Here is a 57,019-nt window from a genome sequence, read left to right as displayed (position 1 = left end):
ACGCGCCGAGCGGCGCGCCCCCGCCCGCCGCCGCCCCCAGCACGAGCAGCGCCACGACCAGCGCCCCGCTGCGGGGCACGACCCCCGCGACCGCCGCGCCCAGCCCTTCCGGGCGGGCGGCGGGCACTCCGGTGCGCGCGGCGAGGGTCAGCGCCAGCCGGGCCGCGGTGGCCGCGACCACGGCGGCGAGCGCGCCTCGCGCCCAGGAGCCGGCGTAGGCCTCGGCGAGGGCGGCCGTCTGGGCCAGCAGCACGAAGAGCAGGGTGATCACCCCGAACGGACCGATGTCCGACTGCTTCATGATGCGCAGCGCGTCCTCGGCGGGCTTTGCGCTGCCCAGACCGTCGGCGGTGTCGGCCAGCCCGTCCAGATGCAGTCCCCGGGTGAGCGCGGCCGGTACGGCGGCGGAGGCCACGCCGGCGAGCAGCGGCCCGGCGCCGAGCAGCAGGAGCAGTACCCCGGCCGCCGCCGCGAGGGCGCCCACGGCCAGCCCGGCGACCGGCGCGCACAGCATGCCGCCGCGGGCGGCGTCCCGGTCCCAGCGGGTCACCTTCACCGGCAGGACGGTGAGCGTGCCGAAGGCGAAACGGAGGCCGTGCGCGGGCGGTGCGGGCAAGATCGGGGACACGCCGGAAGGGTACGCGACCGTCCGGACGGCGCCCCGAGCGGAATCCGGCCACACTGGGACGTATGGGGCAGTGGCTGGAACGCAACATCGTCGAACCCGGCAAACTCCCCCTGCTGCTTGCCCTCGCCGCCTTCGTCCTCACCTTCGTGGTCACCCGGCTGATCACCCGCACGATCCGCGCCGGCAAGGGCCCCTTCCGCAACGTCCAGGGCGCGGGCGGAGTCCACATCCACCACGTCGTCCCGGGTGTCGTGCTCACCGTCATCGGCGGGTTCGGCGCGGTGGCCAGCGGGCGGGAAGGACTCGGCCCGGCGGTGTGCGCGGTGCTCTTCGGGATCGGCGCGGGGCTGGTGCTCGACGAGTTCGCGCTGATCCTGCACCTCGACGACGTCTACTGGAGCGAGGCGGGCCGCAAGAGCGTCGAGGTCGTGGTGCTGACCGTGGCCGTGGTCGGCCTGGTCCTCGCCGGATTCTCCCCGTTCGAGGTCAACGGCGTCGACGACGAGGAACGCCAGGGGCGGGGCACCGTCATCGCCACCGTCGCCGGGAACTTCGCCTTCTCCCTCGTCGCCCTCTGCAAGGGCAAGCTGCGCACCGCGCTGCTCGGCACGGTCGTGCCCCTCGTCGCCCTCGTCGGCGCCGTCCGCCTGGCCCGCCCCGGCTCCGCGTGGGCCCGCCGCTTCTACGCCCGCCGGCCGCGCGCCCGCGCCCGCTCCGCCCTGCGCGCCTACCGCCACGACCGCCGCTGGACGGGCCTGTCCCGCAGGGTCCAGGACTGGATCGGCGGCGCCCCCGACGAGCCCGTCCGCGCCCTGGACCACCGCTGACGCAGGGCACCGGCCGCGCACAGCGCCGACACCGCGGCGATCGCCGCCAGATGCTCCTTGCCGGCCAGGTTCTCCTTCACCAGGACCTCGATCACCATCGCCGCGATCACCGCTCCCGCGGTCACATACGCGCCGTGGCGCCAGCCGACGTACACCGCGAGCCCCACCACGGCCGCCGACGGGCCGGTGTCCACGACGTGCGCGTCCGTCGTGGGCAGGCCCAGCGGGGTGTGCGGGCCGAGCGCGATGCCCAGCCGGGCGTACAGCGTCCCGGCGAGCGTGGCGGCGTAGGCGAGCGCGAGGGTGCGGCGGCGGCCGAGACAGAGCTCCGCGATCCCGAAGACCACCAGGATCTGGGCGAGCGCGCCCCACACCGGCAGGTCGAGGGCCGGGACGAAGAGGGAGAGGGGCGTGCGCAGCAGGGCGAGCCACAGCGGGTCCGCCGCACGCACGGTGCCGGCTCCCTGCACGAGGCCGTAGCCCCACGACGTGCCGTGCACCCCGTGCAGGACGGCGGTCAGGCAGACCGCCCCGACGGTCAGCGGGACGGCCCCCAGCCGCCGCCGCAGCAGCGGTGGGCGCACGGCCGCGTACAGGGGTCCCCATTCGGCGCGGCAGAGACGGGCGAGCGTGTTCATCGCCCCGGTAGACCGTGCCGGACGGGGAGGAGTTCAGCGAGAACGGCGTGACCTGGGTCGCTCGGCCCGCTCAGGCCTCCTGCTTCTCCGCCGCCCCGTCCGCCTCGGCGCCGGCCTTCTCGGCACCGGCCTTCTCGGCCCCGTCCGCCTCGGCACCGGTGTCACCGGCCCCGGCCTCCCCGGCCGGCGCCTGCTCCGGCAGCTCCGCCGCCAGTGCCGCCGCGGACTGCACCAGCGGCAGCGCGAGCAGGCCGCCCGCGCCCTCGCCGACCCTCACCCCGTGCGTCAGCAGCGGCTCCAGCGCCATCCGGTCCAGCGCCTTCGCCTGGCCCGGCTCCCCGCTGTCGTGCCCGGCCAGCCACCAGTCCGGCGCCCGGAACGCGATCCGCTGGCCCACCAGCGCGCACGCGGCGGCCACCACGCCGTCCAGGATCACCGGCATCTTCCGCACCGCGCTCTGCAGCAGGAACCCGGTCATCGCGGTCAGATCGGCGCCGCCGACCGTCGCCAGCAGCCGCAACTGGTCGCCGAGCACCGGCCGGGCCCGGCGCAGCGCGTCCCGGATCGCGGCGCACTTGCGCATCCACGCCAGATCGTCGACGGCGAGCCCGCCCCGCCCGGTCACCACCGAGGCGTCCGTCCCGCACAGTGCGGCCACCAGCACGCCCGCCGCCGTGGTGCCGCCGACGCTGATGTCGCCGAGGACCACCAGGTCCGTCCCCGAGTCGGCCTCCTCGTCGGCCACCGTGACGCCGGCCCGGAACGCGGCCTCCGCCTCCTCCAGGGTCAGCGCGTCCTCGATGTCGATCCGCCCGCTGCCGCGCCGCACCCGGTGGCGTACGACGTCCGCGGGAAGCGTGTCCGGGTCGCAGTCCAGCGCCATGTCCACGACCCGCACCGGCACCCCGAGCCGCCGGGCCAGCACGGCCACCGGGCGGGCACCCCCCAGCACCTCGCGCACCAGCTCGTGGGCACTGCCCGCGGGCCGCGCCGACACGTCCAGCCCGGCGATGCCGTGGTCACCGGCGAACAGCACCACCCGCGGCTGTCCGACCGGCCGCACCGCAGCGGTGCCCTGCGCCGCGGCCAGCCACTCACCCAGGTCGTCGAGGCGCCCCAGCGATCCGGGCGGCACGATCTGGCGCTCCCGGCGCGCCTCGGCGTCCCGGCGCACCCCGCCGTCGGGGCGCTCGATCAGATCGGTGAAGTCGTCGAGATTAAGCGAGCTCATTCGCCGAACAGTACCGGCACCGGTCGAACAGGGCGGCGCCACCGGCCCACCACGCGGGCACCACGTCGTTGCACCCAAGATCGCGATCCCATACGTTCCCATTTGCCTGTGTACGCGTATGTGTACGGGTATGCATCCGTCCGTACCTGTATGTGACTGCCCGTCCCGGGAGCCGCCGATGCCGTCCTTGCCCGCCGCCCCGCAGGTGACCGCCCGCCGCCGCGCCGCCTGTCTCGCCGAACTCGCCCACGGCACCGAACGGTTCCTCGAACCGCGCCGCGCACAGTGCCCCTGGTGCGGCTCGCCGCGCCTGCGCACCCGGTTCTCCGTGCCCGACCTCCTCCAGGGCAGACCCGGCACCTTCGGCGTCGACGTGTGCCGCGACTGCGCCCACGTCTTCCAGAACCCCCGGCTCACCCTCGAAGGACTCGCCTTCCACTTCCGCGACCCGCAGCCGCGCACCGGCGACCCGCGCGCCTCCCGGCGCCGGATGCGGGCCACGGCCCGCGTCATGCTGGCGTACGGGGAGCCGGAGGGCTGGCTCGACGTCGGCACCGGGGACGCGGACTTCCCGGAGGCGGCCCGCGCCTTCTTCCCGTACACCGCGTTCGACGGCCTCGACCCCACCCCGCGCGTCCTGCGGGCCCGCGCGGCCGACCGCCTGGAGGAGGCCTACGTCGGCCACCTGACGACCCCCGGGATCACCGACGGACTGCACGCCCGCTACGACGTCGTCAGCCTGCTGCACCAGCTGAACCGCACCCCGGACCCCCGCGCCGACCTCCACGCGGCGCTCGGCCTGGTCCGCCCCGGCGGGCACCTCCTGGTCGAACTTCCGGACCCGGCCAGCGCCTTCGCGACGATCCTGGGCCGATGGTGGCTCGCCCACACCCAGCCCCGCCACCTCCACCTCATCCCGCCGGCCAACCTCAGGGCGGAGCTGGAGTCCCAGGGCTGCGCGATCGTCCGGACGGACCGCCTCCACACGCCCCACGACCTGACCGTCGCGACGGCCCTCGCCCTCACCCACGTCCTGCCGCCCCAGGACGCCCCCTGGCGGCCCATCCCCCCGACCGAGTTCCAGCAGGCCCTGCGCGCGGCCCTCACCTACGCCACCGCGCCCCTCACCGCGGCCGCCGCGGCGACGGACCACGCCCTGGCCCCCCTGCTCCGCCACACCGGCTTCGCGAACACCTACCGGATGATCGCCCGCAAGGGCCGGCGCGCCGCGTAGGCGCATCGACACGAGCGCCGCCGCAGGCCCCGGGGGACGTCCCCTACCCCCGCAGCACCAGTGCCTGCCCCGCCACCACCAGCACCACCTGCTCGCACTCCCCGGCGACCGCCGCGTTCAGCCGTCCCAGCTCATCGCGGTACCGCCGCCCCGACGCCGTCGCCGGCACGATCCCGGAGCCCACCTCGTTCGACACGGCGACCACCACCCGCCGCGCCTCCCGCACGGCCACCGCCAGCTCCCGCACCCGGTCCCGCAGGGCGCGCTCCCCGCCGCCGGCCCACTCCGCGTCGTCCCACGCCCCGACCGCGTCCATCGCGTCGGTCAGCCACAGCGACAGACAGTCGATCAGCAGCGGCGGCCCCTCGTCCTTCAGCAGCGGCACCAGATCGCACGTCTCCACCGTCCGCCACGACCCCGGCCGCCGCTCCCGGTGCGCCGCCACCCGCGCCGTCCACTCCCCGTCCCCACCCCGCGTCCCGCCGGTCGCCACGTAGACCACCTCCGGGAACGCCTCCAGCCGCCGCTCGGCCTCCACCGACTTCCCGGACCGCGCCCCGCCCAGCACCAGCGTCCGCCGCGGCACATCCGGCACGTCCTCGTACGCCCCCACCGCCAGCGTCGTCCCGTCCGGGACCGCCCGTGCCCCGGCCGCCGCCAGCCGCCGCCGCAGCTCCGCCCCCGGCGGCACATCGTGATCGAGATGGACGGCGACCACGTCCGTCGTCGGCCCGACCGCCCCCACCGCCCGCAGCCGCGCCAGCGCGTCGGGCCGCCCCACCACGTCGGCCAGCACCATGTCGTACGGCTCCGCGTGCGCGGTGCCCTCCTCCAGACCGGCCGGGGCACCACCGGGCGGCAGATACAGCAGCCGCTGCCCGTCCGGCCCCGACACCGCGTACCCCGTGCCCGGCGCGTCCATCGCCACCGCCCGCACCCGGTGCCCCGTCAGCAGCGCCAGCTCCCGCCCGTCCGGCACCCGCCCCGGCTGCGGCAGCCCGGCCGGCACCTCGACGGCCGGCCCGTTGTGCGGGTGCGAGAGCAGCACCTGCCGCACCCCGCCCAGCGACCGCCCCGCCCGCGCCGCCGCGAACGCCGCGCCCGGCGTCAGGTCCAGCAGCAGCGCTCCGTCCAGGAGCAGCGCGGTCGCCGCCCGCGCGTGCGGCCCCAGCGCGGTCGCACAGGCCGCGCAGGGGCAGTCGGGGCGGGGCAGTCCCGCGGGGGCACCGGTGCCGAGCAGAGTCAGTTCCACGGACCCGATTTTCGCGTGTCCCCGCAGCTCTTGCGCGTCCGGCTAGGCTCAGGGCAGGGGCCGGACCAAGATCCGGCCCGTGCTCTGCTGGTGCCGACACCTGGGAGGCGTACATGGCGGCATGGACGTGGCGGTTCGAGAAGGCCGACGGGACGGAGGTCCAGCCCGCGGTCCAGCCCGAGGAGTTCACCACACAGGGCGACGCCGAGTCGTGGATCGGGGAGCACTGGAAGGACCTGCTCGACGGGGGCGCGGACCAGGTGCGCCTGTCCGAGGACGGCACGGAGATCTACGGCCCGATGAGCCTGCACGCGGAGGACGCGGCGGACACGGCCGACACGGCGGACGCGGCCGAGGCGACGTCGTAGCGACGGCCGCACGCGGGAACGGCCGTCCCGGCGACGGCCGTCCCCGGAACGACCGAGGGGCGGCCCGCACCGGGCCGCCCCTCGTGTTCCGTTCCGTCCGGTGTCCGCGCCCGGCGGCCCTCAGCCCCGTACGCCGCACAGGTGCAGCAGCGCCGCGACCCCCCGGTACGGGTCCGTCCGCCCGGCCTTCTCCTCCACCGCCAGCAGCGCCTCCAGGTCGGCAGGCGCCTCCGCGCCGTCCGCCGCCGTGTCCGTGAAGACCCGCACCCCGTACCAGGCGTGCAGCGGCGCCCCGATCCCGGCGAGCGTGGCGGTCAGCGTGCTCAGCCGGTCGGCGCGCACGTCCAGCCCCAGCCGGTTGCGGTACGCCGTGGTGTCGAAGGAGGCCAGCGCCCCCGCCCAGTCCCCGGACAGGCCCGGCCGCATCGCCAGCGCGTCCCCGTTGCGCACCAGCAGCGACAGCAGACCGCCCGGCGCCAGCACCCGCGCCAGCCCCGCCAGCAGCGGATCGGGCTCCTCGACGTACATCAGCACGCCGTGGCAGAGCACCACGTCGAAGCTGCCCGGCAGGAAGTGCACCCCCGTGTCCCGGCCGTCGCCCTCGATGATCCGCATCCGCTCCCGGATGCCCTCCGGCTCACCGGACAGCGCCGTACGCGCCGCGGCGATCATCGTCGGATCCTGCTCCAGACCGGTGATCTGGTGCCCGGCCCGGGCCAGCCGCAGCGCCTGCGTGCCCTGGCCCATGCCCACGTCGAGCACCCGCAGCCGCTGCCCGACCGGGAACCGTCCGACTATCTGCTCCTCGAGCTGCCGGGCGACCAGCTCCTGTCGTACGACATCGCGCAGACCGCCCACCTTGCTGAGCCAGGCGTCGGCCGCACCCCCGGTGAACGGCGCAGCGCTCAGGGCCGTTCCCCGCGCTTGACCTGCGGCTTGGGCAGCCGGAGCCGGCGCATCTGGAGAGAGCGCATCAGGGCGTAGGCGACGGCGCCGCGCTTGTTGTCGTCGGGGAAGCGCTCCGCCAGCCGCTTCTTCAGGCGGAAGCCGGTGACGAACGAGTCCAGCACGATCAGGACGATCACCACGAGCCACAGCAGCAGCGCGACGTTCTGCAGCGCGGGCACCCGCACCATGCTCAGCACCAGGATGACCACGGCCATCGGCAGGAAGAACTCCGCGATGTTGAACCGCGAGTCGACGAAGTCGCGCGCGAAGCGGCGCACCGGGCCCTTGTCCCGGGCCGGCAGATAGCGCTCGTCACCGCCCGCCAGCGCCTGGCGCTGCCGCTCCAGGGCGGCCCGGCGCTCCTCGCGCTGACGCTTCGCGGCCTCCTTGCGCGTCATCTGCGTGTTGGCCACGCTGCGGCGCTGCGACTGGGCCTCGCTGCGCTTGGGGGTGGGTCGGCCCTTGGGGGCCTGCGGGTCACGGGGCTGCTTGGAGACGGTCACCGGCGCCTTGTCGGCGACGGCTGCCTTCTCATCCTTGGTGGCACGGCTACGGAACACAAAACCCAAGGGTACGGGGTGCTCGGGGTTGGACCCCAGCCCCGCGGGGAACGATCCGGCAACACCAGTCGTCTGTAAGGGGACAGACGGGACGATGCGTACGCCCCGGACCCTGGCGGGCACCCGGGCACCCCCGGGGATCACCTACTCCCTACGCCGGAGGGGGTGCGGTCCTCAGTCGTCCTTGGGGAGGAGCGCATCCGTCCCCGAACAGTGCGTCAATGGAAGCAGGGCCCGTACTGTGGGTTCTGTCGCAGAGCTGGAGCCTTAAGTCCGTCAGAAGGGGGCGCGCGAAGCCCATGAGCGGTGTCATGAAGCGTATGGGGATGATCTTCCGCGCGAAGGCGAACAAGGCCCTTGACCGGGCCGAGGACCCGCGCGAGACCCTCGACTACTCGTACCAGAAGCAGCTGGAACTGCTCCAGAAGGTGCGCCGCGGTGTCGCGGACGTCGCCACCTCCCGCAAGCGCCTGGAACTCCAGCTCAACCAGCTGCAGCAGCAGTCCACCAAGCTGGAGGACCAGGGCCGCAAGGCGCTCGCGCTCGGCCGCGAGGACCTCGCCCGCGAGGCGCTGTCCCGCCGCGCCGCCCTCCAGCAGCAGGTCACCGACCTGGAGACTCAGCACGCGACGCTCCAGGGCGAGGAGGAGAAGCTCACCCTGGCGGCCCAGCGGCTCCAGGCCAAGGTCGACGCCTTCCGCACCAAGAAGGAGACGATCAAGGCGACCTACACCGCGGCCCAGGCGCAGACCCGGATCGGCGAGGCCTTCACCGGCATTTCCGAGGAGATGGGCGACGTCGGCCTGGCCATCCAGCGCGCCGAGGACAAGACCGCCCAGCTCCAGGCCCGGGCCGGCGCCATCGACGAGCTGCTTGCCTCCGGTGCCCTCGACGACCCCACCGGCATGGCCAAGGACGACATCCAGGCCGAGCTGGACCGGCTCTCCGGTGGTACGGATGTAGAGCTGGAGCTGCAGCGCATGAAGGCCGAGCTGGCCGGAGGCAGCTCCGCGGGCCAGCAGGCCATCGAGGGCGGCAACGGACAGCAGCAGCCCCAGCAGCAGCCGCAGGACACCCCGCGGTTCGACAAGCAGTAGGGGCCCACGCCGAGGAGGGCGACATGATCGTACGGATCATGGGGGAGGGGCAGGTGCGGCTGGCCGACAGCCACCTCGCCGAGCTGAACAAGCTGGACGACGAACTGCTCGCCGAGATGGAGCAGGGCGACGGCCCCGGCTTCCGCCGCGTCCTCAACGCCCTCCTGAGCCGGGTCCGCGAACTGGGCACCCCGCTCCCCGACGCCTCCCTCGAACCCTCCCAGCTCATCCTGCCGTCCCCCGACGCGACCCTGGACGAGGTCCGCGACCTCCTCTCCGAGGGCGGCGGCCTCATCCCCGGCTGACGACCACGCCCGCCGCCCCCGGGGACCGTCCCTCCCCGGGCGGGGGTCCGTCCCCGGGACCCGTCCCGGCCGACCCGGGCCGGGGAGCCGCCGCCCCGGATACCGTGGGGCAGCGTGAGCACCCTGCAGCGCGCCCGGCACCGACTCAAGGCCCACCCGATGGCGCTGGACGCCGCGCTGGCCGGAGGTGTGCTGCTCTGCATGGTGGCGGGGTCCTTCGCGGACCCGCACGGCAGCGACGGCGTCACCTGGAGCCTGCGCACCCCGGACGGGCTCAGCCTGGTGCTGATGGCCCTCGGGGCCGCCGCCCTGGCGTTCCGCCGCCGCGCCCCCCACACGGTCCTCGCCTTCACCGGCGCGCTCTCCCTCGTCGAGTCCGCCACCGGCGACCCGCGCGCCCCCGTCGCGATGTCCGCGGTGATCGCCCTCTACACCGTCGCCTCCACCACCGACCGCCCCACCACCTGGCGCGCCGGTCTGCTCACCATGACCGTGCTGACCGGCGCCGCCATGCTCTGCGGCCCCCTGCCCTGGTACGCCCAGGAGAATCTGGCGATCCTCGCCTGGACCGGCATCGGCGCCACCGCGGGCGACGCCGTCCGCAGCCGCCGCGCCTTCGTCCAGGCCATCCGGGAACGCGCCGAACGCGCCGAACGCACCCGCGAGGAGGAGGCCCGCCGCCGGGTCGCCGAGGAACGCCTGCGGATCGCCCGCGATCTGCACGACGTCGTCGCCCACCACATCGCCCTGGTCAACGTGCAGGCCGGGGTCGCCGCCCACGTCATGGACAAGCGCCCCGACCAGGCCAAGGAAGCCCTCGCCCACGTCCGCGAGGCCAGCCGCTGCGCCCTCAACGAGCTGCGCGCCACCGTCGGCCTGCTCCGCCAGTCCGGAGACCCGGAGGCCCCCACGGAGCCCGCCCCCGGCCTGGACCGCCTCGACGAACTCGTCGGCACCTTCCGCAACGCCGGCCTCCGGGTCGAGGTCGCCCGCACCGACCACGGCACCACCCTGCCCGCCGCCGTCGACCTCGCCGCGTACCGGGTCATCCAGGAAGCCCTCACCAACGTCCAGAAGCATGCCGGGACGGAGGCGAAGGCCGAGGTCAGCGTGGTGCGGGTGGGCCCGCACATCGAGATCACCGTCCTCGACGACGGCTCCGGCGACACCCCGCCCGCCGACAGCGGCGGACACGGCCTGCTCGGCATGCGGGAACGCGTCACCGCGCTGCGCGGCACCCTCACCACCGGCCCCCGCTACGGCGGCGGCTTCCGCGTCCATGCGATCCTGCCGGTCGAGAGCCGTGCGGGTGCCGAAGGGCAGCCCGGATGACCATCGCCGCGGGGGAGCCCGGACGACGACTGCCGAGGGGGAGCGCGTATGACGACCGCCGAGGGGAAGCCCGTATGACCATCCGCGTCCTGCTCGCCGACGACCAGGCCCTGCTGCGCAGCGCCTTCCGGGTGCTGGTCGACTCCGAGCCGGACATGGAGGTGGTCGGCGAGGCCTCCGACGGCGCGGAGGCGGTGCGGCTGGCGAAGGAACGGCAGGCCGACGTGGTCCTCATGGACATCCGGATGCCCGGCACCGACGGTCTCGCCGCGACCCGCCTGATCACCGCCGACCCGGCGCTCGCCCATGTCCGGATCGTCATCCTGACCACCTTCGAGGTCGACGACTACGTGGTGCGGTCGCTGCGGGCCGGCGCCTCCGGCTTCCTCGGCAAGGGCAGCGAGCCGGAGGAGCTGCTGAACGCGATCCGGGTCGCCGCGGGCGGCGAGGCGCTGCTCTCCCCGACCGCCACCAAGGGCCTGATCGCCCGCTTCCTCGCCCAGGGCGGTGACGGCCCCGACGGCGAGCGCGACCCGGACCGCGCCGACCGGCTGGACGCGCTGACCGTCCGCGAGCGCGAGGTGCTGGTCCTCGTCGCCGGCGGCCACTCCAACGACGAGATCGCCGAGCGCCTCCAGGTGAGTCCGCTGACCGTGAAGACCCACGTCAACCGGGCCATGGCCAAGCTGGGCGCCCGGGACCGGGCCCAGCTGGTGGTGATCGCCTACGAGTCGGGGCTGGTCCGTCCAAGGGTGGACTGACCGGGTACGGCGCTACTCCAGCCGCAGTATGCGCCGTATAAGGAAATGGACCTGGGGGCGACGGCCGGGGCGTGCGCCATGGACCAGGGTGTTGGGGTGGGCGCCGGTTTGCGCCCACTGCTTCGCTCAGGCCACGGAAGAGAGACGCTGACCCATGTCCTGGCTGTCGAGATTCAGCCTCGCACAACGGGCCCTGATAGGGCTGATGTCCATCATCGCGCTCGCCTTCGGGGCGATTGCGATACCGCAGCTCAAGCAGCAACTGCTGCCCACCATCGAACTGCCCATGGTGTCGGTGCTCGCGCCGTACCAGGGTGCGTCCCCGGACGTGGTCGAGAAGCAGGTCGTCGAACCGATCGAGGACAACCTGGAGGCGGTCGACGGCATCACCGGCGTCACCTCCACGGCGAGCGAGGGCAACGCCGTCATCGTGGCGTCCTTCGACTACGGCAACGACACCGACCAGCTCGTCGCCAACGTCCAGCAGGCCGTCAACCGGGCCCGCGTCCAGCTCCCGGAGGACGTGGACCCGCAGGTCGTGGCCGGTTCCACCGACGACATCCCGACCGTCGTCCTGGCCGTCACCTCCGACAGCGACCAGCAGGCCCTCGCCGACCGGCTCGACCGGACCGTCGTCCCGGACCTCAAGGACATCGAGGGCGTCGGCCAGGTCACCGTGGACGGCGTACGCGACCTCCAGGTCACCGTGACGCCGGACGACCGCAGGCTGGCCCGTGCCGGACTGACCGTCCAGTCCCTCGCCGAGGCGCTCCAGGCGGGCGGCGCGACCGTCCCGGCCGGCTCCTTCGACGAGGGCGGCGCCAACCGCACCGTGCAGGTCGGCGGCGGCCTCACCTCCCTGAAGCAGATCGAGGACCTGATGGTCACCGGCGAGGGCGCGCGGCGCCCCGTCCGCCTCGGTGCCGTCGCCGAGGTGAAGCAGGAGGCGGCCCGCGCCGACTCCCTCACCCGCACCAACGGCGAGCCCAGCCTCGCCGTCGCGGTCACCATGGACCGTGACGGCAGCGCGGTCGCCATCTCCGACGCCGTCCGCGACAAGCTGCCCGAGATGCGCGCCGACCTGGGAGCCGGCGCCACCATCACGGTCGTCAGCGACCAGGGCCCGGCGGTGTCCAAGTCCATCGAGGGCCTGACGACGGAGGGCGCGCTCGGCCTCCTCTTCGCCGTCCTGGTGATCCTCGTCTTCCTCGCGTCGATCCGCTCGACCCTGGTGACGGCGGTCTCCATCCCGCTCTCCGTGGTCCTGGCGCTGATCGTCCTGTGGACCCGCGACCTGTCGCTGAACGTCCTCACCCTCGGCGCCCTGACCATCGCCATCGGCCGGGTCGTCGACGACTCGATCGTCGTCCTGGAGAACATCAAGCGGCACCTCGGCTATGGCGAGGAGCGCCGGGAGGCCATCCTCAACGCGGTCCGCGAGGTGGCCGGCGCCGTCACCTCCTCCACCCTCACCACCGTCGCCGTGTTCCTGCCGATCGGCCTGGTCGGCGGCATGGTGGGCGAGCTGTTCGGCTCGTTCTCGCTGACCGTGACGGCCGCCCTGCTGGCGTCCCTGCTGGTCTCCCTGACGGTCGTCCCGGTCCTCTCGTACTGGTTCCTGCGGCCCCCCAAGGGCACCCCGGAGGACGCCGACGAGGCCCGCCGGCTGGCGGAGGAGAAGGAGGCCAGGAGCCGCCTCCAGCGGATCTACGTCCCGATCCTGCGGTTCGCCACGCGCCGCCGCCTCACCAGCGTGGCCATCGCGGTCGTCGTCCTGATCGGCACGTTCGGCATGGCCCCCCTGCTGAAGACGAACTTCTTCGACCAGGGCGAGCAGGAGGTCCTCACCGTCAAGCAGGAGCTGAAGCCCGGCACCAGCCTCGCGGCGACCGACGCCCAGGCGAAGAAGATCGAGAAGATGCTCGACGGCATCGAGGGCGTCGAGGACTACCAGGTCACCGTCGGCTCCTCCGGCTTCATGGCGGCCTTCGGCGGCGGTACCGACACCAACCAGGCGTCGTACTCGGTGATGCTGGCGGACTCGGCGTCCTACGAGGACGTCGAGAAGGCCATCGACGAGGGCCTGAAGAAGCTCGACGGCATCGGCACCACGACCATCGCCGCCGGTGACGGTTTCGGCAGCCAGGACCTCAGCGTGGTCGTGAAGGCCGCCGACGCGCAGGTGCTGCGCGAGGCCGCCGAGCAGGTCCGCGAGGCGGTCGCCGGCCTGGACGACGTCACCGACGTCACCAGCGACCTCGCCCAGAGCGTCCCGCGGATCTCGGTCCGCGCCAACGAGAAGGCCGCAGCGGCCGGCTTCACCGACCAGACGCTCGGCGCGGCCGTCACCCAGGCGGTCCGCGGCACCACCGCCGCCCGGGCCACCCTGGACGACACCGAGCGGGACGTCGTCATCCGCTCGGCGCGCCCCGCGGACACCCTGGCCGAGCTGAAGGGGCTCCGGCTGGGCCCGGTGAAGCTGGGTGACATCGCGGACGTCCGGCTCGTCGACGGGCCCGTCTCGATGACCCGCATCGACGGCCAGCGCGCCGCCACCGTCACCGCCAAGCCGACCGGCGACAACACCGGTGCGGTCAGCGCCGACCTCCAGTCGAAGATCAACTCGCTGGACCTCCCGGAAGGCGCCACGGCCGAGATCGGCGGTGTCTCCGAGGACCAGGAGGAGGCCTTCGCCAACCTGGGCCTGGCCATGCTGGCGGCGATCGCGATCGTCTTCATGCTGCTGGTCGCCACGTTCCGCTCGCTGATCCAGCCGCTGATCCTGCTGGTGTCGATCCCCTTCGCGGCAACGGGCGCGATCGGCCTCCTCCTCGCCACGGGCACCCCCATGGGCGTCCCCGCGATGATCGGCATGCTGATGCTGATCGGCATCGTGGTCACGAACGCGATCGTCCTGATCGACCTGATCAACCAGTACCGGGCGCAGGGCTACGGCGTCGTCGAGGCGGTCGTCGAGGGTGGCCGCCACCGCCTCCGCCCCATCCTCATGACGGCCCTGGCGACCATCTTCGCCCTGCTGCCGATGGCCCTCGGCATCACCGGCGAGGGCGGCTTCATCGCCCAGCCGCTGGCCGTGGTCGTGATCGGCGGCCTGGTCACGTCCACGCTGCTGACGCTGCTCCTCGTCCCGACCCTCTACGCGATGATCGAACTCCGCAAGGAGCGGCGCGCGAAGAAGCGGGCCGCGAAGGAGCGGTCGGAGGAGGTGCCGCAGCCGGCGGGCGTGTGACACGCACGGCATGCGAACGGCCGGGTCCCGTGGGTACGGGGCCCGGCCGTCTCCCTACGCCGCCCCGTGGAGGCCTGGACCAGGCTCGTCCAGTGGAGGAGGTGCGGCCCGCCCTTCAAGGAGCGGCCGATGGTTCGGATCCCCCACAACAGTGCCTCGCCCGACGGCCCCCACACCTCTCCCTGCCGTCCGCGTCCGCCGGGCGGCCCATGATCCCCGGGACCACGACCACGAGGTCGTCGACCCGGTCGCGCCGTTGCGTCATCCCGCCCCCGTGCGTGAGGTGCCGTGAGGAGACAAGGGCGGTGACACGCACCGGAACGTGACCGTTGGTTACGTATCCTGTGGCCGCGAACTGCTCAACGGGGGAAGGGAATCGGGCGGTGACACTGCACAGGGACGATCCGCGGTCACTCGGCGGGTACAGGCTGACCGACCGGCTCGGAGCCGGGGGCATGGGGGTCGTCTACCGGGGCAGGGCCCGGTCCGGGCGCGAGGTCGCCGTCAAGGTGGTGCACGCGCAGTACGCGCAGGACCCCGTCTTCCGGGCCCGGTTCCGCCAGGAGATCGAGGCCGTCCGCAAGGTCAGCGGCGCGTTCACCGCGCCCGTCGTGGACGCCGACCCCGAGGCGGACCGGCCGTGGATGGCCACCCAGTACGTCCCCGGCCGCTCCCTCGCCGAGCGGATACGCGCCCACGGCCCGCTCCGCGACACCGAGTTGCGGCGGCTCGCGCTGGGCCTGGTCGAGGCGCTGCGGGACATCCACCGGGCCGGGGTGGTGCACCGGGATCTCAAGCCGGCCAACGTGCTGATGGCCGAGGACGGGCCGCGCGTCATCGACTTCGGCATCTCCCGCGCCACCGAGAACCTCACCCTGACCGAGACCGGTCAGATGATCGGCACCCCGCCGTTCATGTCCCCGGAACAGTTCACCGACGCCCGCTCGGTGGGCCCGGCCTCCGACGTCTTCTCGCTCGGCGCGCTGCTGGCGTACGCCATGAGGGGGCGCGGGCCGTTCGACGCCGAGAGCCCGTATCTGACGGCGTACCGGGTCATCAACGACGAGCCGGTGCTCGACGGGGTGCCGCGGCAGCTGCGGACCCTGCTGGAACGCTGTCTGACCAAGGAGCGGGAGGGCCGCCCCGGACTCGACGAGCTGGCCCGGCAGTTCGCCGCCGCGCTGCCCGAGCCGGACCCGGGCGACCCGGCGACCGTGACCCTGCGCCTCGATCCGTCGGACCTGGCGACGACGCACCCCGGCACGATCGCCGACCGGGGGACCACGCAGCCCGGGCGGCGTCCCGGCCGCGTCCGCCCGCTGCTGGCCGCCGCCGGCACGGTCGGCGCGCTCGCGCTCGGCCTCGCGGCGTATCTGCTGGGGCCCGGCGCGGACGGCGGGACGGCAACCGGAGGGTCGGCCCGGCCCGAGGTGAGCGCGCCGACCCGGTGGGCGAGCCTGCCGAAGGGCTGGCAGCCCTGGCAGACGACGGTGTTCGAGAAGGCCGCGCGCGGCCCGAAGGCCGTGGGCGAGAACGGCGCGATGACCGGGCCGGAGTGCCTGCTGCACGAGACCGCCGTCTACTGCGGGGGTGACGCCATGCTGCCGGTGCGCGTGGACGCCCTCACGGGGAGGACGGCGTGGCGGGCCGATCTGCTGCCGGACGGGGTGTCCACCGACCGGCTCTCCTCCGCCGCCGTCCTGGGGGTGGCGGACGGCGTGGTGGTCGTGCGCCTGGTCATCTCCGACGAGGAGTGGGAGAACGACGAGGTCAGCCTCATCGCCCTCGACGTGGACAACGGCGCACGGCTGTGGACGCGCTCCGTGAACGAGACGTACGCCGACAGTTCCTTCGCCGACGGTCTGGTGGTCGCTCCGGACGACAGCGGAAGCTCGCTCGTCGCCCGCGTGGCGCGCACCGGCGAGGAGCGCTGGACGAGGAAGCTGCCCGCGGGCCACTACTGCACGTTCCTGGGGAACGCCTCCGGCCTGTACACGGAGTGCAGCCCCGAGACCGAGACCTCCCACACGCTGATCCTGGAGCTCGACGCGGCCGACGGCTCGACCCGTCAGGTGAACGTCCCGCTCGAGAGCACGCTCCACGGCGTCGTCGACGGCCGGCTGGCCTTCCTCCAGTGGGCCGACGACAGCGGGGGTCCGGGCGCCACCGACGACGCGTACGAGGCGATCCTGCTGGTGGACCCGGACACCGGGGACCGCGAGCGGGTGAGGCTGGCCGAGAACTTCGCCGGGCACCCCACGCTGACGGACGGCACGCTCCTGTTCACGATGTCCAACGGCGTCGTACGGGCCGTCTCGCCGACCACGGGCAAGCAGCTGTGGGAGACCGCGACCACGCTGGAACAGCCGGGCCGCGCGGTGCTCGACCAGCGGGGCCGCACCATGTTCCTGGCGAGCCTCAGCGGCCGGGTGGCGGCCCTGGACGCCCGTAAGGGGTCCCTGCTGTGGGAGACACGGCCGCGCTCCGCGCGGGTCTCGGCCAACGGCTGGGCCCAGCCCGAGGTCGTCCCGCACGAGGGCGGCCTGATCGTCGTCACCCCGGACGGCACCCTCTTCACGGTCGACCCCGGCCACCCCGACAGGAAGCCCGCAGTGGGCTGATCGTCGGGGTGACCGGGGTCGGTCACGCTCGCACGGCCACCGTCACTACGGCAGCGCCAGCATCCGCTCCAGCGCCAGCTTGGCGAACGCCTCGGTCTCCTTGTCGACCTCGATGCGGTTGACGAGGTTTCCCTCGGCCAGGGATTCGAGGGCCCAGACCAGGTGGGGGAGGTCGATGCGGTTCATGGTGGAGCAGAAGCAGACCGTCTTGTCGAGGAAGACAATCTCCTTGCCCTCGGGGGCGAAACGGTTCGCCAGGCGGCGGACCAGGTTCAGCTCGGTGCCGATGGCCCACTTGGAGCCGGCCGGGGCCGCCTCCAGGGTCTTGATGATGTACTCGGTCGAGCCGACGTAGTCCGCCGCGGCGACGACCTCGTGCCTGCACTCCGGGTGGACGAGGACGTTCACCCCGGGGATGCGCTCCCGGACGTCGTTGACCGAGTCCAGGCTGAAGCGGCCGTGGACCGAGCAGTGGCCCCGCCACAGGATCATCTTGGCGCCGCGCAGCTCCTCGGCGGTCAGGCCGCCGTTCGGCTTGTGCGGGTTGTAGACCACGCAGTCGTCCAGGGACATGCCCATGTCGCGGACGGCGGTGTTGCGGCCGAGGTGCTGGTCGGGGAGGAAGAGGACCTTCTCGCCCTGCTCGAACGCCCAGTCCAGGGCCCGCTTGGCGTTGGACGAGGTGCAGATCGTGCCGCCGTGCTTGCCCGTGAAGGCCTTGATGTCGGCGGACGAGTTCATGTAGGAGACCGGGACGACCTGCTCGGCGATGCCGGCGTCGGTCAGCACGTCCCAGCACTCGGCGACCTGCTCGGCCGTCGCCATGTCGGCCATGGAGCAGCCGGCCGCGAGGTCGGGGAGGACGACCTTCTGGTCGTCGGAGGTCAGGATGTCGGCGGACTCCGCCATGAAGTGGACGCCGCAGAAGACGATGTACTCGGCCTCGGGACGGGCGGCGGCATCGCGGGCCAGCTTGAAGGAGTCGCCCGTGACGTCCGCGAACTGGATGACCTCGTCGCGCTGGTAGTGGTGGCCCAGCACGAAGACCTTGTCGCCCAGCTTCTCCTTGGCCGCGCGGGCGCGCTCGACCAGGTCCGGGTCGGACGGCGAGGGCAGGTCGCCGGGGCACTCCACGCCGCGCTCGCTCCTCGGGTCGGCCTCGCGGCCGAGGAGCAGCAGGGCGAGGGGCGTCGGCTGGACGTCGAGCTCCTGGGTCTGGGCGGTGGTCACCACACGCACCCTTTCTTTTCTGCGGCTCGCCGGCCCGGGGACCGGACCGGCGGATGGCGGGACAGCGCTTCGACCTTTTCGTCGAAATGACGCTATCTATCATAACCGCTTCACGTCACTTTGACGATGTCCATAGCGTCGATGTGACGTGAATCCCGATGTCCGGAACGTCACCTTGCCGGGACGCCGCTCCCGGCCCGGGGCCGCGCCGCTCCCGGCCCGCCCCGGGCCGCGTCCGCTCGCCCGCAGGACGCTGTCCGCTCGCCCGCAGGACGCTGTCCGCTCGCTCACAGGCCGCTGTCCGCCCGCCCGCGCATGTGCGAGCATGAAAAAGAAGCCAAGGAGAAATGACTCGGGCCCGTCCCGGAATGAATCCGCGGCCCCGCCGGTTGCAACCGTCGGCAAGCAGTCTCCGTACAAACCGGGAGAGATGTAGATGTCCGTATCGGACGAGACCACCACCGTCACCGACGGCATCATCCTGACCGACGCCGCCGCGTCCAAGGTCAAGGCGCTGCTCGACCAGGAAGGGCGCGACGACCTCGCGCTGCGCGTCGCCGTCCAGCCCGGCGGCTGCTCCGGCCTGCGCTACCAGCTGTTCTTCGACGAGCGTTCCCTCGACGGTGACGTGGAGAAGGACTTCGGCGGGGTCAAGGTCGTCACCGACCGGATGAGCGCCCCGTACCTGGGCGGCGCGACCATCGACTTCGTGGACACGATCGAGAAGCAGGGCTTCACGATCGACAACCCGAACGCGACGGGCTCCTGCGCCTGCGGCGACTCGTTCAGCTGAGCCTGGACCGAGCCGAGTGAGGCAGTGACGTAAGGCGGCGGCCCCCTGCCGAGGGGGCCGCCGCCTTCGCGTTGCCGCAGCCGGGCGAGCCGGGCGCGGCGGCCGGCTGTCGATACGGCTAGCGCGGCAGTCGCGCCCCCGGCTTCTCCAGCGGGACCGCCTCGCCGTCCGACCCGACCACGTTGCGGTCGCCGAGCGGCTCGTCCAGCTCCACCGTGCGGTGGTGCACCTTGGCGATCATGATGCAGACCTTGTCCGGCCAGGGCTTCTCGGTCACCGTCACCGTCACCCGGCCCGCGCTCTCGGTCGCCGTCGCCGTGTAGTCCGCGCAGACCCCGCCGGTGAAGGCGACGGTCAGCTCCGTGCCCTCGGCGGTGTAGCCCTCCACCGTCACGTTCCGCGATTCGACGGGCGCGTCCGGCCCCGTCGGCCGCGGGCTCGGGTCGCCGTCCGTCTCCCCGGACGGCGCCGGCGAGGTCAGATGGCGCGGGTCGACCGCCGGGTACGTCACGGTGAAACCTTCCGCCGCGCCCGGCGCCCGCACCTCGAACAGCCAGGACGGCACCAGCGTCTGCCGCGCGTCCACGAAGTGCGAGGCCAGCCCGAAGACCGCGTCCTCCACGACGATCGTCTCCCGCTTCCCGTTCCCGGGCACCGAGGTCTCGCACGGCGCCTGCGCCCGGTCGTCCTCCAGCGGTACGGGACTGGCGCAGCCGCCGATGCCGACGCGATGGCCGGGCTCCTGGGCCGCGTTCAGCCGGTCCAGCGTCCGGCGGGCGTCCAGCACGGGATACGTGGCCCCCTTCACCGGCGTCTTCAGCTGGCCGCTGCCGGTGACGACCTCGCCCTGCGCGCTGACCGTCAGCCCGGTCGGCCAGCCGTACGTCGGCAGTCCGCCGACCACCGGGTCGGCGGTCACCACCCGGTCCGCGCCGTTCACCCGGGAGGCGTCCACCCGCGCGGAGTCCTGGCCGAGTGCCTTCAGCACCGGTGCCGCCGCCTTGCGCGCCGCGGCCTCGCCGACCGGGTCCACGGACGGCGACGCGGGCGCCTTGGCGCAGACGGTCACGCTCTCGCAGTCGTCGGTGCCGGGGGCGTACCGGTGGAACGTCCAGGTGCCGGGCGCCTGCCGGTTCACCTGGAGACTCGGCCCCTGGCCGTCCTTGCCGGATCCGACCTTCCAGGCCTGCCCCTCGGCCACGGGCGTCCCGTCCACTCCGAGCGCCGCGGCCAGCCGGGTCACCTCCGCCTCGGTGACCTCTCCCTTCGCCCAGTACACGGGCGCCGAACCGGGGCCCTTCCGCAGTGCTCCGGACGCCTGGTAGGTGACGCCGTTCGGGTCGGGCTCGCCGGGCGCGATGCCGTTCCCGGCGCCCTCGGCGTAGCCGTCGAGGGCCAGCGGCGGGGGAGTGGCGTTCCCGCCGGGCGCGCCGGACCCGGATCCCGCGCCGGTCCCGCCGCCCGCCGAGGCGGCGAGATACGCTCCGCCGCCCCCGGCCAGCAGCACGGCGGCGGCCACGGCGGCGACGAGGGCGGGGGAGCGGCGCCGGGACCGCGAGTCCTCCCGGGCGCGCTCCGCCTCGGAAGCCTCCCGCGAGTCGGGCGCCGGGACCCCTTCCGGCGTGCCCTCGGTGTCCGCCGGCGCGGACTCCGCTTCCGGCGTGCCCTCGGTGTCCGGTGCGGACTCCGCTTCCGGTGTGCTCCCGGTTTCCGGCGCGGTTTCCCGGGAGGCGTTCGCGTCCGCTGCCGCACGTTCGGCGGCGCCGGACGCTCCCACGACCTCGTCGTCGTTCTCGGGTCGCTCGGTGTTCACCGCATCGCTCCTTCGGCCGCACAGCTGTTACGGGGGACAGCGATGGGACGCGGAGCAGGAGCGCGCGGTTCCCCTCCGGCCCGGCCGGTGGCGTGGTCGTGGGGGCGGCGGGCTCAGTCGCCGTAGTCGGACATCGCGTCCAGCAGCCGCGCGGAGCCCGGCGGCACGGTCACCCCGTGGATCCGGGAGGGGGACACGGGCCGGGCCGCGACCCGGTCCGGGGCCGTCCAGTGCGGGGCCATCCGGGCGCAGTCGCCGCGCAGTGACGCCAGGTCGCCTTCCGGGTCGGTGGGTACGGGGGCCGCTGGTGCCTCGAGGTTCGTCATAGCGGCACCGTAGGCACGGGTCGGCTCACGAAGAAAGATCTACTATCGGGTAGTTTTCCCTGCTTCTGGGCGGGGTCGCGCAACGGGTAGCGTGGATTGTCATTACCCCTCCACCCAGGAGCGTTCACGCCGTGCGCATCGCAGTCACCGGCTCCATCGCAACCGACCACCTCATGACCTTCCCCGGGCGCTTCGCCGACCAGCTCGTCGCGGACCAGCTGCACACGGTCTCCCTGTCCTTCCTGGTCGACAACCTCGACGTCCGCCGGGGCGGCGTCGCGGCGAACATCGCCTTCGGCATGGGCCAGCTCGGCACCCGGCCGATCCTGGTCGGCGCGGCCGGCTCCGACTTCGACGAGTACCGCGCCTGGCTGGACCGGCACGGCGTCGACACCGGCTCGGTGCGCATCTCCGAGACCCTGCACACCGCCCGCTTCGTCTGCACCACCGACGCCGACCACAACCAGATCGGCTCCTTCTACACCGGCGCGATGAGCGAGGCCCGCCTGATCGAGCTGAAGACCGTCGCGGACCGGGTCGGCGGCCTGGACCTGGTCCTGATCGGCGCCGACGACCCGGAGGCGATGCTCCGTCACACGGAGGAGTGCCGCTCCCGCGCCATCCCGTTCGCCGCGGACTTCTCCCAGCAGATCGCCCGGATGGACGGCGAGGAGATCCGCATCCTGCTGGACGGGGCCACCTACCTCTTCTCCAACGAGTACGAGAAGGGCCTCATCGAGTCCAAGACCGGCTGGACCGACGCCGAGATCCTGGCCAAGGTCGGTACCCGCGTCACCACCCTCGGCTCGCGCGGCGTGCGCGTCGAGCGGGTCGGCGAGGACCCGATCGAGGTCGGCTGCCCGGAGGAGGACCGCAAGGCCGACCCCACCGGCGTCGGCGACGCCTTCCGCGCCGGGTTCCTGTCGGGTCTGGCCTGGGGTGTCTCCCTGGAGCGGGCGGCGCAGGTGGGCTGCATGCTCGCGACGCTGGTCATCGAGACGGTGGGCACGCAGGAGTACCAGCTGCGGCGGGCGCACTTCATGGACCGGTTCACCAAGGCGTACGGGCACGACGCCGCGGCGGAGGTCCAGGCGCACCTGGGCTGAGCGCGCCGGGCGGCCACTCGTCGCTGCTCGGGCGGGTGCGTCGTCGACCGCGGGCGCGTGGCAGCCGGTCGCGCCCGCGGCGGCGGCCGCATGCCGGCACAGCCCCGCGTCGAGGGGCGGGTCAGCCGGTCCGGCGTACCACGTACGCCGTGCCCTTCTCCGCCGGTTCCTCGCCCAGGTACTCCTGTCCGCGCATCTCGCACCACGCCGGGATGTCCTGGCGGGCCGCCGCGTCGTCGGCGAGGACCCGGACGGTGCCGCCCACCGGCACCTCGCCGATCACCTTCGCCAGCTCGATCACCGGCAGCGGGCACAGCTTGCCGAGGGCGTCCAGGACCAGGGCGTCCTCCTGCCGTACGACCGAGGCGGACGGCGCGCCCAGCTTCTCCCGCACCCCGGCCACCACCCTGGGCAGCACCTCCAGGAACGCGTCGACCTCCTCGGAGACCGTCCCGGACGGCAGCGACACCCGGACGTTGCCCTCGCTCAGCACCCCCATGGCGCGCAGCACATGGCTGGGGGTCAGCGTGCTGCTGGTGCAGGACGATCCGGAGGAAACCGAGAAACCCTCCCGGTCCAGCTCGTGCAGCAGCGCCTCCCCGTCGACGTAGAGGCAGGAGAAGGTGACGATCCCGGGCAGCCGCCGCTCCGGCTCGCCCACCACCTCCACGTCCGGCACCAGCTCGGGCACCCGGGCCCGGATCCGGTCCGTGAGCCCGCGCAGCCGTACCGCCTCGGCGTCCGCCTCCGCCCGTACGGCCCGCAGCGAGGCCGCGGCGGCCACGATCGCCGGGATGTTCTCGAAACCGGGGGCCCGGCCCGACTCCCGCTCGTCCGACGGTCCTTGCGGCGCGAACCGCACACCCTTGCGGACGACGAGCAGTCCGACCCCGGACGGCCCGCCCCACTTGTGGGCGCTCGCGGTCAGCACCGACCAGTCGCCCGCCACCGGCCCCCAGCCCAGCGACTGGGCCGCGTCCACCAGCAGCGGCACCCCGGCCGCCCGGCACGCCTCGGCGACCTCGGCCACCGGCTGCACGGTGCCCACCTCGTGGTTGGCGGACTGCAGACACGCCAGCGCGGTGTCCTCGCGCAGCGCGGCGGCGTACGCCGACGGGTCCACGGAGCCCCGGCGGTCCACCGGGACCTGGGTGACCGTGCCGCCGGCCGCCTCGTGGGCCTCGGCCGAGTGGAGTACCGAGGAGTGTTCGACGGATGACACGATCAGGTGGCGCCCGACCCGTCGCCGGCCCGCCAACACGCCCGAGAGGCCCGAGTGCACCGCGCGGGTTCCGGAGGACGTGAACACCACCTCGTCCGCCCGGCACCCGACCGCCTCGGCGACGGCCTCCCGCGCCGCGTCCAGCAGCAGCCGGGCCTTGCGCCCTTCCCGGTACAGCCGAGCGGGATCCGCCCATCCCTCATCCAGAGAGGCCAACAGGGCCTGACGGGCGACGGGATGGAGAGGAGCCGCGGAAGCGGTGTCGAAGTAGGCCATACCGCAACGCTAGACCGCGCTGCGGGCAACGTCCGCCAGGGGGCGCGGGGATGTGTCCGCGGCGGCTCCCGCGCGGGGCGCGACCAGCCACGACGGACCCGCCGCCGCCAATCCAGCGAACCCGCGGAGTGACTAGGCACCCCTCCCCGCGAACCCTCGGAGAGGGTGGGCTAGGGTTTGGTCCGCATAAACATCCAAACCCCTGCCCGACGCAGGGCGGCGACCGACCAGCGAGAAGGCCAGGCCGCAGCCGATCCGCGCGGGCGAGACTCTCGGGAAGGCGCTACGTGAGTCCCAACGGCTCCGACCGCTCGCCGCGGCGCCCGATGCGGCGGAAGCTGCTGCAGGCACTGACCGCGGGCCTGGTCCTGGCGACCGCCACCGGTTGCACATGGGAGGACTTCCCCCGCCTTGGTATGCCCACCCCCACCACGGAAGAGGCGCCGATCGTCCTCTCCCTCTGGCAGGGCTCCTGGGCTGCCGCGCTCGCCGTCGGCGTGCTGGTGTGGGGCTTGATCCTCTGGAGTGCCATCTTCCACCGGCGCAGCCGCACCAAGGTGGAGATCCCTCCGCAGACCCGGTACAACGTGCCCATCGAGGCGCTGTACACGGTCGTACCCATCATCATCGTCTCGGTCCTCTTCTACTTCACGGCCCGCGACGAGTCCAAGCTGCTCAGTATGGACAAGAAGCCGGATGTCACGGTCAACGTGGTCGGCTTCCAGTGGAGCTGGTGCTTCAACTACATCGAGAACGTCGAGGGTTCCACGGGCGACGCCAAGACCGCCCAGGAACTGAACTCGGTCCCGGAACGCTACAAGAAGGACTTCCCGGACAACGCGGGCGGCGTCTACACCTGTGGCACCCCGGGTGAGCGGAACCCGCAGACCGGCAACCCCGGCCCCACGCTGTGGCTGCCGGAGGGCAAGACGGTCCGCTTCGTCCTCACCTCGCGGGACGTCATCCACTCCTTCTGGGTGGTGCCGTTCCTGATGAAGCAGGACGTCATCCCGGGCCACCCCAACGCCTTCCAGGTGACCCCGAACAGGCAGGGAACCTTCCTGGGCAAGTGCGCCGAGCTGTGCGGCGTCGACCACTCCCGGATGCTGTTCAACGTGAAGGTCGTCTCGCCCGAGCGTTACGAGCAGCACCTGAAGGAGCTGGCCGAGAAGGGCCAGACCGGTTACGTCCCCGCCGGTATCGAGCAGACCGAGCACGAGAAGAACCGGGAGGCGAACATCCTGTGAGTATCGTCAACGAACCCGCAGGTGCCCCCGAGGCCGGCACCTACGAGAACGAGCTGCCGGTCCGGCGCAAGCAGCCCGGCAACGTCGTGGTGAAGTGGCTGACGACCACCGACCACAAGACGATCGGCACCCTGTACCTGACGACGTCGTTCGCGTTCTTCTGCATCGGCGGCATCCTGGCGCTCTTCATGCGCGCCGAGCTGGCCCGTCCGGGTCTGCAGATGATGTCGAACGAGCAGTTCAACCAGGCGTTCACGATGCACGGCACGATCATGCTGCTGATGTTCGCGACGCCGCTGTTCGCGGGCTTCGCGAACTGGATCATGCCGCTGCAGATCGGCGCCCCCGACGTGGCGTTCCCGCGGCTGAACATGTTCGCCTACTGGCTCTACCTGTTCGGCTCGCTGATCGCGGTGGGTGGCTTCCTCACCCCGAACGGCGCCGCCAGCTTCGGCTGGTTCGCCTACACCCCGCTGTCCGACGCGGTCCGCTCGCCGGGCCTCGGCTCCGACATGTGGATCATGGGCCTGGCCTTCTCGGGCTTCGGCACCATCCTCGGCGCGGTCAACTTCATCACCACGATCATCTGCATGCGCGCACCCGGCATGACGATGTTCCGCATGCCGATCTTCACCTGGAACGTCCTGCTGACCGGTGTCCTGGTCCTGCTGGCCTTCCCGGTCCTGGCGGCCGCGCTGTTCGCCCTGGAGGCGGACCGCAAGTTCGGGGCGCACATCTTCGACGCGGCCAACGGCGGCGCCTTGCTCTGGCAGCACCTCTTCTGGTTCTTCGGACACCCAGAGGTGTACATCATCGCCCTGCCGTTCTTCGGCATCATCAGTGAGGTCATCCCGGTCTTCTCCCGCAAGCCGATGTTCGGCTACTGGGGTCTGGTCGCGGCGACCATCGCGATCGCCGGTCTGTCCGTGACCGTGTGGGCTCACCACATGTACGTCACCGGCGGTGTGCTGCTGCCGTTCTTCTCCTTCATGACGTTCCTCATCGCCGTACCGACCGGTGTGAAGTTCTTCAACTGGATCGGCACGATGTGGAAGGGCTCGCTGTCCTTCGAGACACCGATGCTCTGGGCGACCGGCTTCCTGATCACCTTCACCTTCGGTGGTCTGACCGGTGTCATCCTGGCCTCGCCGCCCATGGACTTCCACATCTCCGACTCGTACTTCGTGGTGGCCCACTTCCACTACGTGGTCTTCGGCACGGTCGTCTTCGCGATGTTCTCCGGCTTCCACTTCTGGTGGCCGAAGTTCACCGGCAAGATGCTCGACGAGCGTCTGGGCAAGATCACCTTCTGGACGCTGTTCGTCGGCTTCCACGGCACCTTCCTGGTCCAGCACTGGCTGGGCGCCGAGGGCATGCCGCGCCGGTACGCCGACTACCTGGCGGCCGACGGCTTCACCGCCCTGAACACGATCTCCACGATCAGCTCGTTCGTGCTCGGCCTGTCGATCCTGCCGTTCTTCTACAACGTGTGGAAGACGGCCAAGTACGGCAAGCCGGTCGGGGTCGACGACCCGTGGGGTTACGGCCGCTCCCTGGAGTGGGCGACCTCCTGCCCGCCGCCGCGGCACAACTTCCTCACCCTGCCGCGGATCCGCAGCGAATCCCCGGCGTTCGACCTGCACCACCCCGACATCGCCGCCCTGGAGCAGCTGGGTCACTCCGGCCAGAGCGCGCTCGCTGGTAGCAAGGAGGCCGGCAAGTGAAGATCCAGGGCAAGATGTTCATGTGGCTGAGCGTCTTCGTCCTCGCCATGGCGGTCGTCTATGGCGTGTGGTCGAAGGAGCCGGCCGGCACCACGGCCCTCTTCCTGGCCTTCGGCCTGTGCATCATGATCGGCTTCTACCTGGGCTTCACCGCCCGGCGGGTCGACGTCGGTGCGCAGGACGACCTGGACGCCGATGTCGCGGACGACGCGGGTGAGCTGGGCTTCTTCAGCCCGCACAGCTGGCAGCCGCTCGCCCTGGCGATCGGTGGCGCCTTCGCCTTCCTCGGTGTCGCGGTCGGCTGGTGGCTGCTGTACTTCGCCTTCCCGATCATCCTGATCGGCATCTTCGGCTGGGTCTTCGAGTACTACCGCGGTGAGAACCGCACCCAGTAGCACGCGCTGAACCCGCCAGGAGCCCGGACACTCCGTCAGGAGTGTCCGGGCTCCTGCCGTCGCAGCAACGTCCGTCCCCCGGCCGGGCTACCCAGCGCGCCGCGTCCGACGGGGCTCCCTAGCGTGAGCTCATGAGCCACACACCGCGTACCCGTACCGTCATCGGCTGCACTGTGCTGGTGATGACCCTCGGCCCGGCCGTCACCTCCTGCGGCGGCGACGGAAACCCGCTGTCGGCCGCGCCGTACGACGCGGCGGACCAGATCTCCTTCAACGGCCCCACGGGCGAGGGGAAGAAGGCCGACCCGGACAAGCCCCTGGAAGTCACCGCCGACGGCGACGAGGGGCGCATCACGGACGTCACGGCCGTCGACGCGGCCGGCCGCCATCTGGCGGGCGAACTCTCCGCCGACGGGGGCCGCTGGCACTCCACCTCCCCGCTCGCCGCCGACGCCCGCTACACGGTCCGGGTGAGCACCGAGGACGAGGACGGCAGGCCCGGCCGCCGGGTCCTGGTCCTCGACACCGGCAAGCCCCTCGCCCAGAAGCCGCTGGACGTCACCTTCGGCCCCAAGGCGGGCACCTACGGCGTCGGCCAGCCCATCACCGCCGAGCTGAGCCGCCCGGTCCATGGCCGCGCCGAGCGCGCCGTCGTCGAGCGCGCCCTCAAGGTGCACTCCTCACCCGCCGTGGAGGGCGGCTGGCACTGGGTGGACGACAAGGAGCTCCACTACCGCCCCAAGGAGTACTGGCCCAGCCACGCCACCATCCAGGTCCGCAGCAACCTGGAGGGCATCAGGATCAGCGACCGGCTGCGGGGCGGCAGGGCGAAGCCGCTGAAGATCTCCACCGGCGACAAGGTCGTCGCCGTCACGGACGCCTCGTCCCACTGGATGACCGTCTACAAGAACGGCGAGGAGATCAACTCCATGCCGGTCACCACCGGCAAGCCGGGCTTCGAGACCCGCAACGGCGTCAAGGTGGTGCTCGGCAAGGAGTACTTCGTACGGATGCGCAGTACCAGCATCGGCATCTCCGCCGGCTCCTCGGAGTCGTACGACCTGCCGGTGTACTACGCCACCCGGGTGACCTGGAGCGGCGAGTACGTGCACGCCGCCCCCTGGTCCGTCGGCTCCCAGGGCTACGCCAACGTCAGCCACGGCTGCACCGGCATGAGCACCGGAAACGCCGCCTGGTTCTTCGAGAACGTCCGCGAGGGCGACGTCGTCGAGGTCGTCAACTCCTACGGCAGCACCATGGAGACCTTCGGCAACGGCTTCGGCGACTGGAACCTGACCTGGAAGAAGTGGCGCGAGGGCAGCGCCCTGACCGCCGGCACGCCGGAGACCCCCAAGCCGGAGGAAACGGCACGCCTGCGGCCGGCCGCGGTGTGACGCGCCCCTCAGGGGCGCGGGGCTGTGTCGATGTCCGGCTCCGCCGCGGGCGTGAGCGACCACGACGGACCCGCGGCCGCCCGGTCGCGCACCCGCGCAGTGACTAGGCGCTCTGCAGCTTCCGCTGCCGCAGCAGAGAGGCCAGCGCGGACGCGAACTCCACCGGATCCACCGGCAGCGTCACCGCCGCCTCGGCGCGGCTCCACGTGGCGAGCCACGCGTCCTGCGGCCGCCCGATCAGCAGCAGCACCGGCGGGCACTCGAACACCTCGTCCTTGATCTGCCGGCACAGGCCCATGCCGCCCATGGGCACGGCCTCCCCGTCCAGCACGCAGACGTCGATGCCGCCCTTGTCCAGTTCCCTGACGACGGCCCCCGGGGTCGCGCACTCCACGAACTCCACCAGGGGGACGTCGGGAGCGGGCCGGCGCCCGGCCGCGAGCCGCACCTGCTCCCGGGTGTTGGAGTCGTCGCTGTAGACCAGCACCGTGGCGGTCGGCTGCATAGCTTCCTCCGTGACTTCGGCGTCGTACGGGAAGGGCCTGTCGGCCCGGATGCTACTCCCTTGCACACCACGTCAACACCGGTATGGCCGAGGGCAACACTCCGAACGGCACCCCCCGGAGTGAGGGCGGGATAAGCGACCGACATAATGTCGGTCGTGGCGACAGCAACGACAGTAGATACCGGGCACGCGCACCCGTCGGTCAACCGGCCGAACCTCGTCAGCGTCGGAACGATCATCTGGCTGAGTTCCGAGCTGATGTTCTTCGCGGCCCTCTTCGCGATGTACTTCACCCTGCGATCGGTGACAGGACCCGAGTTCTGGAGTGAGAAGGCGTCCGCCTTGAACTTCCCGTTCTCGGCGACGAACACCACGATCCTGGTGCTCTCCTCCCTCACCTGCCAGCTCGGCGTGTTCGCCGCCGAGCGCGGTGACGTGAAGAAGCTCCGGATGTGGTTCATCGTCACCTTCATCATGGGTGCGATCTTCATCGGCGGCCAGGTGTACGAGTACACCGAGCTGGTCAAGCACGAGGGCCTCTCGCTCTCGTCCGACCCCTACGGCTCGGTCTTCTACCTGACCACCGGCTTCCACGGCCTGCACGTGACGGGCGGTCTCATCGCCTTCCTGCTGGTCCTGGGCCGTACCTACGCGGCCCGGAGGTTCACTCACGAGCAGGCGACCGCCGCCATCGTCGTGTCCTACTACTGGCACTTCGTCGATGTCGTCTGGATCGGCCTCTTCGCCACGATCTACATGATCAAGTAGCCGGACCCGATCCCTCGCGCGTTCCCGTAACGCACATCCCAGAAGCATCGACGCAGAAGATCCTGACACCGGGGTAATCCGTGAAAAAGCTCTCCGCACGACGACGCCATCCGCTGGCGGCGGTCGTCGTCCTACTCCTCGCGCTGGCGGCTACCGGGGGGCTGTACGCCGCGTTCGCACCCGCGGGCAAGGCGCAGGCCGATGAAACCGCCCAGTCCCTCGCCATCGACGAGGGCAAGAAGCTCTACGCCGTCGGCTGCGCCAGCTGCCACGGCACCGGCGGTCAGGGCACCTCCGACGGTCCGAGCCTGGTCGGCGTCGGCGCGGCGGCCGTCGACTTCCAGGTCGCCACCGGCCGTATGCCGGCCGCGACCTCCCAGGGCGCGCAGGTGCCGCGGAAGAAGAACATCTACACGCAGGCCCAGATCGACCAGCTCGCGGCGTACATCGCCTCGCTGGGCGCGGGCCCGTCCGTCCCGACCGAGGAGCAGTACGGCCCGGAGGGCGCGGACATCGCCAAGGGCGGCGAGCTGTTCCGCAACAACTGCGCGCAGTGCCACAACTTCACCGGCAAGGGCGGTGCCCTCACCAAGGGCAAGTACGCGCCGACCCTCGAGGGCGTGAACCCGAAGCACATCTACGAGGCCATGCAGACCGGCCCGCAGAACATGCCCTCCTTCCCCGACACGACGCTGTCGGAGCAGAACAAGAAGGACATCATCGCGTACCTGAACGCGGTCAACAGCGACGAGACGGAGACCCCCGGCGGGATGGAGCTGGGCGGTATCGGCCCGGTTGCCGAAGGCCTCTTCGGCTGGATCTTCGGCCTCGGCACCCTCATCGCCATCGCCGTGTGGGTGGCCGCCCGGACCGCAAAGGCCAAGAAGTCATGAGTAGCCAAGACATTCCCGAAGAGAACCTGCCCGCAGCGCAGGACACCGGCCACGGCGCGCTGGGCGTCGCGGACGAGAAGCACCCGTTCGCCGACCCGGGCCTGCCCCCGCACGAGCCCCGGATCCAGGACATCGACGAGCGGGCCGCCAAGCGGTCCGAGCGCACGGTCGCCCTGCTGTTCACGGTGTCGATGCTGGCCACCATCGGCTTCATCGCCTCCTTCGTGGCGATCCCGCACGACAAGTCGATCTACGTCTTCACGCTCGGGCACATCAACGCGATGAACTTCGCGCTGGGCCTGACCCTGGGCGTGGCGCTGTTCTGCATCGGCGCGGGCGCGGTCCACTGGGGCCGCACCCTGATGTCCGACCACGAGCTGGTCCAGGAGCGCCACCCGATCGAGGCCCCGGCCGACGTCCGCGCCCAGGTCTTCGAGGACTTCCGGCAGGGCGCCAAGGAGTCCCAGCTCGGCCGGCGCAAGCTGATCCGCAACACGATGTTCGGCGCGATGGCCATGGTGCCGCTCTCCGGCGTCGTCCTGCTGCGCGACCTCGGTCCGCTGCCCGAGGACAAGCTGCGCCACACCCTGTGGCGCAAGGGCAAGCTGATCGTCAACATGAACACCAACGAGCCGCTTCGGCCGTCGGACGTCGCCGTCGGCTCGCTGACCTTCGCCAAGCCCGAGGGCCTGGAGGAGCACGACCACGGCTTCCAGAACGAGATCGCCAAGGCCGCCCTGATGCTCGTCCGGATCCAGCCGGAGGACATCAAGGACAAGCGCGAGCTCGAGTGGTCGCACGAGGGCATCGTGGCGTACTCGAAGATCTGCACCCACGTCGGTTGCCCGATCTCCCTGTACGAGCAGCAGACGCACCACGTCCTGTGCCCCTGCCACCAGTCCACCTTCGACCTCTCCGACGGTGCCCGGGTCATCTTCGGTCCCGCCGGTCACCCGCTGCCGCAGCTGCGCATCGGGGTGAACGACGAGGGCTACCTCGAAGCGCTCGGCGACTTCGAAGAGCCCGTCGGTCCTGCTTTCTGGGAGCGCGGATGAGCACCAACGACAGCACACAGTCCCGCGCGCGCGGGAAGGCACCGGCCGGCGAGCGCGTCGCCGACTGGGCCGACGGCCGGCTGGGGATCTACTCCCTGGCCAAGGCCAACATGCGGAAGATCTTCCCGGACCACTGGTCCTTCATGCTGGGCGAGGTCTGCCTCTACAGCTTCCTCATCATCATCCTCACGGGTGTGTACCTGACGCTGTTCTTCCACCCCTCGATGAACGAGGTGGAGTACCACGGCAGCTACATCCCGATGCAGGGCCAGCTGATGAGCGAGGCCTACAAGTCGACGCTGGACATCAGCTTCGACGTCCGCGGCGGTCTGCTGATCCGGCAGATCCACCACTGGGCGGCCATCGTCTTCCTCGCCGGCATGTTCGTGCACATGATGCGCGTCTTCTTCACCGGCGCGTTCCGCAAGCCGCGTGAGATCAACTGGCTGTTCGGCTTCCTGCTGTTCGTCCTCGGCATGTTCACCGGTTTCACCGGCTACTCGCTCCCGGACGACCTGCTCTCCGGCACCGGTGTCCGCTTCACGCAGGGCGCGATCCTGTCCGTGCCGATCGTCGGCACGTACATCTCGATGTTCCTGTTCGGCGGGGAGTTCCCCGGCGACGACTTCGTCGCCCGGTTCTACTCGATCCACATCCTGCTGCTGCCGGGCATCATGCTCGGCCTCGTGGTGGCCCACCTGATCCTGGTCTTCTACCACAAGCACACGCAGTTCGCGGGTCCCGGCAAGAGCAACAAGAACGTCGTCGGCATGCCGCTGCTGCCGGTCTACATGGCCAAGGCCGGAGGCTTCTTCTTCCTGGTCTTCGGTGTCATCGCGGTCCTCGCCGGCATCGCGACGGTGAACCCGATCTGGGCCCTGGGCCCGTACCGCCCGGACATGGTGTCCACCGGCGCCCAGCCCGACTGGTACATGGGCTTCGCCGAGGGTCTGGTCCGTGCCATGCCCGGCTGGGAGATCAACCTGTGGGGTCACACGCTGGTCCTCGGCGTGTTCGTCCCGCTGGTGCTCTTCGGCGTGTTCCTCGCGGCGATCGCGGTGTACCCGTTCATCGAGTCGTGGATCACCGGGGACAAGCGCGAGCACCACATCCTGGACCGCCCGCGCAACGCCCCGACGCGCACCGCGCTGGGTGTCGCCTGGATCACCGCCTACATGATCATGCTGATCGGCGGTGGCAACGACATCGTGGCCACCCACTTCCACCTCTCGATCAACGCGGTCACCTGGTTCGTCCGGATCGGCTTCTTCGTGGGCCCGGTCATCGCGTTCGTCGTCACCAAGCGGATCTGCCTCGGCCTGCAGCGCCGGGACAAGGACAAGGTGCTGCACGGTCGCGAGACCGGCACCATCAAGCGCCTGCCGCACGGTGAGTACATCGAGGTGCACGAGCCGCTCAGCCAGGCGTCGCTGCACAGCCTCACGGCGCACGAGCAGTACGCGCCGGCCGAGATCGGCCCGACGGTCGACGAGAACGGCGTCGAGCGGAAGGTCAAGGGCTCCCAGAAGCTGCGCGCCAAGCTCAGCAAGGCGTACTTCGGCGAGGACGCCCAGATCCCGAAGCCGACCGTCGAGGAGTACAAGGAGATCACGAGCGGCCACGGCCACCACTGATCGCTGCGTTCGCCACGCCACGCTGAAGGGCCCCCGTCCGGTGTTCGGACGGGGGCCCTTCGCCGTGCTCCGGGATGGATAGGCTGGGCGCACACCCATGCGTGCCATGTGTTCTACGACGATCAGGAGCGGCTGATGAGCGCTGTGACCCCCGCTGGAGGCGACACCGCGGCGGGCCGTTCCTGGCCCGCGATGCTGAACGGCCTGCTGGAGGGCCGGGACCAGAGCGCCGAGGACACCGCCTGGGCGATGGACCGGATCATGCGCGGCGAGGCGACCGACGCGCAGATCGCCGGGTTCGCGGTGGCGCTGCGGGCCAAGGGCGAGACGGTCGAGGAGATCACCGGCCTGGTCCGCACGATGTACGCGCACGCCAATGTGATCGAGGTGCCCGGCGCCACCGTCGACATCGTCGGCACCGGCGGCGACGGGGCCAGGACGGTGAACATCTCCACGATGTCCTCCATCGTCGTGGCCGGCACCGGCGCCAAGGTGGTCAAGCACGGCAACCGGGCCGCGTCCTCGGCGTCCGGCGCCTCGGACGTGCTGGAGAAGCTGGGCGTCAATCTGGAGCTGACGCCGAGACGGGTGGCCGAGGTCGCCGACGAGGCGGGCATCACCTTCTGCTTCGCGGTGAAGTTCCACCCGGCGCTGCGCCATGTGGCGGCGGCCCGCGGTCAGCTGGGCATCCGGACGACCTTCAACTTCCTCGGCCCGCTGACCAACCCGGCCCGGGTGAAGGCGCAGGCGGTGGGCGTGGCGGATCTGCGGATGGCACCGATCGTCGCGGGCGTGTTCGCCGAACGCGGCAACTCCTCGCTGGTGTTCCGCGGGGACGACGGTCTCGACGAGCTGACCACCACCGCCACCTCCCGGGTGTGGATCGTCCGGGACGGGAAGGTCACCGAGGAGACCTTCGACCCGCGCGACGTCGGTATCGAGCTGGTGCCGGTGGAGGCGCTGCGCGGCGCGGACGCCGCCCACAACGCCGAGGTGGCCCGCCGTCTGCTGGACGGGGAGACCGGCCCGGTGCGGGACGCGGTGCTGCTGAACTCGGCGGCGGCGCTGGTCGCCCTGCACCCGACCGACGCCCCGCTGGCCGAGCAGATCCGCGCGGGGATGGCGAAGGCCGCCGAGTCCGTCGATTCGGGCGCGGCCAAGCGGACGCTGGAGCGCTGGGTGGCCGCGAGCAACGCGTGACCCTCGGGTGTCGTCCCGCGATCCGGACACGGGTTGCGGGACGACGATCACTTCGTCTACTTTCCTGTACCAGGTCATGAGTGACAGTCATGAGGCCCCGGCCGACTGTCCGGCAACCCTCCGTCCGTGGCGGGGTGCCCCGGGTGAAGACCAGGCCGTAGGCAGCGAGGTCTACGGCAAGCGCGGACCCCTCGCGTCACCAGGGGTCCTGGTCGTTCGAGGGAGTCTTCCGTGAGCAAGCGAATGCGATAGGGCCGCCGAGCCCCGCCTCCGCACACCCTTTTTCGCTCATTCCTCCTCCGCTTCACGGGAGTTCGCCATGTCTGTCTCCACCGCTGCCGCCGACCAGTCCGTTTGTGCCCCTCTGCCCGTTCTGGGGCGGGATGTCACGGTGCCGCTCGTCACCGGCGGCGAGGTCGCCTACGCCGCGCTCGACTACGCCGCCAGCGCGCCCGCGCTCCAGCGGGTCTGGGACGACGTCGCCGCGTACGCGCCGTACTACGGCAGCGTGCACCGCGGTGCCGGATACCTCTCCCAGCTGTCCACGGACCTCTTCGAGAACGCCCGGCAGACCGTCGCCGAGTTCCTCGACTGCCGCGAGAGCGACCAGGTCGTCTTCACCCGGTCCACCACCGACTCGCTCAACCTGCTCGCCGCCGCGCTGCCCGCCGGCTGCCGGGTCTTCGTCTTCGAGACCGAGCACCACGCCTCCCTGCTGCCCTGGACGAACGCCCAGGTCACCTACCTCGACGCGCCGCGCACCCCGGACGAGGCGGTCGCCACCCTGGAGCGCGCCCTCGCCGACCGCGACCCCTACGGCCCGGCCCTGGTCTGCGTCACCGGCGCCTCCAACGTCACCGGCGAGCTGTGGCCCGTACGGGAACTGGCCGCCGCGTCGCACGCGCACGGCGCGCGGATCGTGCTGGACGCCGCCCAGCTCGCCCCTCACCACCCGGTGTCCGTGCGGGAACTGGACGTCGACTGGGTCGCCTTCTCCGGGCACAAGCTGTACGCCCCGTTCGGCTCCGGCGTCCTCGCCGGCCGCGCCGACTGGCTGCGCGAGGCCGAGCCGTACCTCGCGGGCGGCGGCGCGAGCCGCCGGGTGACCCGGCGACAGGACGGTGGCGTGGACGTGGAGTGGCACGAGACCGCCGCCCGGCACGAGGCGGGCTCGCCGAACGTCATCGGCGCCTACGCCATCGCCTCCGCGTGCAAGGCGCTGACGGAGGCCGGGTTCGACAGCCTGGTCGCCCGCGAGCGCCACCTGATCGAGAAGGTGCGGACCGGGCTCGCCGAGGTCCCCGAGGTGCGCGTGCTGTCCCTCTTCGGCGACGACGCCCCGCGCGTCGGCGTGATCTCCTTCGTCGTCGACGGCTGGAACAGCTCCCACTTCGCCGCCGCGCTCTCCGCCGAGTACGGCATCGGGGTGCGCGACGGCCTGTTCTGCGCCCACCCGCTGGTGCGCACCCTGCTCGGCAGCGACCCGCAGACGCAGGGCGAGTGCGGCGCCCCCGAGGCCGCGCCCGGCGAGAAGTCCCTCAACGCGATCCGGGTCAGCTTCGGCGCGGGCACCCCGGACGAGCACGTGGAGCGGTTCCTGGGCGCGGTCAAGGAGCTGGTGCGGGACGGCGCGCGCTGGAACTACCGCACCGAGGACGGCCGTTGCGTGCCGGACACCTCGGCGTGAGCCGGTAGCCGGGCGCCCAGCAGGATCATCCGCAGGGCGCGCTCGGTGGCGTCGGTGAGCAGTTCGCCCGCCCGGACCAGGGCCTCGGCGAGGGCCATGGGCGCGGGCAGGATGCCGCTGAACGCGTCCACGCCCGGCACCTCGTGCGCCCCCTCGCCGAGCGTGCCGGCCAGCGCCAGCACCGGACGGCCGTACCGCTTGGCACGGCGGGCCACCTCCGCCGGGACCTTGCCGCGCGGGGTCTGGTGGTCGAGGGCGCCCTCGGCGGTGACGACCAGGTCGGCGCGGGCCAGGCGGGCGTCCAGGTCCAGGTGGCCGAGGAGGACGTCGAACCGGGGCAGCAGCCGGGCACCGAGCGCGGCGAGGGCGGCGCCCAGGCCGCCGGAGGCGCCGGTGCCGGGGCCGGTGCGCAGCTCGGTGGGCGTTACCGCCAGGTCGCGGGTGAGGACGTACGCCCAGTTCTCCAGACCGGCCGACAGGTGCTCCACCTGCGCGGGTGTCGCGCCCTTCTGCGGGCCGAAGACGCGGGCCACACCGCGCTCGCCGCACAGCACGTTGTACGGGTTGCAGGCGACCAGGAGTTCGGTCCGGGCGAGACGGGGGTCGAGGCCGGACGGGTCGATCCGGTGCAGGCGGAGCAACTCACGTCCGCCTGGCGGGAGTTCGAAGCCGTCCGGGTCGAGCAGGCGGGCGCCGAGCGCCTGGAGGGCGCCCGCGCCGCCGTCCGAGGTGCCGGAGTCGCCGCAGCCGACGAGGATCCGCCGTACGCCGGTGTCGAGCGCGGCACGGATCAGCTCCCCGACGCCGTAGGTGGTGGTGGCGCCCGGGTCGCGCAGGGAGTGCGGCACGAGGGAGAGCCCGGCGACCGCCGCCATCTCCACCAGTGCGGTGTCCCCGGCCGGGCCGAGCAGCGCGAAGTGGGTGCCGAGGCGGTCGCCCACCGGGCCCGTGGCGGGCAGCGCGACCAGCCGTCCGCCGGTCGCGGCGGCCAGCGCGACGGCCGTGCCCTCGCCGCCGTCCACCAGCGGGATCCGGTCGATCTCGGCGTCCGGCAGCACCCGGCGGACCCCGTCCGCGATGGCGTCGGCGGCTGCCTGGGCGGACAGGGACTCCTTGAAGCCGCTGGGGGCCACGACGACTCGGCTCAGCATGGCAGGTCTCCTAGGGGGTCGGGGAAACGCCGAGCAGTGGCCATACCGCCACGGCGAAGAGCAGGACGAGGGCGGCGGTCAGCGGGGCCAGTACGGCGGACAGCCGCAGCAGGTCGCGCGGGGTGTAGGTGGGGGTGCCGGGGAGGTCCGCGTAGAGCGTGACCGGCTTGGCGGAGGCGGGCAGGGTGTGGCAGAAGCCCGCGGCGGCCGTGGAGGCGAGCGCGGCGGCGACCGGGTCGACGCCGGCGCTCACGGCGGCGGCCACCACCAGCGGGACCAGCACGGAGGAGCGGGCGGAGCGGGACTGGAGGACCAGGTGGGCGGCCGTGCTGACCGCGATCACCACGGCCAGGAACGGCACGGGGCCGACGTCCGACGGCAGCCCGGACACCAGCCACTTCGCCGCGCCCGAGTCGGCGAGGGCCACGCCCATCGCCATGGTCGCGGCCATGAACAGCAGCAGCGACCAGGGAACGGTCCGCAGCGCGTCCTTCAGCCGTACGGTGCCCAGGGCGGGGGAGGCGGCGACGACCGCGCCGGTCAGCGCGACGACCGCGGGCGGCACCCGGTGCAGCGGCTCGCCGCACCACAGCAGCACCACCGTGGCCAGCAGCAGCGCGCAGCGGGTCTCCTCCGGGGTCCAGGGACCGGTGACCGGGGTGTCGCTGTGCCGCTGGATCTCCTCGGTGGTGATGCGCACCGGGCCGTGGCGGTCGGCGCGCCGGGTGGTGGTGAGCAGGACGGTCTCGGCGGCCAGGTGGGAGGAGGCCACCGCCAGCGGCAGCCCGAGCAGCAGCCACCGCACGAACCCGATCCGCTCCCCGGTGGTCTCCCACAGCACCGATACGGTGATCAGATGCGCGCCCGCGCCGATCAGGGTCGCCACCGCCGACAGAAGAATCACGGTCGGGAACAGCAGCGCCAGCATCACGACCAGTCGTCTGCGGTCGGCGAGTGCCTTGGCGAGCGCCAGGAACACCGGGAGCGCGAGCGCCGCCCGGCCGGAGGTGGCCGGCACCGCGAACGCCGTGACGACCAGCGCGGCCGTGGTGAGGTGGACCAGCTGGCGGACCGTGCGCGCGCCCCCCACCAGGAAGGCCGCCGCCCGGCCCGCGAGCCCCGTCCGGGTGACCGCCGCGGCCAGTACGAAGGCGCAGATCAGCAGCCAGACCGTGGAGTCGCCGAGGGTGCCGAAGAGGGTGTCGCTGCTGATCACCCCGGTCGCCGTGAGCGCCAGACCGGCGCCCAGCGCGATGTACGTGTCGTCGACCGGGGTGCCGATCCAGGCACAGGTCGCCAGGACGAACACCGCGAGGGTGAGGCGCGCGTCCCCGCCGAGACCGGGGAAGGCGCCGGGCACCGCGAGCAGCGCGCACAGCGAGAGCGCCGCGCACAGGGCCACGCCGAGACGGGGAGTGAGGGTCACGTCATCGAGGGTTCCGGCGGGCCGTGAGCCGTCGATGAGCCGCGCATGAAGGAAAACTCACCCGGCACGGGCCTCACCCGGCCGACAGCCGGTACCCCATCCCGCGGACCGTCTCCACCCGCTCCGCGCCGAGCTTCTTGCGCAGCGCCCGGACGTACACGTCGACGATGTTGGAGCCCGGGTCGAAGTCGTAGCCCCACACGTGGGAGAGGATCTGCTCCCGGGAGAGCACCTGGCCCGGATGGCGGAGGAACAGTTCGAGGAGCACGAACTCACGGGCCGTCAGGTCCACCGTGCGCTCCCCGGAGCGGGCCCGCCGGGTGCGCAGGTCCAGGCTGAGCGTGCCCGACCGCAGCACCGTCACCTCCGGCGCCCGGGCCGCCGTGCGCAGCCTCAGGCGCACTCGCGCCACCAGCTCCTCGAAACGGAACGGCTTGGTCATCCAGTCGTCGGCGCCGCCCTCCAGACCGGCCACCGTGTCCCGCACGGAGTCCCGCGCGGTCAGCACGATCACCGGGACCGTCACCCGTGCCTCGCGCAGCTCCCGCAGCACGGTGAAGCCGTCCCGGCCGGGCAGGCCGATGTCCAGCACCACCAGGTCGAAGCCGCCGGTCACGGCGTAGTCGTAGGCGGCGTCGCCGTCGCCGACGACGGTGGTGGTGAAGCCGTTGGCGCGCAGGCCCTTCTCGACGAAGGAGGCGATGCGCTCCTCGTCCTCGACGATGAGGATGCGGTTCACGGTCGGGTCTCTCCCAGGGTGAGTACGAAGGTGGCGCCGCCGCCCTCGGTGGGCCGCAGCCGGACCCGGCCGCCGTGGCCCTCCGCGATCGCCTTCACGATCGACAGCCCGAGACCGGCGCCCGAACCGCGCACCCCCCGCCGGGCCGTGCCGCGCCGGAACCGCTCGAAGATCAGCTCCGCGTCCTCGGGCCGCACCCCGGGACCCGAATCGGCGACGTACAGCTCGATCCGCTCCCCGTCGGCGCGCGAACCGATCCGGATGGTCTGCCCGCAAGCGGTGTGCTGGACCGCGTTCTGGGCCAGCTGCACCATCGCCTGGGTGATCCGCTGCGGATCCAGTCCGGCCTCCCGGTCGGCGACCTCGGCGAGCCGCCAGTCCCGCTCGCCCAGGGCGCGGGCCTTGACGTAGACGTCGGCGGTGAGTTCGGCGAGCTGGACCGGCTCGGGCGAGACGAAGTCGGGGCGTTCGGCCTTGGCGAGCAGCAGCAGGTCCTCCACGATCCGGCTCATCCGGTCCAGCTCGTCGGTGACCAGCCGGACCGTCTCCTCCCGCTCCGCAGGGTCGTCGCCCATCAGCTCCAGATGGCCGCGCACGATGGTGATCGGGGTGCGCAGCTCGTGGCCCGCGTCGTCGACGAACTGCCGCTGGACGGCGAAGGCCCGCTCCAGCCGGTCCAGCATCGCGTTGAACGTCTCCGCGAGCGCGGCCACGTCGTCCCGGCCCACCACCTCGATACGGCGGGTCAGATCCTGCTCGGTGAGCTGCGCGGCGGCGGCGCGCACCAGCCGGACCGGCTTCAGGATCCGCCCCGCGACCACCCAGGCGATCCCGATCGTCATCACCAGGGCGACCCCCGAGATCGCGAGCAGCACCCGGAACACCTCGTCGGCGCGGTCGTGCTCGCGGCCCGGGTGGAAGGCCACCACGAACGCGGCCTCCGGTTCGCCGCCGTACCGGGCCACCGCCACCTTGGCCCAGCGGATCGCGCCGGACGGCCGGTCCAGGGTGCCGGAGGAGTCCGGCGAGGCGAAGATCCGGCGGCGGGCAACGGCGTCCTCGTGCAGCGGCCGGGCGACGGGGATCTCCCGCTGCTGGATGATCTGCGCCGGGGCGCCGCCGCCTTCCGGGTGTCCCACCAGGCCGATCAGCTCCTCGTCCAGGTCGGCGTACTGCCGCTCCAGGAAGACCCGCAGCAGCCGGGCCGGATCGGTGAACGGACGGCCCGTTACCGGGTCGACGCCCGCCTCCTCGAAGTGGGCGAACTCGGCGGCCTCCTGGGCGAGCAGACTGCCGATCCGCTGGTCGGTGTCGCGCAGCAGGATCGAGCGGGTGGTGGTGGCCACCGAGGCGAGCGCGACCGCCATCACCAGCAGCAGCCACAGCAGGATGCGGACGCGGGCGGAGACCCGTCGGCGGGGCCGGTCAGCCGTCGTCGCCGGGTCCGTCGTCGTCGCCACCGGTGCCGCGGTCGTCGTCATCGTCATCACTGCCGGGGGCGTCGGTGACCGGAGGCCGGGAGACGACCTCGTCGCTGGGGGTGGGCGCCGGTCGGGTGGGGGTCGCCGCCGGTGAGGGGGAGCCGCTGTCCAGCTCGACCTTCGCCGGGACCTTCGGCGGCTCGGGGCTGTCGGTGAGGGCGAAACTGGTCGCGGCGATCCCGAGGGGGATCACCACGACCGCGGCCAGGGCGGCCATCCGGCGGGTGAAGGACATGCGGGTCATCCTGCGCGGGGTGCCGTGCGGCGCGGATGAGGGGCGGATGAAGGAGTCTTCATCCGACGCGGGGTGCGCCGTAGGGGCGCCGCCCGGTGCGGGGCGCGGGTCGTCCGCGGCTCCTCGCTCGGTTCCCCGCGCCCCTCAGGGAGTCTCCCCGGCCATGGCGGGCAAGTTCGCTCAGTTGTCCAGGCCGATCGCGAACGCCGCCTCCAGGTCGTGCTGGGAGTAGGTGCGGAACGCCACGTGGGTGTCCGTCCCCTCGACGCCGGGGATCTTGCTGATGCGGCCGGGGATGACCTCGGCCAGGTCCTCGTGCTCCTTGACCCGGACCATCGCGATCAGGTCGTAGGTGCCGGTCACGGAGAACACCTCGCTGACGTTCTCCAGCGCGGCGATCGACTCCGCGATCTCGGGGATCCGGTCCACGCTGGTCTTGATGAGGACGATCGCGGTGATCACGGCTGGTTCTCTCCCTCGGGTGCCGGAGCTGGGGCGGCCTTCACTCTAGTCGCAGGCCCGAACCGGGCCCACGCGAAGAGCAGGCCCAGCGCGAAGCCGACGAGATGGGCCAGGTAGGCCACTCCCGGGCCCTGCGTGGCCCGCCCGGCCGCCAGCCACTGGAGCGCCGCCCAGAAGGGCAGCACGAGCCAGGCCGGGAAGCGCAGCGGCAGGAAGAACAGGAACGGCAGGAGGCTGGTCACCCGGGCGCGCGGGAAGAGGAAGAGGAACGCGCCGAGCACGGCCGAGATCGCCCCGGACGCCCCGACCAGTGACTGCCCGGAGCCGGAGTTGGCGCACGCGTAGCCGAGCAGGGCGAGGTAGCCGCAGCCGAGGTAGAAGAGGGTGAACTGCACCCGGCCCATCCGCTCCTCGGTCATCATCCCGAAGACGTAGAAGAAGAGCATGTTGCCGAGCAGATGGACCCAGCTGCCGTGCACGAACAGGGCCGTGGCCGGGGTGAGGGCCGCCCGGGGGGACCCTTCGAACAGCTCAGCGGGAACCACGCCCCAGTGCCGGAAGTAGGCCCGCTGCGCGGCGAGCATTTCGTCGCCGGTGCCGTAGGACGGATTGAGCCCCGAGGCGGGGCCGATCAGGAAGATCAGGCAGCACAGGGTCATCAGGGCGTAGGTCACCGGCGCCGACGGCCGGCGGACACCCCGCCGGTCCGGCACCCTCCGATTGCTGATCACGAATACAGAGCATGACGTAACCGGACGCAACCGCACAGACCGCCTCGCCGCCGTGGACGGACGGGCGCCCGGCGCCCGGCAGGCCGTAGGGTTACGAGCCACACGCGCGGGAAGGCCAGCGTGTCACGGACACTAGAAGGAAAGCGAACAGTCACGATGACGGTTCCCCTGCCGACCGCCACGACGCGATGGCGTTGTGCCCTCTGCGGCAACCTCACCCGCTTCGACGTGACGCGCTCGTCGAAGGTCGTCGAGTACGTCCACCTGGATCTGGCCGGAGAGCCGACGGTCGAGGAGCGCGAGGTGGTCAGTGAGACCATCGAGTCGGTGCGCTGCCGCTGGTGCAACGCCGTGGACCAGGTGGAACTCGTGGACAGGCCGGGCGCCGGCTCCTGACGGGAGCGCGGCCCCGCACGCGCGATCCCCTCGTGGGGTCCCGTAGAGGCATAGGGGTGTGAGGGATGGTGGAGACACAAGGCGGGGGGCCGGGCGACGGCGCCGCTGAGGTGCTCGACCGTCCGCTGCCCGAGGGTGTGCGCCGCCGGGTCGTCCAGATCGTCGCGGACGGTTTCGGCGGGCTGACCGTGGCGGAACTGCCCGCGCAGCTACGGCAGTACGCCCGGTTCGCCCCGAACCGCCGGGCCAAGTTCGCGGGTAACGCGATGGCCGCGGCACTGGAGACCGATGCGCTGTTCCGGCAGCGCATCGGCGAGAAGTTCAGAGAGAGCCAGCCGGAGCTCTCCGGCGCCCTCGACTCCGGCTCGCCGCCGCCGGCCGCGGACCCGCTCGACGTGGCGGCCGCGGCCTACGTACTGCGGCCCACCGGCTGGGTGAAGCTGGTGACCGCCGCGGGCGAGGAGGCCCTGCGCGCCGACGCCGAACGCGCCGACGAGGAGAGCCGGGCCGAACTGGAGCGGCTGCGCGCCGAACTCGCCGCCGCCCGCGAGCAGACCCGCACCGAGACCGAGCGGCTGCGCGCCGAGCTGGACGGTGCCCGCAAGGAAGCGGAATCGCTTCACCGGAAACTGCGGGCCGCGCTCAGCGACGTCAAGCGCGGCGAGGCGGCGCTGCGCAAGGCGCACGGCGAGATCGAGACCATCCGCTCCGAGGGGCACGCCCAGGTGTCCTCCGCCGAGAGCGAGGTGCGGCGGCTCAAGGCGCGGCTGGGGGAGGCGGAGGCCGCCCTGGAGGCCACCCGGAGGGCCGCCCGCGAGGGGCGCAGCGTCGAGGACATGCGGGTCCGGCTGCTGCTCGACACCCTGCTGGACGCGACCCAGGGGCTGCGCCGCGAACTCGCGCTGCCGCCGGTGTCGGTGCGGCCGGCCGAGACCGTGGACGCGGTCGAACCGGGACGCATGACCCCGAAGGACATCGCCGCGCGGGCCCTGTCGGAGAACGATCCGGCCATCCTCGACCAGCTGCTCGCCCTGCCGCAGGCCCATCTCGTCGTCGACGGCTACAACGTCACCAAGACCGGCTATCCCCAGATGCCCCTGGAGAAGCAGCGCCTCCGGCTGCTCGGGCAGCTCTCCCAGCTGGCCGCGCAGACCGGCGCCGAGGTCACCTGCGTCTTCGACGGGGCCGAGCTGGCCGCTCCGGTGCTGCTGGCGCCGCCGCGCGGGGTGCGGGTGCTGTTCTCCAAGCCGGGCGTCACCGCCGACGAGCTGATCCGTCAGCTGGTGCGCGCGGAACCGCCGGGCCGTCCGGTCATCGTGGCCTCCACCGACCGTGAGGTCGCCGACGGGGTGGCGCGGGCCGGTGCCCGGCCGGTGGCATCCGCGGTACTTCTCAAGCGACTGTCCTGAAAGGTCAACGTGCGGGCTCAATGCCCGAATTGACGGTCCCCTCACGCAACGTAGCGTCAACCGTCGTGAACACCCTGTGAGTTATGGGCAAAGAATGCAGGGTGTGACGAGATTTTTCTCGTGAGGATTTGAACTGATCACAAGAAGGTCACTAGGGTCTGGCCTCGAACCTCCGAGCGGGTGATCACTCAGAAGAAGGAGTTCACCTCCGTGGCGTCCCACCGTCGACCCAAGCAGCCCAGTCGCGCCCGTGTGACCGTGCTGACCACCGCAGCAGCAGCTGCCGTCGCCCTCGGCTCCCAGGCCGCCCATGCGGCACCGACCGAGAAGCCGAGCAAGGACGAGGTGAAGGCGAAGGTCGACAAGCTCTACGAGCAGGCCGAGCAGGCCACCGAGAAGTACAACGGGGCCAAGGAGAAGCAGGAGAAGCTCCAGAAGGAGATCTCCACCATCCAGGACAACGTCGCCCGGGGCCAGGAAGAGGTCAACGAGCTGCGTGAGGGCCTGGGTTCGATGGCCAGCGCCCAGTACCGGTCCGGCGGCATCGACCCCTCGCTCCAGCTCTTCCTCTCCGCCGACCCGGACGACTACCTGGACAAGGCCTCCACGCTCGACCAGCTCAGCGGCCAGCAGGTCGAGGCGCTGAAGAAGATCCAGGAGAAGCAGCGCGAACTCGCCCAGCAGCGCGCCGAGGCCTCCGAGAAGCTGAAGGACCTCTCCTCCACCCGCACCGAACTGGGCAAGAAGAAGCAGGAAGTCCAGGGCAAGCTGGCCGAGGCGCAGAAGCTGCTCAACACCCTCACCGCGCAGGAGAAGGCGGCGCTCGCCGCCGAGGAGGAGCGCGCCAGCCGGTCCTCCGCCGAGCGCGTGGACCTCGGCAACACCGCCCCGGCCTCCGGCCGCGCGATGGCCGCCTTCCAGGCCGCCCAGAGCAAGATCGGCTCGCCGTACGTCTACGGCGCCACCGGCCCGTCCTCGTTCGACTGCTCGGGCCTGACCTCCTGGGCCTTCGCCCAGGCCGGCGTCGCCATCCCGCGCATCTCCCAGGACCAGGCCAACGCGGGCACCAGGATCTACTCCCAGTCCGACCTCAAGGTCGGCGACCTGGTCATCTTCTACGGCGACCTGCACCACGTCGGCTTCTACGCGGGCAACGGCCAGGTGCTGCACGCCCCGCGCACCGGCACCGTCGTGCGCTACGAGTCGATCAACAACATGCCGTACCAGTTCGGCGTCCGGATCTGATCCACACCGGTTCCGGCCCCCCGCCGGGGCCGGTCCGTTCCGGGACCGGGGCGCCCATGCCCCCCGAACGGGCGAATCACCGGGACGCGTTCTGACCCCACGCCCCGCCGATGACCTGCGTCAGCGGCGGGGCGTCACCGTGTGTGCCCGCGGAGGTCTTTGGCTGGCACCGTGTCACGGGGTTACTGTCTGCCGCGTTTCCCTCACACCGGCATCGGTGTGAGGGCTTTTCCTGTCCGCAAGTGGAAGGAGCGCGGCTTCTCGTGGGGTCCCATCGCCGTCAGGCACCGTCGTCCGGTCTCGACCGCGGCGCGACCGCAGCGGTCTCCCTCCTGTCCGCCGCCGCGGCCGCACTCGGCGTCGCGCCGGCCATGGCCGCGCCGCACGACGACACCCGTGCCGAGGTCGACCGTCTCTACGCCGAGGCCGAGAAGGCCACCGAGGCCTACAACAAGGCCGACGAGCGCGCCGACGCGCTGCGCGGCGAGGTCGGCCGCGCCCAGGACCGGATCGCCCGGCAGCAGGAGCGCATCAACACCATGCGGGAGGCGCTGGGCTCGCTGGCCGGCGCCCAGTACCGCTCCGGCGGGATCGACCCGGCGCTGGCCCTGCTCTTCTCCGAGGACCCGGACGACTACCTGGACAAGGCCACTGCCCTGGACCGGATCGGCATCCACCAGGCCGCCCGGCTGAAGGACCTCCAGACGGCCATGCGGGAACTCGCCCAGGACCGGTCCGAGGCCGCCGAGACCCTGGGCGAGCTGGAGAAGAGCCGCAAGGCCGTCGCCGCCCACAAGCGGTCCGTGGAGCGCAGGCTCGCCCGCGCCCGGCAGCTGCTCAACTCCCTGCCGGACGAGGAGCGCGCCGCCTACGACCGGGCCTCCCGCTCCGGCCGCGACGAGATGCCCGGCCTCACCGGCGCCGTCCCCGCCTCGGGCCGCGCCGCCGCCGCGGTCGCCGCCGCCCGCTCGGCGCTCGGCAAGCCGTACGTGTGGGGCGCCGCCGGACCCGGCGGCTTCGACTGCTCCGGCCTGATGCAGTGGTCGTACGCCCAGGCCGGGGTCTTCCTGCCGCGCACCTCGCAGGCGCAGCGGGTGGCCGGCCGGCAGGTGCCGCTCTCCCAGGCGCAGCCCGGCGACCTGGTCACCTACCGCTCCGACGCCAGCCACGTCGGGATGTACGTGGGCAACGGCCAGGTCATCCACGCGCCGTACCCGGGCGCACCGGTCCGCTACGACCCGGTCGGGATGATGCCGGTCTCGGCCGTCACCCGGGTCTGAACCGGCCGGGGCCCCCGTACCCTCGGGAAGGTGGCTGGTCGAAGGCGGGCGCGAGGGCCCCGGGTGCTGACGCTGTGTCTGCTGCTCGTCGCCCTGGTGGGATGCGGGGGACGGCCCGCGACGGACAGCGCGCGGGCCGAGGTGCAGCGGCTCCTCGACCGCCGGGCCGCCGCCGTCCTCGACCACGACGCGACCGCCTACGGCGCGACGGGCGCCGCCGCCGGGTACGGCCGGCTGCGCGCGGTGCCGCTCGCCGACTGGTCCTACCGGCTGACGTCGTTCGACCGCGCCGGCGACCGGGCCACCGCCGGCGCCGTGCTGCGCTACCGCGTCGCCGGGCACGACGCCGCCCCGGTCACCGCGGGCCGCACCCTCACCCTCGCGCGGGACGCGGGCGGGCGGTGGACGGTCGTCTCCGACCGGCCCGCTCCCGCGGCCGCCGAACAGCTCTGGGACCAGGGCACGGTCACCGCCGTGCGCGGCGCGGACAGCCTGGTGCTCGGCGTCGGCCGGTCCCGTGCGGAGCTGCGGGTCTTCGCACGCCTCGCGGACCGCGCGGTGCCCGCCGTCTCCGACGTGTGGGGCACCGGCTGGAGCGGCCGGCTGGTGGTGCTCGTCCCCGCGTCGCTGGACGGCATGGCCGCGCTGCTCGGCTCGCCCGCCTCCGCCTACCGGGGCATCGCCGCGGTCACCACCGGCGAGACCGGGGCGGACCGCGCGCCCGCCGACCGGATCATCGTCAACCCGGACGCGTACGGCGTCCTCGGCCCCGCCGGCCGGCAGGTCGTGCTCACCCACGAGGCCACCCATGTCGCCACCCGCGCCCACACCAACGCCGCCACCCCGCTGTGGCTGTCCGAGGGCTACGCGGACTGGGTCGGCTACCGCGGCACCGGACACTCTCCCGCGCAGGCCGCTCCGGAGCTGGCCCGGGCGGTGACCGAGGGGCGGCTGCCGGCCGGGCTGCCCGCCGACCGGGACTTCGAGTTCACCGGGGACGCGACGGCCCTCGCGCAGGCGTACGAGGGCGGCTGGCTGGCCTGCCGGCTGATCGCGGAGCGCTGGGGCGAGGCACGGCTCGGCGCGTTCTACCGGGCCGTCGGGGCGCACGGGAAGCGGGAGGGCGCGGTCGAGCGGGCGACGGCCGAGGTCCTTGGTACCACCCCGGAGGAGTTCACCGGGCTGTGGCGGGAGTACCTGCGGGATCAGTTCGGCGGCTGAGCGGTCCCGCGTCCGGGCGCGGTGGCTGCGGGTCGTGCGGCTGTGGGTCGTGCGGCTGCGGGTGGTGCCGCTGCGGGTGGTGCCGCTGCGGGTGGTGCGGCGTCGATCGTGGCGGCTTCGGGGCCGGTGGCTTCGGGTGCGGCGGACTCGAGTACGGCGATGGCCTCCCGCAGCCAGGCCCGCTCCGCCTCGCCGGTCGCCCGGGCCACGCGCAGCATGCCCTGCCGGAAGAGATCGCCCGCCTCCTCGGCCCGTACCGGCTCGCCGTCGCGGTAGAAGAAGCTCGCCGGGGTCTGGAGGAAGTCCAGCCGCCGGCGCAGCACCGCCGCCTGTCCGGCGGGGTCCGGCAGATGCCGCAGGAAGGCCAGCACGGTGTTGAAGCGGACCTGGTCGGTGATCTCCGTCTGCTTGGGACGGCGCAGCCGTTCGTACAGGTCGGCGCGGCCCTGTTCGGTGAGGGAGAGGATCCGGCGCGGGGCGGCGCTCGCGCCGGGCTCGGTGTGCTGGTCGAGCTTTCCCGCGGCGACCAGGCGGGTGATCGCCGGGTACAGGGCGCCGTCGCTGACCGGGCGGACATGGCCGCTGAGGGCCTTGATGCGCTCCTTCAGCTCATAGCCGTGCAGGGGTTGCTCGGCGAGGAAGCCGAGGATCGACAGCTCCAGCATGACCCTCCTGGTTCTCCGGGCCCTCCTTGCGGGTGACCTGACATCATGCTACCTCTAAGCGAGCTACCTCGATTCGAGGTAGCTCGAAACGAGGGGGTATCCGTGGCCACCGACCGCAAGCAGCTCGTCTCGCTCGCCGGACCCGTCTACGCGCAGCTCCTGGCGTCCGTCGCCGCCGGGATCATCAACACCGTCTGGGTCGCCCGGCTCGGCGGACCGGCCGTGGCCGCCGTGGCCATGGCGACCACGGTCGAGAACGTGCTGCTCGGCGTCGCGCTCGTCTTCGGCTCCGGCACCACCGTGCTGGTCGCGCACGCCCGCGGCGCCCGTGACCCCGCCGCCGTGCGGGCGGCCGTGCGGGGCGGCTGGGCTCTGTGCGCCCTGGTGACGCCCCTGGTGGCCGTCGGCGGGTTCCTGCTGCGCGAACCGCTCGCCCGGCTGGCGCTGGGCGGCGGCGCGGCGGTGCCCCCGGCCGCCGCCTACCTCGCGATCTCCCTGCCCGGCATGGCCGTCTTCTTCGCGCAGCAGCTCGTGGACGGGCTGCTGAAGGGCGCGGGCGACACCCGGACGCCCATGCGGCTCGCCCTCCTCGCCGGCGGGCTGATCCTCGTCTGCGACCCCTGGCTCATCCACCGCTACGGCGTCCAGGGCGCCGCCGCCTCCACCGTGCTGTGCCGCTGCCTCGCCCTCGGGGCCGGACTCGTGGCCGTACGGCGGAACCCGCTGCTCCGGGCCGGGGCGCCACCCGCCGGGCCCCTCGGCGCGGCGCTGCGGCGCACCCTGCGGACCGGACTGCCGATGTCCGCCGACTTCACCGTGCGGCAGGCGGGCGCGCTCGCGCTGGTGGCGGTCGTGGCACGGCTCGGGGTGACGGCGGTGGCGGCGTACTCGATCGCGTTCAAGGTCATGTTCGTCGCCACGATGGCGTTCTACGCGGTGCGGCAGGCCGCCGCGATCCACACCGCGCACACCCGGGGGGAGGGCAGGGACGCGCGGCGCGTCATCGCGCGGCAGGCCGCACTGATCTCCGGGACGGTGGGACTGGTGGCCGCGGTGCTGCTCGCGGCCACCGCGCCCTGGATCATGGCCGCCTTCGGCGCCGGGCCCGAGGTGGCCGCGGCCGGTGCGCTGTTCCTGCGCTGCGCCGGACCGTATCTGCTGCTCATGGCCTGCTTCATCGCGTTCGGCGGGGTCCTCGAGGGCAGCGGGGGAGCACCGCTGCTGCTGCGGGTGACCGTGCTCGGCACGGCGGTGCAGCTGCCGTTGGCATACCTGCTGTCCGGACTGGGCCTGCCCGGCGTGGCGCTGGCGCTCGCGCTCGCCATGGCGGTGCAGTGCGCGGCACTCGCGGTGCTGGCGCGCCGCGGCCGGCGTCAGGAGGAGGGCGTGGGCTCCTTGGCCCGGGTCGCCTGAGGGGGCAGCGGGGCGGGCCCGGCCGGGCGGGACACGGTCGCCCGCCACAGCACCCGGGCGGCGACGACGGTGGCGGCGACCAGGAGGCCGTTGCGGACGACCAGGAGGGTGATGCCCAGGTTGTCGCTCGCCACGACGTGCGAGAACCAGACGGGGAACTCCAGCACCGTCACGAAGGACGCCGCCAGCACCAGGCCGGCCGCCGGCCCCATCCGGCTCGCCCGGAAGCACAGGCACACCGCCGCGAGCCCGACCAGCCACACCAGGTACTGCGGGCTGATCACCCGGCTGGTGGTGGTGAACAGCAGCACCGCCACGAACGCCGCGTCCGCGAGGGTGTGCGGCTCGAACCGCACCGCCCGCAGCCGCCACAGCAGCAGCCAGCCGAACGCCGCGCCGGTCAGCGCGAGCGCGGCCGTGCTGACCGCCTCCACGTACGGGCCGAGGAACTCCACGGAGCCGTAGTTCAGCAGCACCTGCCCGTCCCAGCCGAAGTGCCGCGCCACGTGGAAGACCAGCGCGCCCAGCGACTCCACCTCGGTGCCCCGGTCCCGCTGGAACGTCAGGAAGGCGAACGCGCCGGGCATGGCCAGCGCGAACAGTGCCGCGACACCCGCGGCGGTGACCGCCGCCGAGACCCAGGCGCGCCGCCCCCGGGCGGCCACCAGCAGCAGCACCGGCCACACCTTCAGCAGCGCCCCGAACGCGGTCAGCGCGCCCATCAGGCGGGGACGCCGGGCGCCCGCGAGCAGCGCCGCCACCGCGACGGCGGTGACCATCACGTCGTAGCGGGCGTAGACGGTCGGCCCGAGCAGCGGCACCCCGGCGACCCACACCCAGGCGCCGCGCGGGGTCCGGCCGGGGCGCCCGGCGGCGTACAGCAGGAGGGCGAACGCGATGAGGTCGGCGAGGAAGGCCAGGACGAAGAAGGCGTGCGCGTAGTCGAGGAAGAACAGCAGCGCGGGGGAGAGCACCGCGAGCGCGGCGGCCGGCGGGTACTGCCAGGTGACATCGTCCAGCGGAAACGTTCCGGTGCGCAGGACCTCGTACCAGCCCTGGTAGATCACCGAGATGTCGCTGGTGACGTCGGGGCCGGGGAAGACGTACACCTTGAAGACGAAGAGCAGCAGGAACAGCCGGGTCAGGGCCCACACCGCCAGCAGCCACGGCACCTGCCGCCGGCCGTCCGTCCTGTCCACGTCGAGCCCCTGCTTCCGTCCGATGGCCGTCCCGGGTGCTGTCGGGGCCATGATCCCCCGGCCGCCTGTGCGAAGACCAAAAGCACGGCCGTACCGGCCTGTGAGTCTACGTTGGGTAGGGTCGGCGACGATGCGCAAGACCCTCATCGTGACGAACGACTTCCCGCCCCGCCCCGGCGGCATCCAGGCGTTCCTGCACAACATGGCCCTCCGCCTCGACCCCGACCGGCTCGTCGTCTACGCCTCCACCTGGAAGCGCGGCCACGAGGGCCGGGAGGCGACGGCCGCGTTCGACGCAGAGCAGCCCTTCACCGTCGTACGGGACGCCACCACCATGCTGCTGCCGACCCCCGCCGCCACCCGGCGGGCCGTCGGGCTGCTGCGCGAGCACGGCTGCACGTCGGTGTGGTTCGGGGCCGCCGCGCCGCTCGGGCTGATGGCGCCCGCGCTGCGCCGGGCCGGCGCCGAACGCCTGGTCGCCACCACCCACGGGCACGAAGCCGGCTGGGCCCAGCTGCCCGCCGCCCGGCAGCTGCTGCGCCGGATCGGCGAGGGCACGGACACCCTGACCTACCTGGGCGAGTACACCCGCTCGCGGATCGCCTCGGCGCTCACCCCGCAGGCCGCCGCGCGCATGACGCAGCTGCCGCCCGGGGTCGACGAGAAGACCTTCCACCCCGAGTCGGGCGGCGCCGAGGTGCGGGCCCGGCTCGGACTCACCGACCGGCCGGTCGTGGTCTGCGTCTCGCGGCTGGTGCGGCGCAAGGGCCAGGACACCCTCATCCAGGCCATGCCGCGCATCCTCGCGAAGGAGCCGGACGCGGTGCTGCTGATCGTCGGCGGCGGCCCCTACGAGAAGGACCTGCGCCGCCTCGCCCACGAGACCGGCGTCGCCGGCTCCGTGCGCTTCACCGGAGCCGTGCCCTGGTCCGAGCTGCCCGCGCACTACGGCGCCGGTGACGTCTTCGCCATGCCCTGCCGCACCCGGCGCGGCGGGCTCGACGTCGAGGGCCTGGGCATCGTCTACCTGGAGGCCTCCGCGACCGGGCTGCCCGTCGTCGCCGGTGACTCCGGCGGCGCGCCCGACGCGGTGCTCGACGGCGAGACCGGCTGGGTGGTGCGTGGCGGCGCCCCCGAGGAGGCCGCCGACCGCATCACCACTCTCCTCGCCGACGCGGAACTGCGCCGCCGGATGGGGGAGCGGGGCCGCCGGTGGGTCGAGGAGAAGTGGCGCTGGGACCTGCTGGCGGAGAAGCTGAAAACCCTCCTGTAGCACTCCCGAAGGGCCGCGAGAACCCCAACGGCCCCGCACCCGCCAGCGGCGCACAAGCGGCAGACGGGTGGGCGCAGGGCCCGCAGCAATCTCGGCCTGCTTCACGTGGCCGCCATCGAGGGGGCGCGGGGAACTGCGCGACAAAGCCCAAGGGCCCCGCACCCGCCGACGACGCCCAAGAGGCAGACGGGTGGGCGCGGGGCCCGCAGCGAATCCGGGGCAGCTGCTTCACGTGGCCGCCATCGAGGGGGCGCGGGGAACTGCGGGACAAAGCCCCAACGGCCCCGCACCCGCCGACGGCGCACAAGAGGCAGACGGGTGGGCGCGGGGCCCGCAGCAATCTCGGCGGAGCTGCTTCACATGACCGGCCATCGAAGGGGCGCGGGGAACTGCGCGACAAAGCCCCAACGGCCCCGCACCCGCCGACGACGCCCGAGCGGCACGTCGGAAGACGCGAATCCACAGCGCAACCGGCGGAGCTACTTCGCGTAGATCGCCTCGATCTCGTCCGCGAAGTCCTTCGCCACCACGTTCCGCTTCAGCTTCAGCGACGGCGTCAGATGCCCCGAGTCCTCGGTGAACTGGGCGGGCAGGACGCGGAACTTCCGCACCGATTCCGCCTTCGACACCGCCGCGTTGCCGTCGTCGATCGCGGTCTGGATCGCGGCGAGCAGATCCGCGTCCTCGCGCAGTGACGCCGCGGTGGAGCCGGCCGGTTTGCCGTGCTCGGCGGCCCACCGGCCCAGGAACTCCTCGTCGATGGTGACCAGCGCGCCCACGAACGGCCGCCCGTCGCCCACCACCATGCACTCCGCGACCAGCGCGTGCGCCCGGATCCGGTCCTCGATCACCGCCGGGGCGACGTTCTTGCCGCCCGCCGTGACGATGATCTCCTTCTTCCGGCCGGTGATCCGCAGATAGCCGTCCTCGTCGAGGGTGCCGAGGTCGCCGGTGTGGAACCAGCCGTCCTCCAGCGCCTCCTCGGTGGCGCCCGGGTTGTTCCAGTACTCCTTGAACAGGTGCTCGCCGTGCAGCAGCACCTCGCCGTCGTCCGCGATCCGCACCACCGAGCCCGGCAGCGGCTGGCCGACCGTGCCGATCTTCTGGCGGTCCCACGGGTTGAAGGCGGTGGCGGCACAGGACTCGGTCAGGCCGTAGCCCTCCAGCACCGTGAAGCCGATCCCGCGGAAGAAGTGGCCGAGGCGCTCGCCCAGCGGGGCGCCGCCGGAGATGGCGTACTCGCCGCGACCGCCGAGCACCGCGCGCAGCTTGCCGTAGACCAGCTTGTCGAAGACCTTGTGCTTGATCCTCAGGCCGAAGGACGGGCCGGACGGGGTGTCCAGCGCCTTGCTGTAGGCGATCGCCGTGTCGGCCGCCTTGTCGAAGATCTTGCCCTTGCCGTCGGCCTGCGCCTTGGCGCGCGCCGAGTTGTAGACCTTCTCGAAGACCCGCGGCACGCCCAGGATCAGCGTCGGGCGGAACGCGGCCAGCTCGTCGGTGAGGTTCTTGATGTCCGGGACACAGCCCAGCTTGATCGGCGCCATCATCGGCGCGACCTGCACCAGGCGGCCGAAGACGTGCGCGAGGGGCAGGAAGAGCAGGACCGAGCACTCGCCGGTGCGGAACAGCGGGCGCAGCCGCTCGACGACGTTGCCGCACTCGGCGAAGAAGCTGCGGTGGGTGAGCACGCAGCCCTTGGGCCGGCCGGTGGTGCCGGAGGTGTAGACGATGGTCGCCGGGTCGTCGGCCTTGGCGAGCGAGCCGCGCTCCTGGACCGTCTCGTCGCTGACGTCCTGGCCGAGCCGCTCCAGCTCCGCCACGCCCCCGGCCTCGATCTGCCAGACGTGTTTGAGGGCGGGCAGCGTCTCGCGCACCGACTCCACGGCGGCGGCGTGGCCGTCCAGCTCGACGATGCAGGCGGTGGCGCCCGAGTCGCTGAGGATCCACTGGACCTGCTCGGGCGAGCTGGTCTCGTACACCGGCACGGTGACCGCGCCCGCGCTCCAGATCGCGAAGTCCAGCAGCGTCCACTCGTAGCGGGTGCGGGACATCAGGCCCACCCGGTCGCCGGGCTGCACGCCCGCGGCGATGAGGCCCTTGGCGGCGGCGTGCACCTCGGCGAGGAAGGCCGTCGCGCTCACGTCCTGCCAGGCACCGTTCACCTTGCGGGCGATGACGGCGACCTCGGGGTGCTGCGCGGCGTTTCTGCGGACGATGTCGGTCAGATTGCCGTCCGAGGGGACCTCGTACAAAGCCGGAAGGCTGAACTCGCGCAAGACTGCTGCTCCTCATAGGGCGCCGGCGCCACGACGTTGTGTGATGCGACGGTGCGGTCCAAGGCTCGGGCAGGTGCTCAGGGCGTTCGCCAGGGGAGGGACCCCACTGGTTGAAATCCTGAGCACGACTGGACTGCCCGGACGTTACCCGCCGGTATGGCGTCTACGACAGGGGGTCCCGGCGAGATGTTCGCTGCGTCACACGGATTGCTGCTGCTTCGCGCACAGTAGTCCACGCCTTTCCCGACTGGCGAGTAATCGCAGGTCCGGCCGCTACTGTTCACGTTTGCCGCACACGCCTACGCTTGCTCGCCATGTCACCCACACCGGTCGGAAACCGCAGGACGCGCATTCATGTGGTCAGCGATGTGCACGGCAACGCACGGGACCTCGCCCGGGCCGGCGAGGGCGCCGACGCCCTGGTCTGCCTCGGTGACCTGATCCTCTTCCTCGACTACGCCGACCCCTCGCGCGGCATCTTCCCCGACCTCTTCGGCGAGGAGAACGCCCGCCGGCTCATCGACCTGCGCACCGCCCGCCGCTTCGACGAGGCCCGCGAGCTGGGCTCCCGGCTGTGGTCCGGGATCGACGGGGACCGGGCGCAGGTCGTCGAGGCGGCCGTGCGGGCGCAGTACACCGAGCTGTTCGCCGCGTTCCCCACCCCGGCCTACGCCACCTACGGCAACGTCGACATGCCGGGCCTGTGGAAGGAGTACGCCGGACCCGGGGTCACCGTCCTCGACGGGGAACGCGTCGAGATCGGCGGCCGGACCTTCGGCTTCGTCGGCGGCGGCCTGCGGACCGAGATGCGCACCCCGTTCGAGATCAGCGACGAGGAGTACGCGGCGAAGATCGAGGCGATCGGCGAGGTGGACGTGCTGTGCACCCACATCCCGCCGGAGGTGCCCGATCTCGTCTACGACACCGTCGCCCGCCGCTTCGAACGCGGCAGCACCGCCCTGCTGGAGGCCATCCGCCGCACCAGGCCGCGCTACGCCCTCTTCGGCCACGTCCACCAGCCGCTGGTGCGGCGGATGCGGATCGGGACCACCGAGTGCGTGAACGTGGGGCACTTCGCGGCAACCGGACGGCCCTGGGTGCTGGAGTGGTGAGCGACGGCACCGCACGGCTCCCGGCCGGCGCGGGCGGGGCGGATACGGATGACGGCGGGCCGGGCGCCGCGCGGTAGCCTTCACGCTGCACACACGTGCGCACACTTCCTCAGTACGGCCCGCATCTGGAGGAGCCACGGCGATGGCGGAACACACCAGCTCGAGCACCACGATCGAGGCGGCACCGGCCGACGTCATGGCGGTCATCGCCGACTTCGCCCGCTACCCGGACTGGACCGGCGAGGTGAAGGAGGCGGAGGTCCTCAAGACCGACGAGCGGGGCCGCGCCGAGCAGGTCCGGCTGGTCATGGACGCGGGCGCGATCAAGGACGACCAGACGCTCGCCTACACCTGGAGCGGCGAGCACGAGGTCTCCTGGACCCTGGTCAAGTCCCAGATGCTGCGCTCCCTCGACGGCTCCTACCTGCTGAGGCCCGCGGGCGACGGGACCACGACCGAGGTGACCTACCAGCTCACCGTCGACGTCAAGATCCCCATGCTCGGCATGATCAAGCGCAAGGCCGAGAAGGTCATCATCGACCGGGCCCTCGCGGGACTGAAGAAGAGGGTGGAGTCGGGGGCGGAGTAGCCCACCGGTGCCGCCCCGGCGGCACGAGCGCCCGAAGCCGGGGCGGCCTCCGCGGACACGCCGACCGTCCCCGCCCAGGTGCGCGGGGGAGTGCGCGACCGGCCACCCGCCGCCCGCGGACGGCAGGTCACGAGACCTCCCGGCCAGGTGGCCGCCCAGGAGCCCGGGGCAACCCGTCGCGCCGGGCTGCCGGACCACCTGCGGGACCATCTGCGGGACCCCGCTCCGCCCGCCCGTGACGCCGGGCGACCTCGCAGCCACGTGGCCTTCTGTACCGTTCACCCCCATGCGCACCCTCCTGATCACCGGCCAGAGCGGCGCCGGCCGTACCACCCTCGCCGCCGCCACCGCGCTCACCGCCGCCCGCGAGGGCACCCGCACCCTCGTCCTCGGCAC

Annotated in this window: 51 protein-coding genes, 1 pseudogene and 1 riboswitch (1 of these 53 cut by a window edge); of the genes and pseudogenes, 31 read left to right on the top strand and 21 right to left on the bottom strand. The window is 72.5% G+C overall.

Translation table 11 applies throughout. The annotated features are described in order from the left end of the window. On the bottom strand, nt 1-628 hold the 5' portion of the coding sequence (locus CCN42_RS00260) for an adenosylcobinamide-GDP ribazoletransferase (protein ID WP_245877081.1). Its footprint begins 164 nt before the window's first position; the window shows 628 of its 792 coding nt (coding positions 1-628); the start codon lies at nt 626-628; the stop codon falls past the left edge of the window. 62 nt (nt 629-690) lie between these two features. Between CCN42_RS00260 and CCN42_RS00255 the strand changes: the two genes are divergently transcribed. Next, nucleotides 691-1,455 carry a hypothetical protein gene (locus CCN42_RS00255; RefSeq protein WP_086732503.1) on the top strand — a complete coding sequence of 255 codons (765 nt, stop codon included), beginning with the start codon at nt 691-693 and terminating at the stop codon, nt 1,453-1,455. Here the strand turns inward: CCN42_RS00255 and CCN42_RS43615 are convergent. After that, nucleotides 1,356-2,093 carry a hypothetical protein gene (locus CCN42_RS43615; RefSeq protein ID WP_158102043.1) on the bottom strand — a complete coding sequence of 246 codons (738 nt, stop codon included), beginning with the start codon at nt 2,091-2,093 and terminating at the stop codon, nt 1,356-1,358. The two genes, CCN42_RS00255 and CCN42_RS43615, sit on opposite strands and share 100 nt — an antisense overlap. A gap of 70 nt (nt 2,094-2,163) precedes the next feature. Then, entirely contained in the window at nt 2,164-3,324 is a 1,161-nt protein-coding gene (gene cobT, locus CCN42_RS00245) for a nicotinate-nucleotide--dimethylbenzimidazole phosphoribosyltransferase (protein ID WP_086732502.1), read from the bottom strand. A 178-nt stretch (nt 3,325-3,502) separates the two neighbouring features. Here cobT and CCN42_RS00240 point away from each other — a divergent pair, with 178 nt between their 5' ends. Next, complete coding sequence (locus CCN42_RS00240; RefSeq protein WP_086732501.1) at nt 3,503-4,558, top strand: class I SAM-dependent methyltransferase; 1,056 nt, start codon at nt 3,503-3,505, stop codon at nt 4,556-4,558. Nucleotides 4,559-4,601: 43 nt separating this feature from the next. On the opposite strand, the gene CCN42_RS00235 is transcribed toward CCN42_RS00240, so the two are convergent. Beyond that, nucleotides 4,602-5,810: a bifunctional adenosylcobinamide kinase/adenosylcobinamide-phosphate guanylyltransferase gene (locus tag CCN42_RS00235; protein WP_169731376.1), complete on the bottom strand. Its 1,209-nt coding sequence runs from the start codon at nt 5,808-5,810 to the stop codon at nt 4,602-4,604. A gap of 113 nt (nt 5,811-5,923) precedes the next feature. Between CCN42_RS00235 and CCN42_RS00230 the strand changes: the two genes are divergently transcribed. Then, complete coding sequence (locus tag CCN42_RS00230; RefSeq protein ID WP_086732500.1) at nt 5,924-6,178, top strand: hypothetical protein; 255 nt, start codon at nt 5,924-5,926, stop codon at nt 6,176-6,178. 120 nt (nt 6,179-6,298) lie between these two features. Here the strand turns inward: CCN42_RS00230 and CCN42_RS00225 are convergent, their stop codons facing one another. Then, a complete protein-coding gene (locus CCN42_RS00225; RefSeq protein WP_086170177.1) occupies nt 6,299-7,003 on the bottom strand; it encodes a class I SAM-dependent methyltransferase in 705 nt (234 codons plus the stop codon). 80 nt (nt 7,004-7,083) lie between these two features. Continuing rightward, nucleotides 7,084-7,686: a DUF3043 domain-containing protein gene (locus CCN42_RS00220; protein WP_169731375.1), complete on the bottom strand. Its 603-nt coding sequence runs from the start codon at nt 7,684-7,686 to the stop codon at nt 7,084-7,086. Nucleotides 7,687-7,985: 299 nt separating this feature from the next. Between CCN42_RS00220 and CCN42_RS00215 the strand changes: the two genes are divergently transcribed. From CCN42_RS00215 to CCN42_RS00190, 6 genes are all read left to right on the top strand, one after another. Further along, the gene (locus CCN42_RS00215) at nt 7,986-8,783 is read left to right on the top strand and encodes a PspA/IM30 family protein (RefSeq protein WP_086732498.1); all 798 of its coding nucleotides are present in this window, start codon (nt 7,986-7,988) and stop codon (nt 8,781-8,783) included. Nucleotides 8,784-8,806: 23 nt separating this feature from the next. Further along, nucleotides 8,807-9,088: a PspA-associated protein PspAA gene (gene pspAA, locus CCN42_RS00210; RefSeq protein ID WP_086732497.1), complete on the top strand. Its 282-nt coding sequence runs from the start codon at nt 8,807-8,809 to the stop codon at nt 9,086-9,088. Between the two features lie 114 nt (nt 9,089-9,202). Further along, nucleotides 9,203-10,420: a sensor histidine kinase gene (locus CCN42_RS00205; RefSeq protein WP_086732496.1), complete on the top strand. Its 1,218-nt coding sequence runs from the start codon at nt 9,203-9,205 to the stop codon at nt 10,418-10,420. Nucleotides 10,421-10,494: 74 nt separating this feature from the next. Further along, nucleotides 10,495-11,181 (top strand): response regulator, encoded by a 687-nt coding sequence (locus tag CCN42_RS00200; RefSeq protein ID WP_086732495.1) that lies wholly within the window; start codon nt 10,495-10,497, stop codon nt 11,179-11,181. 154 nt (nt 11,182-11,335) lie between these two features. After that, nucleotides 11,336-14,431 (top strand): efflux RND transporter permease subunit, encoded by a 3,096-nt coding sequence (locus tag CCN42_RS00195; RefSeq protein ID WP_086732494.1) that lies wholly within the window; start codon nt 11,336-11,338, stop codon nt 14,429-14,431. Between the two features lie 383 nt (nt 14,432-14,814). Then, a complete protein-coding gene (locus CCN42_RS00190; protein WP_086732493.1) occupies nt 14,815-17,052 on the top strand; it encodes a protein kinase domain-containing protein in 2,238 nt (745 codons plus the stop codon). Between the two features lie 45 nt (nt 17,053-17,097). On the opposite strand, the gene nadA is transcribed toward CCN42_RS00190, so the two are convergent. Then, nucleotides 17,098-18,282, bottom strand: coding sequence for a quinolinate synthase NadA (gene nadA / locus CCN42_RS00185; protein WP_086732510.1), 1,185 nt, complete (start codon nt 18,280-18,282; stop codon nt 17,098-17,100). Nucleotides 18,283-18,718: 436 nt separating this feature from the next. On the opposite strand from nadA, the gene CCN42_RS00175 reads away from it, so the two are divergent. Then, complete coding sequence (locus CCN42_RS00175) at nt 18,719-19,075, top strand: HesB/IscA family protein (protein ID WP_006135694.1); 357 nt, start codon at nt 18,719-18,721, stop codon at nt 19,073-19,075. Between the two features lie 118 nt (nt 19,076-19,193). Here CCN42_RS00175 and CCN42_RS00170 read toward each other — a convergent pair whose 3' ends face one another. Together CCN42_RS00170 and CCN42_RS00165 are read right to left on the bottom strand one after the other, a co-directional pair. Then, on the bottom strand, nt 19,194-20,888 hold the full coding sequence (locus CCN42_RS00170; RefSeq protein ID WP_086732491.1) for a hypothetical protein: 1,695 nt from the start codon (nt 20,886-20,888) through the stop codon (nt 19,194-19,196). Between the two features lie 113 nt (nt 20,889-21,001). Further along, entirely contained in the window at nt 21,002-21,214 is a 213-nt protein-coding gene (locus CCN42_RS00165) for a hypothetical protein (RefSeq protein ID WP_086170161.1), read from the bottom strand. Nucleotides 21,215-21,345: 131 nt separating this feature from the next. Between CCN42_RS00165 and CCN42_RS00160 the strand changes: the two genes are divergently transcribed. After that, the gene (locus tag CCN42_RS00160) at nt 21,346-22,320 is read left to right on the top strand and encodes a carbohydrate kinase family protein (protein WP_086732490.1); all 975 of its coding nucleotides are present in this window, start codon (nt 21,346-21,348) and stop codon (nt 22,318-22,320) included. 121 nt (nt 22,321-22,441) lie between these two features. Here the strand turns inward: CCN42_RS00160 and CCN42_RS00155 are convergent, their stop codons facing one another. Beyond that, entirely contained in the window at nt 22,442-23,818 is a 1,377-nt protein-coding gene (locus CCN42_RS00155) for a cysteine desulfurase/sulfurtransferase TusA family protein (protein ID WP_086732489.1), read from the bottom strand. A 287-nt stretch (nt 23,819-24,105) separates the two neighbouring features. On the opposite strand from CCN42_RS00155, the gene ctaC reads away from it, so the two are divergent. From ctaC to CCN42_RS00135, 4 genes are all read left to right on the top strand, one after another. Further along, complete coding sequence (ctaC, locus tag CCN42_RS00150) at nt 24,106-25,065, top strand: aa3-type cytochrome oxidase subunit II (protein WP_086170158.1); 960 nt, start codon at nt 24,106-24,108, stop codon at nt 25,063-25,065. After that, nucleotides 25,062-26,789, top strand: a complete 1,728-nt coding sequence (gene ctaD / locus CCN42_RS00145) for an aa3-type cytochrome oxidase subunit I (RefSeq protein WP_086170157.1) — start codon at nt 25,062-25,064, stop codon at nt 26,787-26,789. The genes ctaC and ctaD overlap by 4 nt, the downstream gene beginning before the upstream one ends. Continuing rightward, nucleotides 26,786-27,184, top strand: coding sequence for a cytochrome c oxidase subunit 4 (locus CCN42_RS00140; RefSeq protein ID WP_086732488.1), 399 nt, complete (start codon nt 26,786-26,788; stop codon nt 27,182-27,184). The genes ctaD and CCN42_RS00140 overlap by 4 nt, the downstream gene beginning before the upstream one ends. Before the next feature lie 131 nt (nt 27,185-27,315). Then, the gene (locus tag CCN42_RS00135; protein ID WP_086732487.1) at nt 27,316-28,578 is read left to right on the top strand and encodes a L,D-transpeptidase; all 1,263 of its coding nucleotides are present in this window, start codon (nt 27,316-27,318) and stop codon (nt 28,576-28,578) included. Between the two features lie 103 nt (nt 28,579-28,681). Here the strand turns inward: CCN42_RS00135 and CCN42_RS00130 are convergent, their stop codons facing one another. Then, nucleotides 28,682-29,083 (bottom strand): response regulator, encoded by a 402-nt coding sequence (locus CCN42_RS00130; RefSeq protein WP_086169046.1) that lies wholly within the window; start codon nt 29,081-29,083, stop codon nt 28,682-28,684. 147 nt (nt 29,084-29,230) lie between these two features. On the opposite strand from CCN42_RS00130, the gene ctaE reads away from it, so the two are divergent. The 6 genes from ctaE to CCN42_RS00100 all read left to right on the top strand — a co-directional run bounded on the left by ctaE (nt 29,231) and on the right by CCN42_RS00100 (nt 36,320). Beyond that, nucleotides 29,231-29,851, top strand: coding sequence for an aa3-type cytochrome oxidase subunit III (gene ctaE, locus CCN42_RS00125; protein WP_043500159.1), 621 nt, complete (start codon nt 29,231-29,233; stop codon nt 29,849-29,851). An 80-nt stretch (nt 29,852-29,931) separates the two neighbouring features. Then, complete coding sequence (gene qcrC / locus CCN42_RS00120) at nt 29,932-30,744, top strand: cytochrome bc1 complex diheme cytochrome c subunit (protein ID WP_086732486.1); 813 nt, start codon at nt 29,932-29,934, stop codon at nt 30,742-30,744. After that, nucleotides 30,741-31,799, top strand: a complete 1,059-nt coding sequence (gene qcrA, locus CCN42_RS00115; RefSeq protein ID WP_086732485.1) for a cytochrome bc1 complex Rieske iron-sulfur subunit — start codon at nt 30,741-30,743, stop codon at nt 31,797-31,799. The genes qcrC and qcrA overlap by 4 nt, the downstream gene beginning before the upstream one ends. Beyond that, entirely contained in the window at nt 31,796-33,433 is a 1,638-nt protein-coding gene (gene qcrB / locus CCN42_RS00110; protein ID WP_086732484.1) for a cytochrome bc1 complex cytochrome b subunit, read from the top strand. Before qcrA ends, qcrB begins: the two co-directional genes overlap by 4 nt. A 135-nt stretch (nt 33,434-33,568) precedes the next feature. After that, nucleotides 33,569-34,633 (top strand): anthranilate phosphoribosyltransferase, encoded by a 1,065-nt coding sequence (gene trpD, locus CCN42_RS00105; protein ID WP_086732509.1) that lies wholly within the window; start codon nt 33,569-33,571, stop codon nt 34,631-34,633. A 72-nt stretch (nt 34,634-34,705) separates the two neighbouring features. Beyond that, a riboswitch (SAM riboswitch) is annotated at nt 34,706-34,822 on the top strand. A 130-nt stretch (nt 34,823-34,952) separates the two neighbouring features. Continuing rightward, complete coding sequence (locus CCN42_RS00100; RefSeq protein WP_086732483.1) at nt 34,953-36,320, top strand: aminotransferase class V-fold PLP-dependent enzyme; 1,368 nt, start codon at nt 34,953-34,955, stop codon at nt 36,318-36,320. Here CCN42_RS00100 and CCN42_RS00095 read toward each other — a convergent pair. The 7 genes from CCN42_RS00095 to CCN42_RS00065 all read right to left on the bottom strand — a co-directional run bounded on the left by CCN42_RS00095 (nt 36,275) and on the right by CCN42_RS00065 (nt 42,473). Continuing rightward, nucleotides 36,275-37,471: a glycerate kinase gene (locus CCN42_RS00095; RefSeq protein ID WP_086732482.1), complete on the bottom strand. Its 1,197-nt coding sequence runs from the start codon at nt 37,469-37,471 to the stop codon at nt 36,275-36,277. The two genes, CCN42_RS00100 and CCN42_RS00095, sit on opposite strands and share 46 nt — an antisense overlap. A 10-nt stretch (nt 37,472-37,481) precedes the next feature. After that, nucleotides 37,482-38,897 (bottom strand): SLC13 family permease, encoded by a 1,416-nt coding sequence (locus CCN42_RS00090; protein ID WP_086732481.1) that lies wholly within the window; start codon nt 38,895-38,897, stop codon nt 37,482-37,484. A 73-nt stretch (nt 38,898-38,970) separates the two neighbouring features. After that, entirely contained in the window at nt 38,971-39,636 is a 666-nt protein-coding gene (locus CCN42_RS00085; RefSeq protein WP_086169022.1) for a response regulator transcription factor, read from the bottom strand. Further along, a complete protein-coding gene (locus tag CCN42_RS00080; protein ID WP_169731374.1) occupies nt 39,633-41,117 on the bottom strand; it encodes a sensor histidine kinase in 1,485 nt (494 codons plus the stop codon). The genes CCN42_RS00085 and CCN42_RS00080 overlap by 4 nt, the downstream gene beginning before the upstream one ends. Then, entirely contained in the window at nt 41,062-41,352 is a 291-nt protein-coding gene (locus CCN42_RS00075) for a small secreted hydrophilic protein (RefSeq protein ID WP_086732480.1), read from the bottom strand. Before CCN42_RS00075 ends, CCN42_RS00080 begins: the two co-directional genes overlap by 56 nt. Nucleotides 41,353-41,532: 180 nt before the next feature. Then, nucleotides 41,533-41,814, bottom strand: a complete 282-nt coding sequence (locus CCN42_RS00070) for an Lrp/AsnC family transcriptional regulator (protein ID WP_086169024.1) — start codon at nt 41,812-41,814, stop codon at nt 41,533-41,535. Beyond that, nucleotides 41,811-42,473: a rhomboid family intramembrane serine protease gene (locus CCN42_RS00065; RefSeq protein WP_086732507.1), complete on the bottom strand. Its 663-nt coding sequence runs from the start codon at nt 42,471-42,473 to the stop codon at nt 41,811-41,813. The genes CCN42_RS00070 and CCN42_RS00065 overlap by 4 nt, the downstream gene beginning before the upstream one ends. Nucleotides 42,474-42,701: 228 nt before the next feature. Here CCN42_RS00065 and CCN42_RS00060 point away from each other — a divergent pair, with 228 nt between their 5' ends. The 5 genes from CCN42_RS00060 to CCN42_RS00040 all read left to right on the top strand — a co-directional run bounded on the left by CCN42_RS00060 (nt 42,702) and on the right by CCN42_RS00040 (nt 48,096). Continuing rightward, complete coding sequence (locus CCN42_RS00060) at nt 42,702-42,941, top strand: hypothetical protein (RefSeq protein ID WP_029382693.1); 240 nt, start codon at nt 42,702-42,704, stop codon at nt 42,939-42,941. A 65-nt stretch (nt 42,942-43,006) separates the two neighbouring features. Next, nucleotides 43,007-44,350: an NYN domain-containing protein gene (locus tag CCN42_RS00055; RefSeq protein WP_086732479.1), complete on the top strand. Its 1,344-nt coding sequence runs from the start codon at nt 43,007-43,009 to the stop codon at nt 44,348-44,350. Nucleotides 44,351-44,560: 210 nt separating this feature from the next. Next, a complete protein-coding gene (locus tag CCN42_RS00050) occupies nt 44,561-45,595 on the top strand; it encodes a C40 family peptidase (RefSeq protein ID WP_086169050.1) in 1,035 nt (344 codons plus the stop codon). 263 nt (nt 45,596-45,858) lie between these two features. Next, nucleotides 45,859-46,875: a C40 family peptidase gene (locus tag CCN42_RS00045; protein WP_086732478.1), complete on the top strand. Its 1,017-nt coding sequence runs from the start codon at nt 45,859-45,861 to the stop codon at nt 46,873-46,875. A 30-nt stretch (nt 46,876-46,905) separates the two neighbouring features. Then, entirely contained in the window at nt 46,906-48,096 is a 1,191-nt protein-coding gene (locus CCN42_RS00040) for a hypothetical protein (protein WP_086732477.1), read from the top strand. A gap of 140 nt (nt 48,097-48,236) precedes the next feature. Here the strand turns inward: CCN42_RS00040 and CCN42_RS00035 are convergent. Next, nucleotides 48,237-48,761: pseudogene (locus CCN42_RS00035) on the bottom strand (PadR family transcriptional regulator); the annotation flags it as partial. A 102-nt stretch (nt 48,762-48,863) separates the two neighbouring features. Between CCN42_RS00035 and CCN42_RS00030 the strand changes: the two are divergent. After that, nucleotides 48,864-50,174, top strand: coding sequence for an MATE family efflux transporter (locus CCN42_RS00030; protein WP_086732475.1), 1,311 nt, complete (start codon nt 48,864-48,866; stop codon nt 50,172-50,174). Here CCN42_RS00030 and CCN42_RS00025 read toward each other — a convergent pair. Then, nucleotides 50,135-51,424 carry a glycosyltransferase family 87 protein gene (locus CCN42_RS00025; protein WP_086732474.1) on the bottom strand — a complete coding sequence of 430 codons (1,290 nt, stop codon included), beginning with the start codon at nt 51,422-51,424 and terminating at the stop codon, nt 50,135-50,137. The genes CCN42_RS00030 and CCN42_RS00025 overlap by 40 nt on opposite strands. A gap of 79 nt (nt 51,425-51,503) precedes the next feature. Here CCN42_RS00025 and CCN42_RS00020 point away from each other — a divergent pair, with 79 nt between their 5' ends. Further along, nucleotides 51,504-52,646 carry a glycosyltransferase family 4 protein gene (locus CCN42_RS00020; protein ID WP_086732473.1) on the top strand — a complete coding sequence of 381 codons (1,143 nt, stop codon included), beginning with the start codon at nt 51,504-51,506 and terminating at the stop codon, nt 52,644-52,646. A gap of 479 nt (nt 52,647-53,125) precedes the next feature. Here the strand turns inward: CCN42_RS00020 and CCN42_RS00015 are convergent, their stop codons facing one another. Then, nucleotides 53,126-54,922: an AMP-dependent synthetase/ligase gene (locus tag CCN42_RS00015; protein ID WP_086732472.1), complete on the bottom strand. Its 1,797-nt coding sequence runs from the start codon at nt 54,920-54,922 to the stop codon at nt 53,126-53,128. A gap of 314 nt (nt 54,923-55,236) precedes the next feature. Between CCN42_RS00015 and CCN42_RS00010 the strand changes: the two genes are divergently transcribed. The 3 genes from CCN42_RS00010 to CCN42_RS45560 form a co-directional block, all read left to right on the top strand. Continuing rightward, nucleotides 55,237-56,034 (top strand): metallophosphoesterase family protein, encoded by a 798-nt coding sequence (locus tag CCN42_RS00010; protein WP_086732471.1) that lies wholly within the window; start codon nt 55,237-55,239, stop codon nt 56,032-56,034. Nucleotides 56,035-56,176: 142 nt separating this feature from the next. Beyond that, nucleotides 56,177-56,623 (top strand): SRPBCC family protein, encoded by a 447-nt coding sequence (locus tag CCN42_RS00005; RefSeq protein WP_086169034.1) that lies wholly within the window; start codon nt 56,177-56,179, stop codon nt 56,621-56,623. Nucleotides 56,624-56,909: 286 nt separating this feature from the next. After that, on the top strand, nt 56,910-57,019 hold a 110-nt coding region (locus CCN42_RS45560), incomplete at its 3' end, for an ArsA-related P-loop ATPase (protein WP_281259461.1).

Source organism: Streptomyces glaucescens, assembly GCF_002154375.1.
In the GTDB taxonomy this organism is placed as follows: Bacteria; Actinomycetota; Actinomycetes; order Streptomycetales; family Streptomycetaceae; genus Streptomyces; species Streptomyces glaucescens.
Note: the sequence above shows the minus strand (reverse complement) of the source record. Positions and strands in the feature narration are given on the sequence as shown.

What these genes read in the sequence shown, in the direction of transcription:
- CCN42_RS00195 (WP_086732494.1), top strand. Translation starts at nt 11,336, where the DNA reads ATGTCCTGGCTGTCGAGATTCAGCCTCGCACAACGGGCCCTGATAGGG.
- CCN42_RS00200 (WP_086732495.1), top strand. Translation starts at nt 10,495, where the DNA reads ATGACCATCCGCGTCCTGCTCGCCGACGACCAGGCCCTGCTGCGCAGC.
- CCN42_RS00065 (WP_086732507.1), bottom strand. Translation starts at nt 42,473, where the DNA reads ATGACCCTGTGCTGCCTGATCTTCCTGATCGGCCCCGCCTCGGGGCTC.
- CCN42_RS00230 (WP_086732500.1), top strand. Translation starts at nt 5,924, where the DNA reads ATGGCGGCATGGACGTGGCGGTTCGAGAAGGCCGACGGGACGGAGGTC.
- CCN42_RS00155 (WP_086732489.1), bottom strand. Translation starts at nt 23,818, where the DNA reads ATGGCCTACTTCGACACCGCTTCCGCGGCTCCTCTCCATCCCGTCGCC.
- CCN42_RS00025 (WP_086732474.1), bottom strand. Translation starts at nt 51,424, where the DNA reads ATGGCCCCGACAGCACCCGGGACGGCCATCGGACGGAAGCAGGGGCTC.
- CCN42_RS00240 (WP_086732501.1), top strand. Translation starts at nt 3,503, where the DNA reads ATGCCGTCCTTGCCCGCCGCCCCGCAGGTGACCGCCCGCCGCCGCGCC.
- CCN42_RS00255 (WP_086732503.1), top strand. Translation starts at nt 691, where the DNA reads ATGGGGCAGTGGCTGGAACGCAACATCGTCGAACCCGGCAAACTCCCC.
- CCN42_RS00095 (WP_086732482.1), bottom strand. Translation starts at nt 37,471, where the DNA reads ATGCTGAGCCGAGTCGTCGTGGCCCCCAGCGGCTTCAAGGAGTCCCTG.
- ctaE (WP_043500159.1), top strand. Translation starts at nt 29,231, where the DNA reads ATGTCGGTCGTGGCGACAGCAACGACAGTAGATACCGGGCACGCGCAC.
- qcrA (WP_086732485.1), top strand. Translation starts at nt 30,741, where the DNA reads ATGAGTAGCCAAGACATTCCCGAAGAGAACCTGCCCGCAGCGCAGGAC.
- CCN42_RS00165 (WP_086170161.1), bottom strand. Translation starts at nt 21,214, where the DNA reads ATGACGAACCTCGAGGCACCAGCGGCCCCCGTACCCACCGACCCGGAA.
- CCN42_RS00100 (WP_086732483.1), top strand. Translation starts at nt 34,953, where the DNA reads ATGTCTGTCTCCACCGCTGCCGCCGACCAGTCCGTTTGTGCCCCTCTG.
- cobT (WP_086732502.1), bottom strand. Translation starts at nt 3,324, where the DNA reads ATGAGCTCGCTTAATCTCGACGACTTCACCGATCTGATCGAGCGCCCC.
- CCN42_RS00055 (WP_086732479.1), top strand. Translation starts at nt 43,007, where the DNA reads ATGGTGGAGACACAAGGCGGGGGGCCGGGCGACGGCGCCGCTGAGGTG.
- CCN42_RS00020 (WP_086732473.1), top strand. Translation starts at nt 51,504, where the DNA reads ATGCGCAAGACCCTCATCGTGACGAACGACTTCCCGCCCCGCCCCGGC.
- CCN42_RS00060 (WP_029382693.1), top strand. Translation starts at nt 42,702, where the DNA reads ATGACGGTTCCCCTGCCGACCGCCACGACGCGATGGCGTTGTGCCCTC.
- CCN42_RS00215 (WP_086732498.1), top strand. Translation starts at nt 7,986, where the DNA reads ATGAGCGGTGTCATGAAGCGTATGGGGATGATCTTCCGCGCGAAGGCG.
- CCN42_RS00005 (WP_086169034.1), top strand. Translation starts at nt 56,177, where the DNA reads ATGGCGGAACACACCAGCTCGAGCACCACGATCGAGGCGGCACCGGCC.
- trpD (WP_086732509.1), top strand. Translation starts at nt 33,569, where the DNA reads ATGAGCGCTGTGACCCCCGCTGGAGGCGACACCGCGGCGGGCCGTTCC.
- CCN42_RS00130 (WP_086169046.1), bottom strand. Translation starts at nt 29,083, where the DNA reads ATGCAGCCGACCGCCACGGTGCTGGTCTACAGCGACGACTCCAACACC.
- CCN42_RS00175 (WP_006135694.1), top strand. Translation starts at nt 18,719, where the DNA reads ATGTCCGTATCGGACGAGACCACCACCGTCACCGACGGCATCATCCTG.
- CCN42_RS00080 (WP_169731374.1), bottom strand. Translation starts at nt 41,117, where the DNA reads ATGACGACGACCGCGGCACCGGTGGCGACGACGACGGACCCGGCGACG.
- pspAA (WP_086732497.1), top strand. Translation starts at nt 8,807, where the DNA reads ATGATCGTACGGATCATGGGGGAGGGGCAGGTGCGGCTGGCCGACAGC.
- CCN42_RS00010 (WP_086732471.1), top strand. Translation starts at nt 55,237, where the DNA reads ATGTCACCCACACCGGTCGGAAACCGCAGGACGCGCATTCATGTGGTC.
- qcrB (WP_086732484.1), top strand. Translation starts at nt 31,796, where the DNA reads ATGAGCACCAACGACAGCACACAGTCCCGCGCGCGCGGGAAGGCACCG.
- CCN42_RS00135 (WP_086732487.1), top strand. Translation starts at nt 27,316, where the DNA reads ATGAGCCACACACCGCGTACCCGTACCGTCATCGGCTGCACTGTGCTG.
- CCN42_RS00075 (WP_086732480.1), bottom strand. Translation starts at nt 41,352, where the DNA reads ATGTCCTTCACCCGCCGGATGGCCGCCCTGGCCGCGGTCGTGGTGATC.
- CCN42_RS43615 (WP_158102043.1), bottom strand. Translation starts at nt 2,093, where the DNA reads ATGAACACGCTCGCCCGTCTCTGCCGCGCCGAATGGGGACCCCTGTAC.